Below are 57,671 nucleotides of genomic sequence, written 5' to 3'. Positions count from 1 at the left end.
CCTTCTAGCTCAATTGGTAATTCACCTGAAAGGGTTGTTGAAAATATAAATTGCTCAACTTGACCTTGAGATTTTGCAGGTGATCTTACATATGCAACAGCTTCATCAGACAAAGTTCCTGCACCGAACAAATCTAAAGGCACACATCCTTGAAGTACTGCTAAATCATTAGAACATTGGACGTTACCTTCTGCGTTAGTGTATACATCTAATGCATTTGCAGCACGTTCAACATTTATTTGACCACCATTTTCTTGGCGCTGGTCAGTTTTACCCCATGAAATATAAGAGTTTAAAAGCCAGTTGTCATTAATTTCCCAATCTATACCTGTCGCAATACGGATAGTATCACGCTCTAAATCTGTTGAACGAGCACCAAACTCAACCATACGGCGAACTAACGTTGGAATATTATTATCCATTGTTAAATCGGGATTATCAGACATTAAATTTTGGCGTAAAAGGTCTGGAACTAAAGGGCTTCCCAGTTTAATCCCACCAACGCCACCACGTGAAGGTAGATATACATCATCCGTAGTAAAAGGAGTTGGTTCAATAGTCGAGTTGTATGTTTTAGATGAATTCCAGTTTACTTCCGTGAAAGAGTGAACACTATCTGAAATATCTTGTTTAAAATTAACTGCTGCGTATTTACGCTCAAGCGGAGTAACTAACTGTCGGTAAGAAGCACGATTGAATGAATTCTCATCACCTACATAAGGTGTCCCATCTGCATTGTATGCGCCAACACGGCCTTGAGGCGGATATGAAGAATTCTGAATACCAACATATTCACCACCCTCATCATTCAAAAATATAGCTTCATCATATCTTGAGAAGTCTCGATCGGATGACTTCAGACCTTTATCATCATCATATCCAGCAGCAATTGTTACACTACCTGAATCCCAACTATTACCAGCAGTAAGGTTTAAAGAATATTTTTCGCGATCAGACTCATCTGAAACACCTGTTTGAGCGTTAACTTCAACACCTTCAAAATCGCTTCGCGTAATAATGTTCACAACACCAGCAACAGCATCTGAACCATAAATCGCTGAAGAAGCACTTTTAAGAATATCAATACGTTCAATCATTGATGCTGGTATTGCATTTAAGTCAACCGCATAACCACTTGATGGAGAAACGCCTGATACAAAGCGACGACCATTCACTAATACTAATGTTCTTGAAGAACCTAAGTTACGTAAAGATGTAGTGTTAAGACCAACGCCTGTAGTACCAAATGCACTATTTGATTGGTTTGAACCAGCAATAGTGACCGGGGATTGATTCAAAACATCAGCTACATTCAATGCGCCCATTTGAATAATATCACTTCGGCCAATTGATGTGATTGGCACGGTTGTTTCAATATCAGTGCGCTTTATGCGTGAACCCGTTACTTGAATACGCTCTACTTTTTCAACACCTTCGTTTGCAGCGATTGTGTTCATAGAAAAAACAGCTGTAGATGCTGCACCAAAAGCAATCGCTAAGCGAACAGCTTTTGAAACTTGATTATTTAACATTGGATTCTCCCTAGAATACTATTTTAATTGTTTTGCCTTCAAAAACGGTCTGTAATCAATCACAGTACCTATTTTGATTCGAATAGTAGTCCTAACTTATGCAAAAGGTCAACACTTGGCTAACCAAATAAAACTCTTTATTTACAAAGCTTTAAAGTAACAAAAAACAAACACAATGCTCTTTTTGCATTATTGCATTATTGCAAAAACTTGATTTAGAATAAGTGCTATTTACTGAAGAAATCATATCTAAGTCTCGCCTCAAACAAGTTACTTACTTCCTTATTGTGGCGAATTATGTAGGTGTAAAAGCATGCAAAAAATAAATTACCTACATAAAATTAACAAAAATGATTGAGACAACTATAGCTATTCAACTATCTGAAAAAGTACTACTTGGCCTTTCTAAAAAAGAAAAAATCCATAAAGCTATATGTTCATTGATTTCAAAAATCGCACACCGATGGCAGGCTAACTAAAATAGCTGAGTCACTTTTTGTAGTAATTACTATTAAATATGTATAAATGCTTAGTCTGTATTTCAGAAAGTCGGCGAGGTAGGAGTGTTAATAACTCCTTATATAGATAAAGACGCTATGCGAGTGACGCAAGCTTAATACTGAAACGAAAAAATGAAAGAGCTGCTGTTATGCGTGATGTAATGTGATGCTGCTGATAGCTTTAAAACTCAAAGATATTAAAGCACCACCCTATTCATCAGATTAGAATATAATAAATTTAGAATAGGCTTTTAAAGGATACGAAGACGTTGTTAACGTAGCTTTGAAGTACGTAACCTCTTTATCAAAAAAAGTAATTGGCGTATCAGATATGATCAAGGTTGAGGCCTGTACTACCCAAGAATATATCCAATCACCACATTTTCAGCTTAAGTAATGAAAGATAATCTTTTGTTGGTATCCACTATGTTTTTAAACTTCTGAAGAACCGCTAAGTAAATCCAACAATTTCCAGTCTAAAGAAACGTAATATCAACTAGATGTAAAAATTTTTGCCTAGTTATAGCGAAATTTACTTATCGTTAAATAAACCCCATATATAAGCCGGTTCGTATAAAAACATATTAGGGCAAGTAAAACATAAAAAAGCCTACTGAAATTTCAGTAGGCTTTAATATTAAACACTTTCGTTTATAAACTTATTTACTAAAGATATTAGAAACGTAAGTTTAGTCCTAAGTTGAAACGTCTGCCGTATACGTCGAAAAACTCACCATCATCGTATGTGCCAGGGTTTCTAGGAGGTGTAATATCAAATAAGTTTGAAACACCTAATCTTACTTCAAGCATTTCGCTAACAGTATAACGACCATTTATTGACCATTCTGTATAAGAAGGAACATCATTATAGTTGTTATTTTCAGCAGTCCACTCTCTGTCTAATACTGTTGAATGACGGTATTTACCAATCATACCTACGTATAAATCATCGTAAGTATAGCCTACCGTTAGGTTACCCTGCCAACGAGGGTATCTTACTTCACCAACTGTAGGTGTTGGTTCATAGCCTTCGCTAGAAACATCTGTATTAAACTCTCTATGCTCAAGGTAACTTGCTAGTAAACGGAAGTTAAATGAACCGTAGCTCGTTTCATACTTGTATGTACCTTCTAAATCAACACCCTTAAGAGAGTAAGATGCTAAGTTATATGGTCCATTACGAACCTCAGAAATATCAAGAGTCGTAGGATCACGGTCAACTAAGTCACAAGCACTATTATCTAAACTAGACGCTTCGTAACAATCATCAATAACACGCTGTGCACCTAAAGAGTTAATTGCATCTTCAACGTCAAAACTCCAATAATCTGCAATTAACGTGATATTTTCAGTTGGGGTATAAATTACACCAAATAATGTATCGTCAGACGTTTCTTCTTGAAGGTTTGCATTACCTGAATTCACACTTGGCGGAGTAACACTACGCCAATCATCAGATGGTCTCCAATCTCCAACTGTAGTACCTGGATTTGGAATGCCTGCAGCTTGACAGTTAGCAATTAAGTTTGCTTTTTTGCTATCACTCGCTGTAGATATATTAGTTTGGTCACATGGATCGCCATAAGACGCGAATGACTGAGTACCAGCAGAATAAAGTTGAGATAATGATGGAGCACGAACCGACTTAGACTTTGTACCACGGAAACGAAGTTCATCGTTCATTGCATAGTTAAAGCCTACCTTCCAAGCTACATTATCGCCCACTGAAGAGTAATCCATGTAACGAGCGGCTAACTCAAGGCTTAATGAATCAACAAATGGTGCATCCACTAATAATGGTACTGACATTTCAACACCAATTTCATCAACTGTAAATTCACCATCCCATGCTTTTACAAAGTTACCAAACACTAGATTATTCTGCATTGCTGCACCAGGTTCATTAGAACCAGTTTCTTTACGATGCTCAGCACTTAAAGCAAAAGAAACACCACCGGCAGGCATATCAAAAGCATAACCTGAAATAACACCACCAATAACTTGCTGCTGTTTAACTTTAGAAATTGATGCTGAGGTAGTAACGTAATCTAAAGCTTCTTGAGATGCACCATTAAGACCGAACAGGCTCAATGCCTGACAACCATCTAACGCACCAACTAAAGAACCATCTGAATCACGGTCTGCACAACGAATTGCTCCGTCAATTTCTACCGCGTCAATAGCCTTGTTAAAGTTCTCAGTAAGGAATTCACCGTTCCATGTAGTGTCGTTTTTATTGCGACCGTAACTAAAATATACTTCGTAATCGAACTCTTCTAGTAATAACCCTTGGAAAGAAAGAGTTGTATTAAGTGTTGTACGATCATCTTCATAGGTACGATTACCGAAACCCGAAGCTAGCTTATAAATTGTAACTGAATCTCTACTAGCTTCATCTAGTTGTGCTTTAGCAGCTGGGTCTAAAAATGCATTATCTGAACGAATCGATTCAGCAAGGAAAATTGGGCTACTTTCTGCATAAGCACTTGCTTTTGAAAAAGAAACTTCAAAATTCATTGAATGATCGTCAGCATAATTATTTACAATGTTTGTAAAAACATTAAAACGATTAAGTGGTGTTGCAAGATCTTGATGTTCAATAAATTTGTAACCATTAGAGAAGCCGTCACCAAAATATCTAAGTTGATTATTCGGTGCAGGTCTTGTTACACCACCAACTGCAACGGGACTAAATTCACCATTATCACCAAATACAACATGGCCATCAGGTAAGAATGCATCACCTGCGCGATCGTAATAGCCTAGTGTTTGCAAACCGGCAAACTCACCTGTAGCTAAGATATTCTGTGGAATTCCATCTGTGTCAGAAACATTATCAGGGTTTAACATTCCAGAAACTGGGTTACGAAGAAAGTCACGGTCTTGAGCTTCAAGCTGTTCTGTTTCTGAGTAAGATAAGCTCGTAATAAAACTTATTTTGTCGCTTTCACCACCAAATGTGAATGAAAAAGACTCTTCTTCACCACCACTTTGTTCTGTAATAGATTTTTTGTAGTTGAAGTCCATAGTATCTTGAGACTTTTTCAAAATAATATTAACTACACCCGCAATTGCATCTGAACCGTAAACTGCTGACGCGCCGCCATGAACAATATCCATACGTTCAATCATTTCAGTCGGAATGCCGTTTAAATCTACCGCAGGATTATCTACAGAAGCACCTACGTATCGACGACCGTTTACAAGTACTAAAGTACGGCCTTCTCCAAGCTGACGAAGATCTGTAGTATTTATACCCGCACCAAAAATAGTGTTAGTAGTTGTTGTAGGTGCAGAGCCTACGCCAGATGAAGGCAGTTTTTGTAACAAATCTGATATGTTTGTGATGCCGGCATTAGACAGCTCTTCGCCGGTGATTGTAGTTACAGGAGTAGGTGAAACCTCTGAGAAGCGCTTAATACGTGAACCTGTAACTTCTATACGTTCTACTTTTTCAACGCCTTCTTCTGCCGCAATTGAATTTGCAGCGAAAACAGCCGTTGATGCTGTACCAAAAGCAATCGCTAAGCGAACTGCCTTTGAAATTTTATTGTTTAACATTTGATTCTCCCTAGAATACTATTTTATTATTTATGCTTAATTTTTAAAATTAATGCGCAATAAAGCCACTTAATAAGACTAAAAATGCCTATATGAAGGTACAGTAGGACTTTATTGTGTGACGGATGATAGTACTAGAGAAACAAAGAGGTCAACACATTATTAACTTTAAACCAGCAAAAATAACAAATGTATCTTTCACCATTACATTAAAACCAACAGTAAGCAGCTGATTTTATTGAAAAAGTAATATGTGTATATTTAAAGCTTATATCACCTTAAAATAAAACACTTTAATAACAATAACTTGAATGTTTGTAAAGATTTGTAACAAAGCATCATTAAAATATATAAAAACATTCATATTTAGTAGAAATATCTAAAGCTGCAGGTTTAAAAAAGTGTCTCTTTTATTTAAGGTGAAATAAAAAATAACCTTACTATCAATTAGATAACCTCACTTTTATACCTTAATAATAAGATGTATATGCGATTACTTTAGTCTTTTCGAGTATATGACTTATAGTATGCTTGTAAAATTTATTATAGGAATGGACCCAATTAATGTGTAAACATGCATAATTACTTACTCCTTCCTTATTTTGCAATCTGAGTTGTAAATTTTATGTTTTTTAACTTAGATATGTGGAAAAAACCTTTTGAAGTAATCACTTAAATTTTATCCTGATCTTTTTAGGATAGGCAGATTATAACCAAGCTACCTGTGTGGCTTTTATGTAAATACCTACTACTGCCTGCATTTAATTTGTTTGAAAAATTCAGTTTAGAACTATTGGTACACATGTCAGATTATAAGTTTGGTTATATTATTTTGTAATTTGGCCTACATCGTGTTTAACCTGATTTATTGAGCTAGCCAGCTGCAAATCATAAATAAACTTTCTTTGATATGTCGTAAAAATGTTCATTATCATTTTTATACTCGAAAAGAGCATCGACTGATGAGTGTTTGTTTAATGAGAGGAAATTATGAACTCAATTGTGAAGGTAGTGCTTGAACATTTGGTTATTAACTGGCCAATATTATTCCTTAATACTTGTTCTAATGATATTAAAACCATCTCTTTATTTACTAATTTGATAACATTCATCTGAGTATCACATTAACCGGTAAATCAAAGTTAAAACATCCAAAATCATCAGATAAGCTACATGTATCTGATAAGGCCTTAACTGTTAATATTGAATGTACTTAAGAAGAGTTATCCCCTATTAAGTGTAATGCGGGATATCCTCTATATTCATATTTACAGATACTTTTGCCGGGAGCCTCTACAATGATTATCGCTAGAAATAGAACAACTATAGTTTATAGTTACTCAAAATAAATAAGCTATAAATTATAAATAACGACAAACACTTAAAAACTTATTGCCATTAAAATCAACTACTTAAATTCACTAAGAGATAAATCATATATAATGCTTTTGTAAAACATACGTTATTGAAATACGAGAAAACACCAACTAAATACAAAGTTACCACGTTAACAAGGTTTGGCAGATAGTCGAAATTCAATGAAATAATGTAGCCTGGAGGAGGGGTAAGTTTAATAGCAAATAGTTTACTTAATATAGATAACCTGTCCGCATTATTATTAGTACTAACACATCAAGATTTCAAAAATAAGTTAAAGTATTGCAATTAAACTTAGTAGTAAAATTAGTTCCTATCTTGGTAAATATTTCCTCTTTTGTTAATTTCTCTCATTGCCTCTTGGTTTTTTTTGCGTCTTTCTTCTGCCAACTCTTTTGACATGCATGTACGCTTTTTAATATTACTACCTGTCACCGCTATTTTTTCGCATACCATATTTTCATTACTGCTTAGAGAGTCTTCACTCAGTGAACTACAACCAGATAGAAATAGTAAACTTGAAATGATTATTACGATTAGCTTTTTCATTTTATTCCCTTAAAGTAAAAGCGCTAATATTATAAATATTAGCGCTTTATTATTGTTTTTCTGAACTCTAGAACTTAGCGTTAAGAGTCAAGAATATATGACGACCAGTTGTATTGTAAGTACGAGGGTCTGTATTATCGTTAAACCCTGTTGCTGCATACGGAGGATCTTCATCAAATACGTTATTAATACCAACAGTAGCTGTGTAGTTATCAAGGAAGTAACTAAAGCGAACATTGTGTATTACTTGTGAGTCAACGGTTCTAATAACATCATAAGAATCAAGAGTACCACCGATATTAACGGCTTCAGTTCTAAATGAAGAGTTAACATCAGCTAAATCATCAGGGTCAATATTTGTAAAGTTTTCTTCAACTTCACCAATGTAACGCAATGCATAAGTTGCAGACCAATTCTCTTGAGCTAACGATACATTGAAGTTAGTTTTCCACTCAGGGAAGTTACCATCACCACTATTTCGGCGGTAGTAGCCAGCATTTTGAAGTGTTGAACCGTCGGCTTGAGTTATTGTGTAGTCGTCATAGTAAGTTGCATCTAAGCTTGCTGATAATGAACCAATTGACGTATCAGTTGTATAAGCAACATTAAAGTCGTAACCAGATGACTCTACACCACCAACATTTATGTTTCTGTTATCAATGTCACTTGAGTTACCAGCTAAAATACCTGATGTATAACGAGTTATTTGATCACAGTATGTACCGCTTTCAGCACACTTGTTTAAAATTAACTGCTCGCCTACAGAGCTAATTGCATTTTCCAGCTCGATATCCCAGTAATCGATTGTGAAAGATAAACCATCAACAAACTCAGGGCTATAAACTACACCAACTGTAAATATATCAGCTTCTTCTGGTTGCAACTCTGGGTTACCACCAAGAGTAGAAGATAATTGGTCACCAATAGGTTCAAAACCAGCTGCTGGTACGCCGTCAGCTATACAGAATGATGTAGGGTTAGTAGCACACGGGTCCGAAACTTCAGGGCTATTATCTGATGCGCCAGAGAATAAATCAGAAGTTGAAGGTGCTCTAAATGCAGTAGATGATGTTCCTCGGAACATAAGGCCGTCCATAGGAGACCATTTAATTCCTACTTTATGGTTTGTAGTATCGCCAAAAGTATCATAATCAGAATAACGAATTGCTAAATCTAGCTCTAACACTTTTGCAAAAGGTGCGTCATATAATAGCGGTACATTAAACTCAGCATAAGCCTCATCTACAGTGTAGCTGCCTGATGTTTCTTGACGGCTAGATCCAGATGTAATTCCTAATGCTATTAGTGCATCAGGGAAATCACCACCTTTCTCTTCACGATGTTCTAGACCAAATGCCATACCTAAACTACCTGCTGGTAATTCAAATGCACTACCAAACACACTACCACTAATAATTTGCTGTTCGTTTGAACCAAAATCGTGAGCTTCAAACGAAATAAAATCTAACATTTCTTGAGTAACTTGAGTATCAGTTCCTGGGATACCAAATACATTTAATGATGTACAACCAGCGATAGGATCATCTACAGTTCCACATACAATGCTACCGTCAACGTCTTGGAATGAAGGACCTACGGCTTGTGAAACTTTTTCAAAGTTTACGCCACCAGCTCGTTTAGTTGTAGAATCACTTGAACCAAAGATGTATGAAACTTCATAACCCCAATCGTCATTGATATCGCCTTCAAAACCAACTACTGCGCGAACTGTATCTACGCGAAATTGAGTATCTCGACCACCAGTTTCAACCATACGACGGCGCCAATCAGAAATCTCAACTGAGTCACCATTTCTGTCTTTAGGACCAAATTGTTGGTTATAGTAGTTATCTGCAGAATAATTTGCATTTGTCACACCAAAGAACGCAAGTGGTGCTAGAGGTAATGGAGCAAGCTTAGTATCTGAAATACGGCGGTTTAAACTAACTTCTGAAAAGAAACGAACATGATCAGAAAACTCATAGTTACTCTGAACAAATACGCCATATCGCTCAGCCGGAGTTAAGTGAAAGTTTACAGGCGCAAAGTTGTAAGTATCTTTATCCCAATCCCAACAATCATAACCAGTTGGATTAGAAAAATCGCTTGGATCTGATTGACCAGGACCATTAGCTGCACCGTGAGTAAAAGAAGAACAATCTTCACCAGCTACTGAACCATCAATACCGTTGTAACGACCCCATGGTGGAGCTGAAGAACCACCTTTAGAAAGCTCACCTGTATGATCCATGTCTAAAGAAAATTTAGACCAGTCTCTATCACCAGAAGACTGAGAACCCTGCTGAACGTAATATGCACTAGCTACCACGCTGCCTTTATCGCTTGTTAAACCTACAGTAAAATCGTAGCTTTTAGTTTCGCCATCACCGCCATGTGTCGAAGCATCGTAACTTGCTGTAGCTTCAAAACCTTCAAAATCATCACGTGTAATAACGTTAACTACACCGCCAATAGCATCTGAACCGTAAATTGCAGAAGCACCGTCTTTTAGAATTTCAACTCGCTTGATAATTGCTGTAGGGATTGTACTTAAATCTACAGAAGAGTTTGCACCACTACCCGACGCAACCATTCTACGGCCGTTTAATAATACTAGCGTTCTTGAAGAACCCAAACCGCGTAAAGATACACGCACCGCGCCTGAGCCACCATTATTAACAGAAGCATTAGTACCCGCACCAGCAACTGAAGGAATTTCTTGAAGAATGTCACCTACGTTACCAATACCTGAAGCAATTAGGTCATCGCGTGTTAATATTTGTACTGGATTCGCACCTTCCATATCAGTTCTTTTGATACGTGAACCAGTTACTTCAATTCTTTCTACTTTATCGGCGCCTTCGGCTGCCATTGTATTACCTGAAAATACAGCTGTTGAAGCTGCACCAAATGCAAGTGCGACACGCACTGCTTTAGCTACTTGATTGTTTAACATTTGATTCTCCCTGGTGTCACTACTTTATAGTAGTAATCATTATTTAATTATTTTAGCTACATAATATTAACAGTAACTAAAGCAAATAATAAACAAAAACCATCAAAAAGCCAACAAAAAGTTAACAAACCTTTGCAGAAAAAGAAATATTTGCGAATATAATAATTAAAATCGCAATAAACTAGAATAAATAAGATGTGGACAGGATGAAAACACAGATATGTTGCTATTTATGGTGTTATTAAAAAAGTTTCTCTTGTAAATTTAACCCAAAATAAACACTTGAGTGCGAAACAAGATCAACCATTTCAATTAACGGTACAATCTGTTTTTCTACATAAGTTGCATAGTCATAGCTATGAAAGCCTTGATATAGTTCAACTCCAGCAGTTGTGTAAACAAATGTAACAAATTCACCCCTATTGACCGTAAATTCGCTATTTTTTTTCTGGTGTTTCTTAACTGCCTGAATATGAGGAGGGATATTCTTTTTATAATCGATTAAGTTTTGACCTAATCTCTTTTTAAATATGAGTAAATCATCAAACTCACCTTTAAATAGCTTTGTTGTATAGTCTTTTACAAGGTCATTTATGTTTAAATTTCCATCAAAAAGACTAGTAAATAGATCGAACTGAAATTGTTGAGCAAGTTTTGTCCAATCACTTCTTACTGTTTCTAATCCTTTAAATACTAGTTTTGATTCGTTTGGTTTAATTAATTTACCGACATAGCGCTTTTTAGAGCCAACTAGCTTCCCCCTTATGGTTGGCAAAAAGAAAGGGCTATAAAGAGATTCAAATTCTATTTCTAAATGACTTGTTAAGTTGTGCGTTTGTTTAATCTCGTTAATCCAATCTGTAGTTATCTTTTTAGCTAAAAACACGCCAATTTCATTACACTCGTCGTGGCTTAAATCATCATCCAACTTAATAAATGTAGAATCGGTATCACCATAAATAACGCTATAACCAAGTTCCTCTATCCACCTTTTAGTTTGTAGCATTATTTCGTGCCCTCTTAACGTAATAGAGCTCGATAACCTAGGATCGTAAAACCGACATCCTTTTGAGCCTAGAACGCCATATAAACTATTCATTATTATTTTGATTGCTTGAGAGAGCATTTGGTCTTGGTTGTCTTTGGCAAGCTGCCTTTGAGACGCTAAGCTTTTAACGAGTAGAGGGAGATGGTGTTTGTCTCGCGAGAATACGGCTTCATTAAATCCCTGCACACTATGTTCAGGATTTTGCAGACCTTCTATTAGTCCGAGAGGATCAATGTAAAAAGTTTGCATAATACTGGGGTATAGGCTTTTAAAGTCTAAAACAATGACATTTTTATAAAGGCCAGGAATAGACTCCATTACATAACCACCAGGGCTTTCAAATGTAAGCCCATGATCGCCCATATTTGGGGCAACATAGCCACTGCGATGCAGTAATGGTAAATACATATTAATAAAAGCAGCAACAGAGCCGCCCTTTTTTTCAAGCTCTAATCCCGTAAGCTTTGTTCTTACAATAGAAAAATCGAGTAGCTTTAACTTATCAAAAATTTTATTTACCAAAATACAATCTTGTCGATTATATTTTGCTAAAGAAAGTTTATCTTCATTAAATTGCCTAATAATTTCCTGCAGACTATTACCCGAATTGATTAATTTAGACTCGCCCAACACTTGATTTGAAACATTAGCTAAAGAAAAGCTCTCAAAGCTATATGTGCCATTTTTTAAAGTGTCTATTCCATCAACCACACATCGGCCAGGGATCGATACCCGAGTCAAGTGTCCTTTGCGAACATATAAAGGTTGATCTCCTCTACCCAGTAATAACTTAATCCCGAGTGCTTCAGCTCTTTCATGAATAACAGCAAAGTCGAACTCAATTACATTCCAGCCAATTATTACATCAGGATCGCTAAACTTAATAAAATGCTCTAATCCCTTTAACAGCTCGGCCTCATCTACACACCAAATAATATCAAACTCTAGGTTGGTAGCCTCTCTTTCTGGCTCGCCAATCATTAAAACACAGTCTAAATTACAGCCCACGAGTCCAACAGAAAACAAAACGCCACTTTCGTTACATTCAATATCTAACGAGAGCTTATTAAGGGTTGGAGAATATTCTTCATTCGCTTTTAATTTAGCGTCAGTTATTAATGTATAGCCGTCTTGTTTAAAAACATTACCCGTTATCCACGCTCCACCTTTTATAAAGCGTTCCATTAAATAACGCTCTATTGGTCGAATATCTTCTTCAAATACTACAACTCCACGTTGCTTTAAAGCTTTAGCAGCAGAATAAAAGTGTTTAAGTGATTTGAAGTAACAGGCAGACATATCTTCTTGCTGGAAGTTTTTTAGCTCAAGACTTTTAATACTAAAGTTAAGTGATTCAGCTACTAATATCTCATTCGCTATTTCAGCATCTTTGCTTTTGATAAAAAACAGGGCACTCTCATTAGCCGATACCGTTTTTATAGGCCCTCTATCACTACAAAACCACGCTTCGTAGCATATGCCGTTTGCAGTATCATAAGCATGAGAAGAAACAATAAAACCGGCTGTTAAGTACACTATTACTAAACCTTATACATATATATGTAAGTTTTTACTTAATTCAAAATGCTTTAAAGCTATAAACTCAACCTAAATAAACACTCAGACACTTTATTTTGCTAAATTAATTTCATCACTTCTTGTAGTTACACTCTTATAACTCTAAAATCCATAGCACTGTAATTATATACATACTTTAGGTAAATCATCCCATGCTTTCTGACTCACTAAAAAAAACAATTAGGCAAGTACACCAGCATGTGGCTAGCAACCTAAACGATTATCGCCCTCGTAGCAGTCAAAATTACCTTGTAGCCGAAATAGCAAAAACGCTTGCTGGCGAATACCATAAAAAGCAGCGCATTTGCGTAATTGAAGCAGGCACCGGTACAGGTAAGTCTCTTGCCTATTGTTTAGGCGCATTACCGCTTGCCTTAGCGCAAAAAAAGAAGCTAGTTATTTCTACCGCAACGGTTGCACTGCAAGAACAATTAATAGCAAAAGAACTCCCATTTTTTAAAAAGCATTCAGGCCTCGACTTTAAATTTGATTTAGTAAAAGGTCGCCATCGTTATATTTGTGCCCACAAATTACATAATGCTGTAAACGGCGATAGCCAAACACAAATGGACTTTATGCCAACGCTTACTTCACCATTGAGCGCAATGGAAACCAAGTGTTTGAATGAGCTATATAACGCCTATGTGAATAAAAAATGGCAAGGCGATAGAGACAGTTGGGCCGATACTGTACCCGATAGAGTGTGGAACTTAATAGCGTGCGATAAACATTCATGCCAACGCCAAATGAAGGCCCATCAAACGTGTCCGTTTCAGCTTGCTCGTAATCAATTAATGCAAATGGATGTACTGGTAATTAATCACTCTTTATTACTTGCCGATTTAGACCTAGGCGGTGGTAAAATTTTACCAGAGCCCGACAACACCATTTACGTTATTGATGAAGCGCATCATTTAGCACATATAACACGCGATTTTTCATCGGCCGCAGCAACAATCAAAGGCACGATAGAATGGCTTGATAAGCTCACCAAGTTTAGCGGGAAAATGGCGAAGGTTTTAGTGGGGCAAAGAGCTATTGGGCAAAACTTTAAACTTTGCGACAGCATTAATGACGCGAATAAAGATTTAAAAGTAGTTCGCGATATTCTTGATAATGCCGACTTTGAATACTCAAAAGACGATACTTATCGCTTTGAACACGGTGAAATTCCAGAGTCACTGCACAGTAAAGCAAAAGACATAAGCGAAGCCACGCAAGATGCGCTGCGCTGTTTAAACAAAATGCACGACACCCTTACCCAAGATGTAAGTGATGGCGACATAAAACCTTACGTTGCCGACCCAATACTAGGCGAAAGCGGTCAATACATAAACCGGTTAGAGCAACTAAACAAACTATGGTTTAGTTACGCAAAAAAAGGCGAAGGTGCTCCTCATGCACGGTGGATAAAACGCCTTGAATACAAAAGCCATCACGACCACTTATTAAGCGACTGCCCTATCGAGGTCGGTTATTACTTAAAAGATAAATTGTGGCGAGAATGCGCGGGCGCTGTTTTGTGCTCTGCTACATTAAGTGCACTGGGCTCGTTCGATCACTTTGCTTACGAAACAGGACTTGCTAAAGAAGAAGGCGTTAAATTTATTAAAGTACCTTCTCCTTTTGATTACCCAAAACAAGCCACTTTACGTATTCCGGTATCTAAAGTAGAACCAACCGATAAAGACTTTAGTGATCACCTAGCTAAAACATTACCAGAGTACCTAAATGATAAAAAAGCGAACCTTGTACTATTCGCTTCTTATTGGCAAATGGACCACGTAACAAAGTTTCTTAGAACAAAAGGTTTTAACTTATTAGTACAAGGTGAAATGTCGCGAGAAGCGTTGCTTAAATTACACACCAAAAATGTAGACGAAGGCAAAGGCAGTATTTTATTTGGAACACAAAGCCTTTCGGAAGGCCTTGATTTACCTGGTAAATATTTAGAGAACTTAATAATTACTAAAATTCCGTTTGCTGTACCTACTTCGCCGATAGAAGAAGCGCAAGCAGAATTTGTACAAAGCAAAGGCGGTAACCCGTTTTTAACGATTACCGTACCAGACGCCGCAAAGAAATTGGTACAAAGCTGTGGTAGACTGCTGCGAAAAGAGAGTGATGAAGGCTGTATTACTATTCTCGATAGACGCTTAGTTACTAAGCGATACGGTAAAGCCATGCTCGACACCCTACCACCTTTTAAAAGACAAATAGATTATTAATGTTTGAACTCGCACTCGATCCAACAACCTGGGCTGTTTTATGTGCTGTTGCACTTGCCGCAGGTTTTATAGACGCTATCGCCGGTGGCGGTGGTATGTTAACTGTGCCCGCTTTATTAACTGCAGGCTTACCTCCACATTTAACATTAGGCACCAATAAACTAGCAGCAAGTTTTGGCTCCTTAACAGCAAGCTATACCTATTATAAAAAGAACTTATTTAGTCCTAAGTTTTGGGCTGCCTCCGTAATTGCTACTGCAATAGGTGCATTGATAGGTACTGTTATTGTTGATCATTTAAGTATCGACTTTTTAAACAAACTACTCCCAATTATTATTATTTTAGTTGCCGCCTATAGCTTATTTGGTAATTTAAGCACCACAGAAGGCGATGAACTGCCTAAACTCAACAAAGCGATGAAAATAAAACAATGGCTACAGGGTTTAGCATTAGGCTTTTTTGATGGTTTAGCAGGCCCAGGTACAGGTACTTTTTGGACTGCTTCTAATGGCATGCTTTATAAAATGAACTTGCTACTCAATTGTGGTTTAGCGCGTTCAATGAACTTTGTTTCTAATTTTATATCGCTCATCACCTTTGTAGCACTCGGACATGTAAACTTTTTACTTGGCATAACAATGGGCTTTTTTATTATGCTAGGCGCATGGTTTGGAGCACATTCAGCAATACGTTTTGGTAGTAAATTTATTCGCCCTGTATTTAATACTATGGTTATACTTTTAGCATTAAAACTAATTTACGAGGCTTACTTTTAATATGCATTCAATGGCTTTAGATAAACTACGTCAACAAGTTGCAACGCTAAAACAACAAGCTGAGCAATTTGATAAAGCTAAACTTTTTTCTAAAAATCGTTACATGCAAGCGCAACCTAGCTTGTTTGACCGCGCAGTTTTTAGTACAAAAAGCATGAATCTAGTCGATTACGTAATAGAAATAGAAGACGAAGTGTCACGATTACCGCCAAGTGAGCATCGCCATGCTTATACCTACGCACTTGAACGCATTGGCGCACAAGTACAAGCCGTGTTTAATGTTATTAAATCAACGCCTATTTGGGTTAAAGAAAACAAAAGCCATTATAAACCTCGCCCTAAGCAAACTGTTTATAAGCATGCTGTACAAAAAATAATGCAATCATCGCACGAACTTTACGACGAATTAAAACAAAACCATGAGTTTGAACGTCGGTTAGTGCTCATGATTGAAGAGCGAAAAATGCAAATGGATAAAGCCTCGCCTGCTAAAGCACAAAAGCTTAACCTTGAAATATTAAGCACACATGCTCGATTGGGTCGCTGCAGAAAAGCAATTTCTGCCACTGAGGACAAAATACAACAAGTAGAAAAACAACAACTGCGTTAAGGCGCACTTTACTATGCAGCTTTATTATCATCCATTGTATTCAGACCTTATCCTTGCAGAACGTCATCGATTCCCTATTCAAAAGTATAAGTTACTTAAAACCGAAATAGAAAATCTAGGTGTTTCGGCGATTCACTTTCAAGAGCCTAAAAAAGTAACCGTATCTCAACTTGCGCTATGTCATAGCCAACGTTATATAGATGACTTTTTAAATGGAACACTAAGCGATAAAGCAATTAAAAAGATGGGATTTCCCTATTCGCAACAACTTGTAGAGCGTATTCTTTTATCTATTGGCGCGAGTATTCAAGCTGCTGAAGCGGCATTTAGTCACGATCTAACCTTCAACTTGAGCGGTGGTTATCATCATGCCTATAGCGATTTTGGCAGTGGCTTTTGTATTTTTAATGATTTAGCTATTGCAGCAGCACATTTAATAAATACAGAGCAAGCCGACACTGTTTTAATTTTTGATTGCGACGTACACCAAGGCGATGGCACAGCACAAATCACTCAAAACCATAACCAAATTATTACCTGCTCAATTCATTGTGAACAAAATTTTCCTCTTAATAAACAAGAGTCCACTTACGATTTTGCATTGCCCGCTAAAACAGCCGACGATGAGTACCTTGCTACATTAGAGCAAGCACTCGATTTTTGCGTGCGCATACATAACCCTGATATTATTTTGTATAATGCAGGCGCTGATATTTACACTAAAGACGAGTTAGGCTTGTTTAATATATCGCTCAATGGCGTATATGAGCGCGACTTGTTTGTTCTCAACTTCTGTAAGCAACATCAAATCCCACTAATGTGCGCTTTAGGTGGCGGTTATCAGCGTAATTTGAGTTCACTAATTAATGTTCATAAACAACTATTTAAAGCCGCTATCGATTTATAGTAAGCCTTAGTATAGACTCAGTTAAACGGATTATTTTAAAGCGGTGGGAATATGCGATTACACGAAGACATACACAACTATTACGAAAAGATTGTAGTTGAAGAAATCATCAAACTTAAACTTGATGAAAAATATGATGAAGATGTAATGGCTGACTTTTGTTGTACGGTACTAAATCAGCTCCCGCCACGATATATTCGCTACGATGTAGATATGGCGTTTTATTTACCGCAATCAGAACGCATACATATGGAACAACGTGTGCAAACAGCAATAAATGTCGCCATTAGCCAAATATCAAAAAAGAAAGAATTAAATGACAAGCCCACTTGATCAAGCCCCTACACATATTAAACTTGCAGTAGATTTAATTATGATACTAGAGCAGCACGATGTTGCTCCAGAAGAGGTCTTAAAAGCACTCGATATTGTAAAAAGCGACTTTGAAAAAAAGCTAGAAAAGCCATAACTCTATTCTATTATTTGTATGTCGTGCTCGGTAACGCTACCTTCGTGCTTAGTGCAATCAATTTTAACTTCACCAAATGTACGTCTAGGCGAAGTTGAACGACGACAGGTCATATTTTGTGCTTTAACGCCAAATTTCGTTATATACAACGCAACTGTTTCGTCTATTTGTTGTTTTTGCTGCGTAGTCGCTGCACTGTAAAATACATCGTATTGCGCAGACCAATTTTCAACCCCCGCTTCTCTTGCAACACCTAGCCAGCCCATCCCTAGTTTAGTAGATTGCTCCAAGTATTGGCCTTTCAAAAACATAAACGCCAACGTGTATTGTGCGCTTTTATAGCCTAGCCCAACAGGCTCTTTTAAATAATTGAAAGCGGCCTCAAACTGTCCTTTTCGATACGCTTTAATACCATTGTATTCATTCTTTTTCATGGTGGTATCACTGTAAAGGTTGATTGAGCTTGAATTACATCCACCCAAAAAAGTGATAAATACCGTAGAAACTACTGAGAACGTTTTCATTCTTATCCTTAATTTATTATTTTTATATGCCAGTTCCGAATATGGCTTACTCTTTTTATAAACCCTGTTATTCTAAAAACCAATCAGCATAATTAAAATACTATCATGACCTTAGCAAGCTTACTGCGATTATTTTTTCTGGCCGCTATTTGGGGCGCTTCTTTTTTATTTATACGAATGGCAGCAAACAGCTTGGGGCCTGCGGTATTAATTGAGCTTAGAGTAGGCTTTGCTGCAGTTACTTTATTTATTGTTGCTTTGTATTTAAAACGCCGCTTAGCGTTTGTCCAACATAAAAAACACTTTTTTATTATAGGCGCGTTTAACTCTGCTCTTCCGTTTTTATTTTTTGCTTACGCAGCCCAAACTATTAGCGCATCCACACTCTCAATTTTAAATTCTACAACACCAATATGGGGTGTTGTCGTTGGAATTTTATGGACGAAAACAAAGCCCAATAAAAGTATGGTGCTTGGTTTACTACTTGGCTTAATAGGCGTTGCAATACTCGTTGGGCAAAATCATTTTGTATTAAATAGCCAATCAATCATAGCCATAATAGCGGCATTAAGCGCTTCACTTTGCTATGCCATTGCATCGCATTACACTAAAAATGCGCCTAAACTGGCCCCATTCGATAACGCCCATGGCTCAATGTGGGCTTCGAGCTTTATGGTATTACCGCTTATCTTATTTATGCCAATACGAGAAATACCAAGCACCAACATTATGCTAGGTGTATTAGTACTGGGCGTAGTATGTACCGCCCTTGCTTATATTTTATTTTTTAAATTAATCGACGATATTGGCCCAACCTCAGCACTCACGACTACATTTTTAATTCCATTATTTGGCATATTTTGGGGGCATTTATTTTTAGATGAGCAAATAGGGCCAAATACATTACTAGGCGCACTATTTGTAATTGTAGGCACAATGCTAGTTACTGGTTTTTTACCACGAAAAAAACACTTAGCTAAAACAAGCTAAGTGCTTTTAATTTATACTACCTCTTACGTTAAGATTTACTGCTTATTCACTAATTTGGGATTGCTGAATAAGTAATAACAGCTCGGCAGTAGCCGTTGCATCGGCAAGGGCGCGGTGATGGCTGGTTAAATTTAAATTAAAGTGCGATGAAAGATTGCCCAGCGAATACGACTTTAAGCCTTTAAACGCTTTGCGCGATTCAACCACGGTGCACATTTTTGGCATTTTAAAAAAGTGCCCTGCCATCTCGCATTCTTTTTTAATAAAGCCGTAGTCAAAATTAACGTTATGGGCTACAAAAATACTGCCTGCTAGTTTATCAATTAGTGGCTTTACAACCTCTGCAAATACGGGCGCGTTATAAACCATGCTGTCGCTAATACCAGTTAGTGACGTTATAAATCCAGGTATGTGCCGCTGTGGATTTACAAGTGTCGTCCAGGTGTCTATTACTTTGCCGTGCTGTACTTTTACAAGGCCAATTTCGGTAATGCGGTTACCGCCTTTTAAGCCGCCCGTGGTTTCTATATCGACCACACTGTAAATACGGTTTGGATCTACAAACCATTTAACAGCGGCAATGTGTACCTCAAAGCCCACATTTTTTAAGTTATCAATGGTGGTTAATTGGTTGCGCCTAAGTTTGTCGCCCGGTGCTTTTACTTCTTCAAAATGTACTTTGCCATTATTGATAACCATTAAGTCGGGGTAGCCGTCTTTTAGTTGTAAATAATGCTTACTCATATTGGTTAAATGAGTAATTAATGCCTCATGCGGGCTATTTAAAATGAGTGCTTCTAACGGTTGTAGTAGCTCTTGGTGCCATCTAAATAAACCATTAGGTTGCTCAAAGTATTGCGCTGCATTTTTGCATACTAAATTAAGTAATGCTTGCGACGTTTGGCACTGCGCTAAGCGCTCATCTATTTGTGTTTGCTGCGCTTCATAAAAATTACCAAGCCTTAATACTTGCGGATAAATATCAAACTCATTACATGGCGGGTAAGGCGACTCTACAAATAACTCGTGCCAAAATACTAAACCAAACAAACTTTGCCAAAGCGTGTTTTCGGTATTAAATACTGCCATACCTTGGCGAGTATAATAATCGTTTACGCCCTGCTCTACTTCACCTCGGTACAGTTCATCTATTTCTAGCACGCACTGGGTATCGCTAAGCATGGCACTTAAACGCGAACGTGTTTTTTTATTAAACTTACGCATTAAAAAATCGTCAGCAAAATACAGTAAATCATCCGTAAGCGGATTTTCAATAATGGCTTCTAACCGTGCTTTTACCCATTCTTTATTGCCAAGCCTGTATTGCTCTCTTATTTGAATTTCTTGTGCTTCGCTATCATCCACGCACCCTTCAAGTAAGCTAAAAGCAAGTTCGCTATCAACACCTTTTAATTGCCGATAAAGCCTTACTAATAATTTGTTTTTTAACGCAACAGCAATGGCACCGTGCGCGGCTTGCACTAAAACCTGCGACCCTAAAGCAACGTAATCGCTCTCATCGGTTATATTTTTGAATACTAACCGATAACGGTTTAGTAAATAGTTTGATTGCGCTTCATTAAGTGTTTCAAAGCGCGACAAACTCTCGCTGTGGCCTTCGCGCGTAGCGGTTAAGCCTAAGTCTCGCATTACAAAACGATTTTGATGATTCACATCACCACCGCTTAGTTTGCCTGCAAATAAAAACTCAAAATACTCGTAATAATCACTGCGGTTATTAATTACATATTGGCTATAAAGCGGCGCAAGCTCGTGTGGGCAGGCTTTAAAAAACTCACGGGCAATATCCACCAGCGCGCCTTTAGCGGCACTCTTTTTAAAGCTTATTTGATCTGGGTAATTACTTAGCAACTCCAGCAAAGCAGGTTTGGTTAAGTGAGCCAAAAGCTGCGAGTAATGCTGCTCGTTTGGCTCAAATAAAATACCGGCTTTTTTTAGCGTATAAATAGCCTGATGCGGCGAGGTTATTTCTTCATAATTAAGCGATTGCGCTTGCACCAAATAAGGCTTACGCGAATACACACGCGCCAACATGCACTGGCTTTGCTCATCTAGCTGGTTAATTTTACTAATAAATTCACTATGTTTAGGCTCAAGTAAATGCATGCATTTACTTGTTACAAACTCAATAAGCTCTCTAAAATGCGCTAAATAGTATTTTGCTGGTAATTCTTTTTTCATAATATCGCCACAACTGTATATAAAAACAGTATCTAGTATTTGCGCTTATTATTCAATCTTAAACTTGTAATCAGTAATGCTTATAGTTGCCATATAAAAATAATGCAGAGTCAATAAGCACTAAATGTAAAAAGCGACACATTACAAACCACACTACACAAACAGACCATTGTCATACATTGCAAAGGCGGCACTGGCCGTACAAAGTTGGTAGCTGCACTTATTTTAAATTCTGCAGGTTACACAAAAGAAGAAGTATACAACCGAGTACAAAGCATTCGACCTAAAGCACTGGCTATAGAATTGTAAAAAGAGAACTTTGAGGTGTAAGGCAGAGACTGGGGAGGATTTAGCACTATAAATAGTGCTAAAAATATTTTTATACTAGTTATGGATTAGCGGTTGATGGTTTTAACTCTTGTTAGCTACCTTTACATTACGTTTGCTCGATAGATTTACTTAGTATTACACCGTCAACAATCATGAACCACTTGCCTTCTTCTTGGTATGGCGCTTTAGTAACGTCAAAAGTAGTTGTAAAAAATGCGAGTCCTACAATGAAGTCATCCCCAAAAAATTCTTTTAAAGGTGCATTAATCGAAGTTGAGCCACCGCTTTTTAAACGTTTATAAGAAACGGTACCGTCGGCAAGAATCAATAAATACATCTCTTTACTTTGCCATTCACCTACATATGATAATTTATTTTCAGGTAATGGTTTACTACACCCGAGCAAAGTAAAAACACTAAAAAATATTACTATTAAACTCTTCATATTCCCTCACGATTACTCATAGGCCAAGAGGCTGCTAACGCTGAATTATGTCGAGCGGCCTACTCTTGTCGGTATCCGCTCTAACTCCATTGTTATGAGCTTTAATCAAACATTGAAGTTTATTTAGATTGAAAATAGCAAATCACCTTTAATATTAGTGAAAATTAGATAGCTAATGATGAACAATATCACTCCAAAAATGAAAAGTAATAGCGCAACAAGGTCACACTCGAATACATTCATATAAACGTCCTTCTCTAAATGGCGATATAATTACTGTAACCACTTGTTATTTTAACCGAAGTGACCTAAGACATCATGTACGCTCAAAATATCCATTAGGGTTAACACAGTAATGCGGATCTACGAACCAGCCATTCAACGCTCATAGCAATAGTCTAAGATTTCGTTGATTCCAACCTCTTCACGGGCCAGCTTCACCTCCAATTCGTTAAGGTATGCGACATTGGGCAATTCATCAGTTCCCGATATTTTAACCGAGAAATCAGCTTTGTAACTTTTACCAACCCTCGAGAGCTCACTGCTGAGTTGGTTCAAAATATCATCTATCAACAAGAGTTGGTTTCGTCGAAAGCGGATAAGTCGGTGACAATCGAAGAAGTCCGATCGCTTTATCGAGTCATATTTTCTGCCGTTCCAGCCGGTTCTTCGCGTAGCACGATACAAAGCATGTTCTTGCGTATCTTTCCACACACTAAAATCGAAATGGTTGGTCGGATTAGGAGTGTCGTGTGTAGCCTGAGAGTGGAAGTTCGTTTCCCCAAATTGGTGTTTGTCAAGGACAGTTAAGGTCCTGTTCTGTGCGGATAACATGCGTTTTATTAGTATGGGCATGTCGAAGCGCATTACTTTGGCTGCATCCAAGATCCGTATTTCTCTCGAAAATACCTCGCCATCTCGATCCCAGTGCCTTTCCCGTCGCTTAGGCACCCACTGAATAAGAGTACCAAAAAGACTCAGAACGCCGTATGAGTGGAATGAAGCCAAGTGAATTTTTTCCTGCTCTGTATCTTCGTGAATAAAAAAGTACGAACTTCCGCACCAAATTAGCGACTGAGCTATTTCCTCCACCAGCCCACGTATTGATTCGTCAATAGTATGTGAACCGTATCTTGTATTAACGTTACCAAGTAGCTTTTGCATGAGGTCGTCGTCATTTGACTCAATTTCGAATAAATTACTACTTCCACGGCTCATTGAATTAAACAATCTCGCAAAATCTTCATCGAACATCCGGCGATTGAAGCCAGGCCTCTCTTGTTCGCCTTTAACCAATAGTCTATCAAAAAAACCAAGATGCGCATCATGATGTTGATATAGGTGCAAGGGTTCGGATCTAAAAATCTTCATGCTGAACCTCTTCTCCTTCCTCACACAACCGGCGAGCAAGATTAGTGATGTGGTAATCAATCTCGAAGTCTATTAAACCGAGTTGCGGTACGACCTGTTTTGCAAAAAACAGGTGAGACGCATCGGAATGCGAGCTCAGGAATTCCCTCACGATTTTGTTTGGGTGTGACACTCCTCGCGTCATTCTCATCTGGTCCCCAAAACCATCTTGTCTCGCGCGATGTTCAAACGACATTTTCCAGTTAATCCGGATTAGACCACGCGGCGAGGCACTCAAGCTAAAGCTGTGCGGGTTTGAAAGGAGTACCATTCTTTTGAAGTACTGCTGCTTGTCAGTAGCGTGCTCAATCCAGGCATCGAACTTCGCTATCGCCCCTGCAGACAACTTTTCATTACCAAAGTATTCCCCATAAAGAATGGCAAAACCTAAGACTGAAGCCAAGTCATTGATCACCGTTGAAATGAGATGTAGCCTGAACTCATTGTTTACATCCAGTAATGGATCTGCAAACCTTGAATCCGCCGCAAGAAACGCCATCGACATGAACATAGGGAGAACCTTGTCCAACTTACTTTCAGCGTTTTTTTCCAGTGCACTAATACACGCTTCGGCCAGCTCGAAGTAGATCTGTCCAAAATGATCCGGTAGTTCATCGTTGTGTTTTGATTCGAATATGTGTCCGACCATGGTTCCACTGCCGAGGCGTGTAATTGCGTCATCTCGGGCTGAAGCAAGTTGATCGTTCATCTCGACGGTCTTTATTTCAGGTAATTTGTATTGCTCTTCGGTGTAATGCACATGTTTATGATACCGACCGACGAGTTGGCCAATATCATCGATCCAACGTGGTAGTTTCCAATGGCTATGTAAGCTTGTGAGAACCACTTGTGTTGCGGACTTGGTCATTTTCAACTCTGATAATGACTCCACAAAATCTGGGAGCAAGTTTTGATAGAAGTCGCATACGGCAGGAAGGACATTTTCATAGTGTAGCAACAGCTTTTGAATAGCCAGCTGTTGGACGTATTTGGGCTTGGATAGGCGCTGCCCCTCTATCATTTTTTCAAATTCAATGCGTTCGACGATGAAGGCTAGCTCTACTTGTAAAAAAGCAGGTAGGCGACTCAGTGACTTCTTGGACCACTCGTCCGTCTCAAAAAAATTTTCCAGTTCTTTTTCAAATGTAAGCATTCCGCGTAGTGTTTCTAAACAAAGGTTACTACCTAGCGCAGCCCATGTGTCAGCTATGCTAATCTTTAGCTTCATTGATTTATCATCCGCTACGTGATCCAGTGACTCGAAAGCCTGCTCTATGATTTCTTTGAATCTTTTGAGCTCTTGCATGCCAATATCGAACTGGAACTGTGTTACATAAGATGAAATACGAGTCGAGAAGCGACCGATGAGTTTTAATGCAAGCTCTAAGTCACCGACTTTAAATGCTAGCTCAATATGGTGAGACAATTTATCAACGAGGTCGTTTTCGAGCCATTGATGGTCAGTCTTTTCTTCAATCAGCGGTTGCTGGCTGCTAGTTTGTAGCGCCATTGAAGTGGCTGTGTCCCCCGCCAGAAACCACTGTTTGTGCATGCTCAGCCTAGGAAACCAATAGCTTTCTTGATCTATTTTGTGCTTTCGTTGAAGGTAGTGCAAAAGCAAAGCCATATAACCGTCGGTTAACGCTGGCAGTTTATCTTTCAAACCTTCCTTGCTTGCTTTTAGACGTTCATCAATGTAAGAAAGTTGTTCAAGAGCCAGACGCGCCGCCTTTGAATGATGGTTGGCCAATGAATTTGAATTTTTGTGGTTTGCCGCACCTTCGATATGGCGCGCAATTTTGGGAAGTATTTCGCTACCAACTAGAATATTTAGGTCAAAGAAATTAAATAGCCTCTGGCCCAAAGGAAACAAAGCAAAAGCGCTCAACAGAGTCAAGATTGTACCTCCGGCATAAACTAAAAGACCGGGTTCTAATCCAAACAAAGGCAAGGTAGTTGCAGCTAAACAGAACATCGCTGAAAACACCAAAACTCGAGAATACACGCTCCCCACCTGCTCGTTGGTGAGCATTTGGATAATATCTTGGCGAAGTCTGGTGTAACCGGCGCTCAGTATAATGCCGATTGTAGCAAAGTAGATCGAGAATATTGCAGTGAGTAGCTGGGCGTACAGTCTGAGCTGCTCGATATTAAACTTCTTGTCGTCTGCACTAAGTGTTGGGAACCAAGATAGATTGTTATTAATGTAACCTTCAACGACAATTAGGATTGCCAAACTCAAAATGATCCAAAACAAACTTTTCACACCGCTCCATGTGAAAGAACCTAAAATGCGAGTGTTTGACTTTGCTTTTAAGACTGAGGCGTTTCTCTTGTACGCGCTTCGCTCGAAGACAAAACCAATTTTTCCTAACCTTGTTCGAAACTTCCAAAACCAGCTCTTGGAGCTCAACCAGATTTTCAACAAATCAATCAAAAAGTTCTCCCTCTCAATACTTATTCCAATTGCGAGGTTATATAACCTCTATTTTCCTGCTATTAGTTACAAAGGCTTCAATCGCTTGAAAGCCATTTTGCTTCAAACTTTCTAGAAAGACTGCACTCCTTCTGAATGACCTAACATCTTGCATAAGCGGTTTAGCAGAGCTCTTCTGACAAATCCGTCTTAATGCATTTTTTATATTTACCCTTTGACTCTAAAACTGTAAAAAACCTTTAATTTCAATTCTTTATATAGCTCCTATATAATCAGTCATTTTAATTCTCGGAATAAACAAACCATCTTAGGACACAAAAGAACTATTTAACCTTATAAAAAGGCCGAGTTCATTAAGTTGCACATTTTCTGATTTAAGGTTTGCAATTGAGATCGGCAATTCCCACATATCAATTTTGTGGAAACAATTATCGCATTAGCTTCTAATGCAATATCGTTGAAATTAAAAGATTCATTATCAATCTGCTTTGAACACGCAAAAATAGAATTGATACTGCAACTAATACCAACGATTTCATCGAGTTTTCCGGTGCACCTAACAACTTAGTCTAGGATATTTGTCGTTTCATAAATCGACAGATGTCCCTATTTTACAATACATTTACCTTAACCATCAAATAACCACATGTAAACAATTACTTAACCTCAGATCTGTTTACGTAATTACAAAAATACACCAAAATAATAAAGAACAGTAATATTGGTAAACAGGCATTGACCATAAAATGCATATTATTTATCAAAATTCAGTCTGTGTTATTTAAAAAAGGCGCTACTTAATTTCAAAGTACTTAAACTAACGCCGTTAAGCTAGTACCTTTAAGCTAGTACCTTTAAGCTAGTACCTTTAAGCTAGTACCTTCAAATTAAGGCCCTTAAATTAAAACCTTTAGAAAGGCTCAATTTATACCCGCCAAACCCTTTATACCCGCAAAAACATATTCAGCCATAGCGCTTTACGATATTATGCTCCTTTATATTTAATTTATATTTCAGGGCATATAATGACAACGCACACATCGCCTACTCACTCAGCCAACACAGCTGAAAGCACCTCTCTTTTTTACGTAATATTTATATCGGCCGTGGCTGCTATTGGTGGCTTTTTATTTGGTTTTGACTCGGGTGTTATTAACGGCACGGTGTCGGCACTCGGTAATGCGTTTAATTCTAGCAGTGTGGCTACGGGGTTTAATGTAGCGTCTGTATTACTTGGTTGTGCCTTAGGTGCACTTGCTGCGGGGCCGCTGGCTGATAAGTTTGGCCGCCGTGCAATTATGATCATCACTGCGATTATTTTTGCCATTAGTGCGTTTGGTTCAGGCATTAGCGAAAGCTCTGCGGAGTTTATTTTTTACCGCTTATTTGGTGGTTTAGGGATTGGTGCTGCATCGGTATTAGCGCCAGCTTACATTGCTGAGGTTGCACCACCCGCACTACGTGGTCGTTTAGCAACCTTGCAACAACTCGCTATAGTATTGGGCTTATTTGCTGCGTTTTTAAGTAACTATTTAATTGCTGATGCAGCAGGCAGCGCGCAAAACATTTTAATGCTTGATATAGCCGCTTGGCGCTGGATGTTTTGGGCTGAGCTTGTACCTGCTGTACTGTTTTTAGTCGGTGTGTTGTTTATTCCGGAGTCGCCTCGTTATTTAGTGGCGCAAGGTAAAGTAAACGCTGCAAAAGCGGTATTTAGCAAAATTTCAAACGACAATGCAGATAAGCAAATAAGCGATGTTAAACGCTCCTTGCATAGCGATACAAAACCAAGTATTCGCGATTTATTTATTGATGGCAGTAAAAAAGTACACCCAATTGTTTGGGTAGGTGTGGCGCTGAGTGTATTTCAGCAATTTGTAGGTATTAACGTGGTGTTTTATTACGGCTCTGAGCTTTGGCAAGCCGCTGGGTTTGATGAGTCACAATCGTTATTTATAAATGTATTAGCGGGCACTACTAATATTGTATCGACCTTTATTGCCATTGCGTTAGTTGACAAAGTTGGCCGTAAACCACTGCTGCTTGTAGGCAGTATTGGTATGTTTATTAGCTTAAGCGCGCTTACTTATATATTTGGCAGCGCAGGCCTTGATGAAGCAGGCAAACTTGCGCTTAGCGATAACATGGGTACGTTTGCACTTATTATGGCAAATTTATTTGTGGTATTTTTTGGTTTAAGTTGGGGCCCTATTTTATGGGTATTATTAGGCGAAATGTTTAATAACCGTATTCGTGGTGCAGCGCTTGCTGTTGCTGCCAGTGCGCAGTGGATTGCTAACTTTGCAATCACCATGACCTTCCCTATTATGCTTGCCAATATAGGCCTTGCCGGTGCATACGGCTTTTATGCGTTATCAGCACTTATAAGCATCTTTTTTGTTGTTAAATACATTAAAGAAACGCGCGGTAAAACGCTCGAATCTATGTGATTTTTTAAAAGCGGTGATATTAGTCGCCGCTTTGCCTTTTTATAAAGCAGCGTTATCTAGGGTCTTATATGGACTCCCTGTATAAATAACCTAAAAGTTAAATAGCAATCTTTGCTCATTTATTTTAACTTTATAGCCATTGCTCTATTACCTTTTATTATAACTAATCTATTTAAATTCCTTTTTAGAATATCAATAATTAGCTATTGTCCGCCCATTCCAACTTTATGTGTCTACTAAAATGAAAAAACAGTTAATATCAGGCTTAGCTTTAACGTGTGCGTTAGGTTCGTTCAGTGCATTTGCTACTAATGGGTATTTTACACACGGCTACGGCATGACCCACAAAGGCATGGCTGGCGCAGGTGTAGCGCTGTCAGAAGAGTTAATGTCTGGCGCTAATAATCCTGCTACTTTTTTGCCAAACGGAACACAGCTATCTCTGGGCTTAGAGCTTTTTTCACCTGAGCGAAAATACACTGCATCGAAAGTAGATACTTTTTACCCTGACGCTTTTTATCTTGAAGCAAAAACACAAAAAAGCGATAACTCCGTATTCGCAATTCCAGAATTTGCTATTGGCCACCAATTAAATGAAAAAGTAAATATTGGCTTATTAGTGTATGGCAATGGCGGTATGAATTCTGAGTACGGCGCAGAGTCCGCTCCTGAAGGAACCTTTTATGGTGGTACGGCAGGCGTTGATTTAAAGCAGCTCTTTATTAGCCCAACAGTAAGCTATAAGTTGAATGAACAAACACGCCTTGGTGTATCCCCTATTTACGTGGTGCAGCAGTTTGAAGCACAAGGGCTTGAAAACTTTGCTCCTTTTTCGCAATCACCAGAAGCGCTTACAAATAATGGCACCGATACAAGCACAGGCCTAGGCATTCAACTAGGTATTAGCCAAGATATAAATTCGTCATTAAGCTGGGGGGCAAGTTACCGCTCATCAGTGTCTATGCAAGAGTTTGATAGCTATAAAGGTTTGTTTGCAGAGCAAGGCGGATTTGATCTGCCAAGTTCGTTTCAAATTGGTGCAGCTTATAAACTTACACCTAGTAATCAGGTGGTATTTGATTGGCAAAAAATAAATTACAGCGAAGTAAAAAGTATTTCAAACCCAGTCGATAACTTGATGTCAGCGCCTTTAGGAGCTAACGCCGGCGCTGGATTTGGCTGGAACGATATGACTATTTATAAGCTTGGCTATCAGTGGCAGCGTACATCGCAACAAAAAATTCGTTTTGGGGTGTCTTACACCGAGCAACCTATTCCTTCGTCGCAAGTTATATTAAATATTTTAGCGCCGGGCGTTCAAGAGTGGCATTTTACAACGGGCTTTAGCCATTCTTTTACCAACAAGGTACAATTAAACGCTATGGCTTTTTATTCGCCAGCTAAAAAAGTAACGGGCGCTAACTACTTAGCGCCAAATCAACAACTATCAATCGAAATGAAACAAACCGGTTTAGGTGTTTCTATTGTTTGGGAAATTTAAAAAATGGTAACAGAATTCACCCCCGTATCGGCTGCAATAGGCGGTGCATTAATTGGTATAGCGTGTACGTTATTACTGGTTTTATACGGAAAAATTGCAGGCATATCGGGCATTGTTAAGTCTGTATTTGCTAAAGCAAATTCGGGCTCGCGTTGGCAGTTATACTTTATTTTAGGATTGTTGTTGGCAGGTGTAGCTGTAAGAGTATTTGCTCCTTCTTTATTAGAAGGCGAATTACAGTTGCCGCCTTGGCTTATTATTGTTGCGGGGCTTTTAGTTGGCGCTGGTACAACTTTAGCTAATGGGTGCACAAGTGGCCATGGTGTGTGCGGCATGTCGCGCTTTTCTACTCGCTCTTGGGTTGCAACATGCACATTTATGCTTGTCGCCTTCATTACAGCAAACCTTGTAGGATAAATAATGAAAGCAATTATGATGGTTGTTATAGGCTTTATATTTGGCTTAGGACTTATTATTAGCGGGATGACAAACCCCGCTAAAGTGATTAACTTTCTTACCTACGGGAACCAATGGGACGCAAGCTTAATTATAGTGATGGCTGTTGCCATGCTAATAATGATGCTTACATGGTTATGGGTTGCAAAAAAAGAGAAGCCACTTATTTCAGGCACATTTAATTTAAGTGATTTAAAAAAAGTTGATTCGCGCTTAATTATTGGCTCAGTACTTTTTGGTTTAGGATGGGGTTTAAGTGGCATATGCCCAGGCCCGGGCTTGGTTCAATTGGTATCTCTTAAAATGGAGTTTTTATTGTTTTTTGCAGCCGTGCTAGGCGGTATGTGGTTAGCCAAAAAAGTATAATATTTGCTGCCGACTAAACTCGGCAGCTACTTTACCCAAACAAAGGTACATAACTTGCTGCAATATATATAAAACTATATTGAACAGGTTTAAGTTATGCTAAATAAAGCGCTGGAATTTTCTAACAGCACACCTTGGTTAAGCGCAGCGTCCTCCCTTTTACTTATAGCTATACTACTGTTTTTAATTCGTTTTTTTGTAATGTACTGGCTAAAAAAATGGACTTCAAAAACCAAATTTATATTCGATACTTTACTAATAGAGTCAATATCTAAGCCGCTAACACTGTGCACAATTATTGTGCTACTCACCATTTTAGAGCACGACACCTTCATTATTAGTACTTCTATTTCTCAACAGATCCCTTTTAATAGCATTAATATTGTATTAGCGCTGCTTGCACTTATTATGTTTTTAGACCGCTTTATTATTGGCACTATTAATTACTATGGCGAACAATCTGCCGTGGTTTTTAATTCCAAAAGCATAATTAAAGGCGTGATACGCGTTACATTATCGTCAGTAGGATTACTGGTGTTAATGGGCACGTTAGGTATTTCTATTACGCCTATTATTGCCTCGTTAGGAATTACATCACTGGCTGTTGCCCTTGCTTTGCAACCTACCCTCGAAAACTTTTTTTCTGGCGTGCAGCTAGTAATAGATAAACCTATAAGGGTGGGTGATTTTATTGAGCTTGAATCTAAGGAGCAAGGCTTTGTTGATCATATAGGCTGGCGATCTACATGGGTTAAAATGCTACCTAATAATATGATTATTATACCTAATAGCCAATTATCTAAGTCGCGTATTATTAATTACTTTTACCCTGAAAAAGAGCTAAGCGTGCCTGTTGATATAAGCGTGCATTACGATTCAGATTTAGAATTTGTTGAGCAAGTAACACTTGAAGTGGCTCGTGAAATACTTATTTCACACGAATGGGGTGTTGATGATTACAATACCTTTGTGGTTTTTCATACCTTTGACAGATCAAGTATTAACTTTACGGTTATGCTGCGCGCAAAAGAATACTTTAATCGCTTTTGGGTTAAATCTGCTTTTATAAAAGCCCTGCATAAACGCTATAAAAAAGAAGGTATTGTAATCCCCTTCCCTATTACGGCTATTAACACGACTCAAGAAGCAGCTAAATTTAATAGTGATAAAAAGGTGCAAGGCAACACTTAAAAAAAGCGCGAGTAACTCTCGCGCTAATAAGTATTAAAACTTGTAAGTTATTTGCCCAATAATTTCACGAGGGCTGCCAGGAAAGTGGCCGTTCCGCTCACTAAACCCACTTACAGCATATTCTTTATCAAACAGATTATTAATATTTACACTCAATAACACGTTATCAAAGCGACTCGTCCAGCTCATATCAAATACGGTAAATGGTTTTACTTTTTGACCACTTGTACTAAGTTGCTCACTTACGTAATTTGCACCAAAGGCAATTGATGAATCAATCGAATCCAGTGCGTAGCGAGTCCATAAACCTGCCTGGTGGCGTGGTGCATTGGCAAAGCGCGAACCATCTCCAAATGTATTTGAAAGCGTATCACCCGTTACGCCGTCTACCACTTGCGTATCGTTGTACGCGTAGTTAGCCGTTACGGTCCAGTGCTGCGACAAATCGCCAACTAAAGTTGTTTCAAATCCTCGGCTTTCTACTTCACCTATATTTAAAAGTGCAGCAATGCCATCCCCCGCGCCAGTATCGTCAGGGTTGCTCATTACCACGTTTTCTTTATTAATTTGGTAAATTGCAAAGGTGCTCATTATTTTGCCGTCAAGCCATTGGTTTTTCATACCCAGTTCGGTTTGCTTGCCGGTTTCTGGTTCTAAATTACCTTCGCCCTCTACATCTTCTTGGTCGGCTGACGATGTAGGGTTAAAGCTCTCTGAGTAGTTAATATATACCGATGTGTTTTCTACTGGCTGATAAGTAACAGCAACGCGCGGCGTTATGTCGTTATCTGAGTAACTAAAACCAGTTTCTTGATTAAACTCTTTAAAATGGTCATAGCGCAAACCTGCAATAATTGTCCACTGCTCGCCTACGCTAATTACGTCTTGTGCATACACACCAAATCGGTCGGTATCAACGCCATCGCGGTTCATGTCGGTAAGGTTATAAGTGCTTGGGTCGGTTTCACCGTAGTTTAAATTAAAAATATTTAAATTAGCGACGCCATCGGCCTCATATCGGGCACGTAAGTAGTCATATTCGGTATCAACGGTGTGGTAATCACCACCAAATAAAAACTGATGGGTTAATTGTCCTTGTCCAAAGTTATAAACAAAGTCGGTGGTTAAGCTTGCTTCTTTATTGGCACGAAATTGCTTACGGTATTCTCGTTTGATGGTTTCGTCATCAATGTTTGCTTCGCCATCACCATTTACATCTACCCAGCTTTGCGACTCATGGTAGGCTTGGTCTCGCTCGTTATCCATGTAGCGAAACGTAGTACTTAAAGAAAAATCATCATTAAAATAATGGCTAAGTTCTGCTTGAAGCACCAAAGCTTCCATATTTTGATAATCAACCGCTTCATTAGCGTTATAACTTGGGTCAACTAAAAAGTTGCCGTTGTCATCTACCGGTACGCCCCGTAAGCGGTTACCGCCCAGGTCTTGTTTTATGTAGTCAACACTTGTGGTTAAGGTTGTTGAATCACTTAAATCAAATAACAATCCGCCTGTTAGCTCGGTATTAGCTGAGTCTGCATTGTTACGAAAGCTGTCTTGCTCTTCATAATAACCACCCAATCTATAAGCCATTGTATCGTTTAAACCACCCGTCATATCGAGTGATGCACCACGGGTGTTGTAATTACCCAAAGTAAGCTTTAATTCGCGTTTTTGTGTGTAGCTTGGCTTTTTAGTTACGTAATTAATCATCCCACCAGGTTCGCCACCGCCATACAAAGCAGAGGCAGGCCCTTTTAATACTTCAACACGTTCTACATTAAATAACTGCGGTACACCAAAGCCCGAATATGGGTCGCCACGCACACCATCGTAAAATACATTTGCGTCATCTCTAAAACCACGAAAAGTTACGCCTGAGTAGCTATATTCGCTCACTCCCGCAATAGATCGGTACAAATCGGTAATGTCACGCGCTGCTTGGTCAATAATAAGTTGCTCGGTTAATACCTGCGCAGATTGCGGAAGCTTAATAAGATCTAAATTAGTTTTAGTCCCAATTTTACTTTCGGTTTCTAGGTAAAATTGCTGGGCACGGCCAGTTACTTCAATAGTTTCAATGTCGTCGTTTTGTTGTGAAAAAGCTATATTAGAAAAAACAGATAAAGACGCAGCAATACTTAATGCCAAATAATTAGGGTTAAACATGATAATTCCTGGGAGAAGTGTAGATAGCTAACAACCTAAATGATAACTTTTATCATTTTCATAATCAACACAAGGGCGGGTTTAATACATCTAAATATTAGAACTAATATTACTTAAAACAGAGCGCTAGCCCTTTTATTGCAGTTAAAATAAAACCCCTACTGCACTAAATGCGGTAGGGGTTATTAAGTAGTTCTTAAATTAGTTTTAGCGTGTAATTTACCCAGCAATATTGCTAATTTGAATTACTGGAGACACGTTAGTAAAGTTAACTAAATCAGCGGCTATTGCCTCTTGATGAGGTGCAAAGGCTTGCTGAAAAGATTCTACCGATTCAAACACTAAATGCCCCATAGCAATATAAGTTGGCGCTTCGCCCGGTGCGCCACCTGCTAAACCTGCATCTGCACTACTTGATATAAGCGCTTTACCAACTAACTCTGCAACTAGGGGTAAATGTGTTTTACAGTAGTAGTCCATATCGAAAGTAGCACTTTCATTATTTGGGTATAATACGCTTACTTTAATCATTACATTCTCTCTTTTATTTACTAAAAAATTTAAAGCTGTGCTAATAAACAGCTTTACAAACTAGTGTTCAAAGCGTCTTTAAAATAGTATGAATCATACTTAAGTAAAAAGCGCATAAGTGAGCAGTCGCTCAATTATGTAGCATTCATGCTCATAGCGCCAGTAATTTGATTGCAGTGCTTATTTTAATTAAGGTGATACTTCGCTAATTTACTTAAGTGCGGGTCGTTTTTTAAAAGGTTTGGGCGGCAAAGACTCTACAAAGTTAACGCACGTATTTACCCAATATGCTAAATCAGAATCAGACTCAAAACCTTCAGGCAAAATATAAACCAAGCCCTTAACTGGTTTTACTGTAAGGTCGCTCTTCTAATCCTCTGTCAAACGCCATTTAGTGCCTATATTTTTAATAAGCACATTACACACTTAATAACGGTAATAGCACTTAAACCTAAGTGAATAAAATAATAAAAGGTGGTTGGGAAAGGTATACAAAGAGTAGGTATAAAATTATTTTGGACTTACAGTTTATATCAAACCGCACTAATCAAAGCTGATTGAGCTGACACTAGTGCGGTTCAAAAGTAAGTATAAAACTAACTAATTCAATTTTAATAAACCAAAATGCTTATGCAGACAGTTGCACTTGAGCATCTGCTGCAGATACTTTTTTCATGCTGCCTTGTTGTTCAAGACGAATATGCCAGCTAAACGCTTCTTCAAGTAAATGAGGGGTGTGCCCACCACGCTCACAAGCGCGATTGTAGTAATCTAACATATCGTCACGGTAATCTGGGTGCACGCAGTGCTTAATGACTTGTATTGCTCGCTCACGCGGCGCTAAACCGCGTAAATCAGCTAAGCCTTGCTCGGTTACTAAAATATCAACATCGTGTTCGTTATGATCAACATGACTGGCCATAGGCACTACGCTTGAAATAGCGCCATTTTTAGCAATCGATTTAGTCACAAATATTGCTAAATGAGCATTACGAGCAAAATCACCAGAGCCACCAATACCATTCATCATTCGTGTGCCACAAACATGTGTTGAATTTACGTTGCCATACATATCAAACTCAAGCGCGGTGTTTATTGCAATAATTCCCAAACGGCGCACTATTTCAGGATGGTTAGAAATTTCTTGAGGGCGTAACACTAGCTTGTCTTTGTATTGTTCTAAATTATTAAATACTTGCGCATTACAACGCTCCGATAAAACAATTGAGCTGCCCGATGCAAAACTAAGCTTACCTGCATCAATTAGGTCAAACGTCGAATCTTGTAGTACTTCAGAGTACATTGTTAGGTCTTTAAAGTCAGAATCGAGTAGTCCCATCATCACAGCATTTGCAATGTTACCAATGCCTGCTTGTAGCGGTCCTAAATTAGCTGGCAATTTATTTTGAGCCACTTCTTCTTTAAAAAAGTTAACTAAATGGCGCGCAATAGCGGCGGTGTCTTCATCAGGGTCGGTAACGGTAGAAAACGAGTCGCTTTGGTTAGTAAAAACAATACCAACAATTTTTGCAGGATCGATAGGAATTGCAGTGCTGCCAATTCTATCATCTACTTTAACTAACGGCATTGGTTGACGAGTAGGACGATACGAAGGAATATATATGTCATGCAAACCTTCAAGATTCGGGTTATGCAGCATATTAATTTCAACAATGACTTCTTTGGCAAAAATAGCAAAACTCGCTGAATTACCAACCGATGTAGTCGGCACAATATGCCCTTTTTCGGTAATGGCAACGGCTTCAATAACAGCCACATCAGGCATGGTTAATTGATGGTTACGTAAATGCTCAACTGTTTCAGATAAATGCTGATCAATAAACATTACTTCACCGTTATTAATGGCTTTACGTAAAGTGCTGTCTACTTGAAAAGGCATACGACGCGCTAAAATGCCCGCTTCTGTTAATAGCTTGTCGAGATCATTACCTAATGACGCACCCGTCATTAAATTTATTTTGATTGGATTTTTTTTGACTTGCTCAATTAATGCTCTGGGTACTGCTTTAGCTTCTCCGGCGCGAGTGAAACCACTCATCCCTACAGTCATTCCATCTTTAATAAATTGGCTTGCTTGTTCTGCCGGCATCACCTTGTCGTGCAGGTTACTATTGCGAATACGTTCCAAGTGCATACTGAGCTCCTCTCTAAATTTGACATTATTCTAATCCTAACTTCGTACTACACAATCTAGACTTAAGTCGTATTTACGAACCGAGGATGAGCAACATGTTTAAAAGGGAGGCTAATTTACTTTTAATTAATACTATCATGTAGTTATTAGTAATATTTTTAACAAAAATGACATAACAATCTATAAAGTAATTTATAAAGTAATCTATAAATAAATAGTATTATTTAATTAGAGGAATTCTTTTTGAGGAATTAAGTTTATTAGTTCAAACACCCAATGTTGTTTGAAGTATAAGTTGACATAAGAACATACGTTTCTACTGGGCTACAGCGCCATAGGTGGAGTGTAACTTGGCATAAAATTGAAGTGTATAATGGCATAAAGTTACCAAATATAGGCTTTATGAGGTCAATCCCATAAAAATACTGCCAAGTTTAGTTGGCTGCTATGTGCCACTAGCAGACATTGAAGATTCTTAATGTGTGACCCATACGCTTCTAGACAATGCCCGCATCCAAGCTAAGCTCGAAGTAGAGCAAGAACAAGCAGAAATTGAAGCTGAAAAAATACTAATATCGGAGACTAAAAAAGATTTAAACGAGTGCTATCAAAAAGAAAATCGGATGAAATTGGAAATACACTGACTGAAAACAACGAATTAATACAGCACTATAAACGAGAAATGAAAATCGAAAAACAGAAGGCAAAAAATCACGGTAACGCTCTTAGTCGAAAAAACAGTTTGATAAATAAATTAAAGACCAATGCTGAATACTTAAGTTCATTCATCGAAGAGAGCTATGAAACATAAAAGCTCTCTTCGAATTCAACCTTTACCTCCAACAGAAATACTAGTAATTCCCTTTTTTCCTAGGTTGCCCCTTAAACCCTTACCTATTTTGATGCTCTTTCTAAATCTCATGTAGCTGTCCCTGCATTAATTAATGTTTACTATATCTTCATTTAACAAAGCTCAAAGTATCAGAGCAACAAAAGAAAACTTAATAAGGTTCATAATGGATGTTAGAAATAGTGTTACATAGCAGTTGAACTTTCATGTATTTTAAAGCCTTGTTTTACAAGGCTCTATTTTTTAATTAATTATTTTGTATAAGTACATATATATGAACCAGGAGCTTTACCGCCTACACAAGAAACTCGTCCTGCAGAAGAAGGTGATTTAGCAGAGGTACTGTAAAATTGGGCTCCAGAACGCACGGCTGCATCATAAAAATTTGAGAAAGTTGATAAACCACCTTTTTTAAAGGTATATGTACGTGGTGATGTTACAGGAAGTGTAGGTTCAACTTTGTTTCCGTCAACATCTCTACCATGTTCAAAATCCCATATAAGCTCATCACCAATAATTCCAAATAACGAATATATTGCAATGCTTTTGTCATCAAAAGCAACCTGCATAAAGACTTTTTCAATTTCAGCAACGCCAGAAACTTTTGCCGCTGCGATTGTAAAGTTCGATATATCCTGATCTAGGGTTGTATGTTCATTATAATAAGATGAAACTTCATATTGTTTTGCACCAAATCCAACTAAGTCCCAAGCGCTACCTGCAATCTTTTTAGGCACAATAGTTGCGCTTACTCCAGCTAAGCTTGCAACAACAGCACTTTTTGCATCAGATATATTATGAAAAGTATTTAAAACGTCCTGCTCTACACCATAGCTATCTACAGTCCAACTATATATAGGTATTCTTACATCTTGAATATGACCACCACGACCATCAGGTTCATTATCTCCTTTTAATATCCTGTACCCTGTAATGGTCTTAGAAACATTGAATTTCTCAATAATTGATTTATCTAGATTCATTACATAAACATCGCGAGGGCGATCTACCTTAGCTTTTAATCTTGCTGTATTTTTGAACTGTTCGAAAGAAAAACATGTTGAGCATTCAGTGTAAAGTGGAGTTTCCAAGGCTAAACTTGAGAAAGAAACTAGCCCAATTAAAGATGTTAAAAGTAAATTTTTTATCATAATCATTCCATAATTAAATAAACGTATAAGAAACATTAGTCTAACTTCTTTTTCATTACTTTTAAAGCATTAACAACTACAAAAGCATTACCCATTAAGAGTTAATGTATAGGGGATGGGTAACTAACCCACTATATCGCGGATTTTAATTTTAACTAGGCGAAGCCGTAGCGAGGAACGAGCGCGACTTTACAGAGTTAAGTGCAAAATAGTCCTTAAAAAACGCGTTCACCAATCTTCCAGCTAAAAAAAGCTAATCGTGCCTTGATAAACTTCTCTTTATGGAGCTTAGAGGCTCGATAAGGAAATTTCATAGGCACAGGTAAATTGCATCACTTTTCATACAAAGTCGCTTAGAATCACTCTGAGGAGTGAAGTGTCTTGATTTTTTGGGGTATGCCGTAGCTAGGGGAAAGGCCGACAGGAGTATAAACTGAAGAGTGGCTTTAATGCTTAAAGTTTTGTAACTTATTCACAGGCTAACGCCTTTTTAATAACTCTTGTTTTTAGCACCGCTGTAGCCACCTAAAACTGTAGTCAATAAAAGGGAATAAGATGTTTTTTTTATAGCCAATTATTAAGTAGATGCCTCAATCGTCTTGACTAAATAAATATAGTCCACCCTCCGCCTCGAACAACTTAATATAACTAGCGCCTCAATACCTGGATATCACTCATCCCCGAACCGCTTTGTAGCGTGCTAAGCTTAAAGATCAATAAAAAACTGGAGTACACTAAACTCGCCAATTAAAATCGTTTTTCTTGTAATTGATATATTTTCCTCATTATATCGGTTTGTGGGGGTAACAATTTGACGGTACGCGAGCCGCGCAAATGTCTGCTCGTACCACGTTTACTTGTATATGTGAGCAAACACCAATATGACTAATTAACTATTTTTAGCCAATCACAATGACCGCTATTCGCTCTAAGCGGACTAGAAAAAATTTCACAAAATTTATTAATTAAATTTATAAATTCTTAAACACTAGGATGATTAAAAATTTATTGCCAAAAGAATCCTGGAATCAAATTTAGATTAGATCTATTTAAGATAAAGTTAGAGGGCTAGTGCTTTTTTAAATCATGCAATTGATAAAAAACTTTAGTCTCGTTGTAACTTCAAGATACCTTAGTGAAGCCAGAGCAAATTGATGGGGTTTTAAGTTCAGGCAGAACCAGACTCAACTACTGAGTCTGGTTCGTGCTATAAATAAGCTCGTCATCATATTTTTAAATTAAAGCTGTTATTTACCTAACAAACATCCAAATACCGGCAGCTATCATAAATAAGTTTTCTGTTAGGGAGATAAACCCTAGTGGTACGTTACTGTCACCGCCTACACACGCACATTTTAACTCTCGTTTATCTATATAGACTGCTTTTATCACTGAAACAGCACCAACCCCACCTATGAATAATGAAATAGGGGCAATAATATAGGCTGGTAATCCGGCTATCATTCCAATGCCAACAAATGCTTCTAAAAATGGGTAAACATAAGCGTACCTGACTATTTTCATAGCGACTAAGTCATAGGTTATAAATGAATTAGTAAAGCTAAATAAGTCTTGAAGCTTTTGTATTGCTAACACTGCCATTGTTAGGGCTACAAACAGTTCAGCGGTTTGCATTGATAATAAGCTATTAGCCGATGCAAAACTAAATGCCACACTAAGCAAAAAACTAACCGAAAAAATCGCAATCACGGGCGTGTAAGTTGTACCTTCTTGGGCTGCTTGTGGCTTATTAAAGTAATTACGTAAATCGTCGTAGCCACCTATACGTTTATTATCAATAAATGTTTGAGGTGTAGTTTCTACACTGTGTTGTTTTTTAAATTCATCTGTTTGCTCTCGAGAAGTTAAAAGCTGATCATCAACTGTATATCCCTCTCGCTCTAGTAGGTCTTTTGATTTTAAACCAAACGGACAAATATGCTCATCTGTTGCCATTCTAAAAAGCTGGGCTGATTTACTCATGCTTTACTCCTTATGTTATGCGGTTTATTTATTTGAATTGAAATCTGGAACAGCTCTTAATTGTGCTTGAGCATTGGTTTGTGTAATGCCGTTTTGCTCTATATCTTTTAGGAGCCATTGCATTTCTTTTATTTCTCGCTCTTGGGCTTCAATTATATTTGTAGCTAGCTTTTGAACGCGTTTATCTTTGATTTTTGCCCTGTCACTGGTGAGTATGGCAATTGAATGATGTGGGATCATCGCCGACATCCATGAGCTATCATCAACAGTCGCTTGTGAGCGAACTAAAAATAAACTACCTGCAAATACGGCAACACTAGCAATGAGTACTGTTATATTTTTCTTTTTATCTTTATACATATTAAGCATGAAAAGTAGCATTATCACTGCCATCGTGGCTCCCATATAAAGCGCCATATAAGTACGAGTTTCACTAAAATAAACATGACTAAGTTGATAGGTGTTCAAATACATCAATACAAACATGGTTATTGTGGATGTTGCTATCATTAAAAAAAATTTTGAATAGTGTGACATTGTATTGCTCCTTAAAAGTTTTGTATTTTGTTTTTACACGTGAGTAATATTTACACTATTAAGCTCACAAATCAGTGTTTCCTGTTGTGTAAAATGGGTATTTAACAATTAACTCAAGAATTATGCCGTTAGGCTAAAATTGCTCGCTGGATTTACTTATGTATCTGTAGGTTTCTTCATTTGAGTTGTCAGTGAGTAGTTCAATATTATATTTGTGAAATATACCCTCCATTTCCATTCCGGGAGTGCCAATAGGCATGGCTGGTACACTTAAGCCTGTAATGTGCGGAGCGTGTTGCCCAGATAAAAACTGTTTTATATGTTTAGCGGGAACATGACCTTCAAATACAAATCCATCGGCTGACACGGCTGTATGGCATGAGCGCATATTAGGTTTTATTTGATACTGAGATTTAATCGACCCCATGTCATTAACGTTAATTGCTTTTGTTTGAATATTGTTTTCACTCAAATGAGCAATCCACTTATTACAACATCCACAATTTTTACTTTTATAAACGGTAAGCTCAATTTCAGGTTTTTCTGAATTTTCATAGATTATTGATGTTTTATGCTGTTTTTCGATACTCATTGTAGAAAATGACATAGTTAATGATAAAAAAAACGCTGAGGTAATGTAGATTACTCGCATTGTTAACTCCTTAATTAGACCAGTGAATATGAGTGATTTTCCAACCTTTATCGGTGTTTTTTAATGTGATTGATTCCATTCCCGTAGACTTAATATCTTTCCCTTTATACTTTCCTTGAGTTTTACTTCTTGAAATTGAGTAAGCTATGTTTCCATTTGTGTGAACTTGATGCTCTAGCAGTTCACTATCAACTGCACTTAAGAATTTCATATCCGCTATCATATGATGGTTCGCGTATTCATCTGCAGAACGCTCAACAATTCCGCCTTCAAAAATGACGACATCGTCGGCCAGTAATTTACGGGCACCTTTGGCATCGCCTTGTTTTAGGGATGCATGAAATAAGCTAACTGCCTTTGCAGCTTCGCTATCAACATTAACAAAGACCCAGCCTTTTTTTGTGTGCTCTTCATGGGTGTGTGCGTTCACAGCAAAAGAACTAACAGCGCTAAAAATTAGTAGCAATAAAATTTTTAAATTAGAGGATTTAATTAATATACATTTTCCTTTTTTATTAATCGTTAAATAGGCGGACCAACAAGTGTTGTAAATACACTTGTGGTAATAAGTACAAATAGGGCAATTACTATTTCAACAGTGATCGAGCGTTTTAATATACTTATATGGTGTTGTTGAGTGATTTGCGGGACTAAAAAAAGCTTATGCCATGCACCTAGTAATAGCATCGCGCAGACGAGTAGCAGCTTTAATAAAATTAGTTGCCCATAATTTGATGTAAACAATGCAGAAAATGACTCTAGGTACTGCAGGAGCAGAGTTAAGCCCGAAATAAGTAGTACAAATACAATAACAATAGCGAGTTGACCAAAGTAATGCATTAACCGCTTTACTTCACTGGTAGGTAGTAAAGTGCAGCTTTTGTAAAGCGGCCACAATGACCCTAACCAGCTCGCAATGGCAATAAGGTGAAAGGTTAAAATACTTTTCACTAACCCATTTTCATTTGCACTGTGCCCAGTAAAAGTGAAACTATAAGCGATAAACCCAAGCATGATTAGTATAACGGCAGCGTTTTTATAACCTGCTACGTTATCATCTGATTCCACATTCCACATACATGCGCTAATTAGAGCAATAATAAGCGCTGGTATTCTAAACGTTGCTTGGTCACCTATGACTGATTGCCAAACAATTTCAAGCATAAAGGGGTCAAACATTCCCATAAAGCCTGATTCAGCCATTGCTCCAGCTTCTATTGGTACTTGTAAAAGTGCAGCAATACTACCTGTAACTACACACGTAATTTGCCAACGTTTTAAGAACTGATAAAAACTAATTAAGTGATGCCCTGCAACATTGCTGTTGCCACACATAAAACGCATTAATAAAGTGCCCGCAAGCCCTGCAATTGCGATATAGCTTGCTAGTTTTAATAAGAGTAAGAGTACTGACCATTCACTTAATTGCATTATGTTGCTACTTAATGATTATGTTTGCTGTGGGTATTAGATTGTTCTTGCATCATCTTATGCGATTCACTTTTGTGTACCATAAATCTAAACGTGTCGGTCATTTTATGTCCATCACCACCCAGTGCTGTCCATTTAACCGTGTAAGTCCCTTGGGCTAAGCTCGGTAATGACCAACTAAAGTCTGTGCTTGGGGTGGAGCTTGGTTTGAAATCAAAGTTTATTGAGTTATTTTTTTCATCTTTGATGATGACTTTTGCTAGCCTTACTTCACCACCAAAAGTTAACGAAAGTTGCTCTGGGCTTTTCATTAACATGGCTTCTTGCGCAGGTGTTGATTGCTTGAGTGATATATGCGCTGATGCGGAAAATGTAAGCACTAAACCTAAAATGGCTACTGCAGAATTAAAAAACTTCATAATTACCTCTTATTTAAAATGATTAAAACCAAAATTTAATACCCGCAACAAATGCGGTGTTGTTGCTACTTTGTCCACTTGATGTGGCATAGTCGGCGGTATTGCCAAATTTATTGCTCCATTCAATGCCAATATAGGGCGCAAACTGGCGTGTAAACTCATAACGAACCCTAAAGCCAATCGCGCTGCTTGATAGACCACTTCCAAGATCGTTTTGTTTATCGTTTTTGCCATAAAGTGTAATTTCGGCTCGCGGTTGTATAATTAGCTTTTGCGTGAGTAATAGTTCGTACTCTGCCTCTAACGTAAATGCGGTATTGCCTCGCTCACCCACGTACGCTGTCATATCAATTTCAAACCAGTAAGGGGCTAAACCTTGTAAGCCAAAAGCCAACCATTGCCGATTTTCACCTTCTTTATTGTAATCAAGACGAACACCTGCTTGAGTATCCCAATATGCTGATACGGCGTGACTCCATAAAATATCGGTTTGGTTTTCTTCAATACTTCCTTCGCTGAAATCACCTTCGGTTTTAATTACCAATCGATCAAAGGTAGTGCCGTACCATGCTTGTAAGTCAAACACACCTGCGTTTGCTTGCTCGTTATATTCAAGACGATCGCCTAGTAATGCGTAAAATGGATGCTCATCAGCGAGTGTTAATCGCTCATTGCCCTCAAGCGCATATGGGCCTTCTGTTAAAGTTGTTCCCGCAGAGTAAGCATGAGGGTCTCTTGCATCTTTAGGTGCACTTCCTCCTTGTGGTTGCATCTTAGCGCTATTCATTTGTGCCATTTCACTTTGCGCTAATAAAGGGAAACTAATTAATGAAGCCCCAGTTAACATTAATAAACCTAATGATTTAGATAGTTTTAATTGTTTCATGATACGACTACCTCTCTAAACATACCGGCATCCATATGGAATAATAAATGGCAATGCCAAGCCCAGCGACCTACATCGTGAGGGGTGGTTAAAAAGCTGATTCTTTGTGCGGGTTGAACAGGTATCGTATGACGTCGCACTTGCACATCACCTTGCTCGTTTTCTAAATCACTCCACATACCATGCAAATGCATAGGGTGCGTCATCATGGTATCGTTTTGTAAAATAACTCTTAAACGTTGGTTATGCTTCATATGCACTGGCGTGCTTTTACCAAATTCTAAGCCATCAAATGACCAGCTATAACGCTCCATGTTTCCGGTTAAATGCAGCTCAATTTCAGCTTCTGGCTCTTGCTGGTTAGTGATCCCTTCAAGTGAGTGTAAATCTGCAAGTGTTAAAACACGACGACCATTTTTACGTAAACCAATACCAGGATCATCAAGATTTGTTCTAGGCATATCAACGCGCATATCAACTGAAGCTCCATACTCCGTTTTTGCATGACGCACTTTAGAGCTGGCAACCGCTAATGGGTTTTCAGACATACCATGTTTGCTATGATCCATCGCCATTGCACCGTGGCCCATAGCGCTATGATCCATTTCTTTAGAGTTCATACCTGACATGCCTGACATGCCTGCCATACCAGCCATTGCAGAGTGCTCACCGCCGTGGGTCATATTGCCCATCATATCGGTCATCGTTAACCATTCAACAGGGTCAAGTGCAGGTACTGGCGCATCAATATTAGGCGAGCTTGATAAAGTTCCTTTTGCGTAACCAGAGCGATCCATACTTTGAGCAAAAATCGTATAGGCATCATTTTTAGGCTCAACAATTACGTCGTAGGTTTCACCAGGGCCGAATCTAAATTCATCAACTGTCACTGGTTCAACGTTTTGCCCATCTGCTTGTACAACCGTTAGTTTTAACTCGGGGATACGCACGTCAAAAAAGCTATTACTAGAGCCATTAATAAACCTTAACCTAAGCTTTTCACCGACTTTAAATAATCCACGCCAGTTTGCCATTGGAGTACTACCGTTCATTAAAAAAGTCATTGCTGATGCAGATAAATCAGCTAAATCTGTAGGATTCATTCGCATCTGATTCCACATTTTTCGGCGCTGTAGAGCATTTGAAATACTGCTGCTTGAAACGTCATCGAAAAACTCTGGGACAGTGGGTTGATTGAAGTTAAATACATCACTCTGTACTTTTAATTTACGGAACAGCGCCATAGGGTCATCATCAGTCCAATCAGATAATTGAATAACATGCTCGTTATCTGCACTAATAATATCGTTTTCTCGCGGTTCAATAATTAATGCACCGTACATGCCTGTCATTTCTTGAAAGCCACTATGTGAGTGATACCAATATGTACCGCTTTGTTGTAGTTTAAATTTATAAACAAAGGTTTCGCCCGGCATAATGCCTTTAAAGCTGATACCTGGTACGCCATCCATTTGATACGGTAAAATAATGCCATGCCAATGAATTGAACTCGGTACTGATAACTTATTTGTTACTCTAATAGTAACGTCATCGCCTTCTTTGAGGCGCAAGGTAGGAGCGGGTATAGATCCATTGATAGTTGTCGCCATACGTACTACACCAGTAAAGTTAACCGGCGATTCATCTATAACCAGATCAATTACTTCGCCGCTAAGTTCGGGTACAGTGCCTGTTATTGTTCCTGCTACTAAAGATGATGCAGCATGTAATACACTCGGAAAAGCAGCAAGTACACCTCCTGCAATTAAGCCTTGAACAAATCGTCTTCGTGGTGTGCTAACCTGTTGTGATGACTTTTTAAACCCCATTTCCTTACTCCTTCATAGCAGAATATGTATTGAGTATAGAAAATAGACCTGTCTTCAACATGACGCGAACATTACAAAGTTGTAATCTTGGTGTCATGTTGCTGTAGTGACAGATACTGCATAATATTTGCAGAGGTAGTTGTTAGGACTTTAATGAAGGAATTGTATGCGCTTATTAGTTGTTGAAGATGAAGCAAAAACGGGAGATTATTTAAAACAGGGACTAAGTGAAGCTGGTTTTCAGGTTTCTTTGGCGCGCAATGGTCTTGACGGCCATCACCTAGCAATGACCGAATTATTTGATGTAATAATACTTGATGTCATGTTACCTGACGTATCCGGTTGGAAAATTTTACAGTCGCTACGTGAAGCAGATAACAAAACCTCAGTACTATTTTTATCTGCTCGCGATAGCATAGGCGATAGAGTAAAGGGGCTCGAACTTGGTGCTGATGACTATTTAATAAAGCCTTTTGCTTTTGCTGAAGTTTTAGCAAGAGTACGCACTCTTATTCGCCGTGGTGCAGTACAAACAGTTGACGATATACTGATAGTTGCTGATTTAGAAATGGATATTCCAAAGCGAAAAATACAACGTGCAGGCAAGCGTATTTTATTGAGTAATAAAGAATTTAGCTTACTTGAACTATTGTTACGGCGCGAAGGTGAAGTACTGCCACGTTCGTTAATTGCTTCTCAAGTATGGGATATGAATTTTGATAGCGACACCAATGTGATTGATGTTGCCATTCGTAGGCTAAGAGCAAAAGTTGATGATGACTTTACTGTTAAATTAATTCATACAGTTCGTGGTATGGGCTATAAATTAGAGGTTGAAACTGATGGCTATTAAGTCACGGCCTTTATCACTTACGATGCGTGTTGTGTTGTTTGTGGCTGTAACCGTTATTGCGTGCTTAACTTTAGTTGCCACCTTAATAAATAGTTCGATAAAACATCATTTTTTCCAGCAAGATAGTAGTGAACTGCATGTTATTAATCAATCTATTGAACTAGTTTTAACACAACACTATAAATCAAACCTGAAACTTAAAAATGAATTATCTAACGCTGTAGCGGGTCATCACGGTGTTTACTATCAGGTAAATACCGCAAAAGGAAAGCTGATTTTTCAAAGCTCTGAACGAGATTTTAGTGATTTTGTAATGAGTGCTAAGGCTTCAACTGGCTTTAACCGTAACAATATTGTCTCATGGCAAAATGATACCCACACCTACCGAGCTCTGGTGAGTAATTTCAGCACTGGGCAACAGCAATACAAAATTACTACAGCGATAGACATGAGCTTTCATTTACACTTTCTCAATCAATTTCAGCAAAGCCTTTGGGCCATTATGTTTGGCTCAGCGGTACTCATTTTATTGGTGGCTTGGTTTGCTATACATCAAGGATTAAACCCTTTACGAGGTTTAAGTCAGAAAATACACGATATCCAAACTAATAAAATGGATGTAAGGCTCGATGAAAATAAAGTGCCTATTGAGCTTGTTAATATGGTTCAGTCGTTTAACTCAATGCTCGACAGGCTCCAAGGTGAATTTATTCGCTTATCAAATTTTTCTAGTGATATTGCTCATGAACTACGAACTCCACTCACAAATATAATTACTCAAACACAGGTTGGATTATCTAAAAAAAGGCAGTTGGAAGAGTATCAAGAATTATTGTTTTCTAACTTAGAAGAACTCGAGCGATTAACTAAAATGGTTAGTGATATGCTTTGGCTCGCCAAAACTCAAAACGGGCTAATTAAACCCGTTCAAAACACTCTAAAAAGCCATGATGAAATTGAAGTGTTATTTGAGTATTTTGACGCTTTGGCTGAAGACTCATTGATTGCATTTAATAAAAAGGGTCAAAACCTTTGTTTTTATTGTGACAAATTACACTTTCGCCAATTATTATCAAACTTACTATCCAATGCAATTAGGTACGCCCCAAAAGGCTCATCAATCACTGTAAACAGTGAAATGACCACCGCTGAAAAAATATGCATTTCAGTGATTAATACAGGGGAGAGAATACCTTCTGAGCATTTACCTTATTTATTTGACCGCTTTTATCGACCTGATAAGTCGCGGCAACGACACAGCGACGGAGCTGGTTTAGGGCTTGCAATAGTTAAAGCTCTAGCGCAAGCAAACGGTGGAGATATAGAGGTCAGTTCAAATAATCAAACTACCAGCTTTAAAGTTTATTTAAATTTAGTTAAAAGCTAATTATTAAAACCAATAACTCAATGTTTGCTTGTAGCTCTTTGGCGAAGTTCAGCTAAGTGCCAACAGCGGACGCTGGTAACGCCTTGCTAAGAGACAAAAAAATAGTTTGCTAAAATGTTAAAGAACGAAAACAGCAAACTGTATTTTGTCCTTGTTAAACAGCTTGTTATATAGCATTGTACTCATGATTAAGTAACCCTAACTTTAAATCATTACACCAACGACCACCTAATTTAAAGTTATCTCGAATTGTACCTTCATGAGTAAAACCCAACGCTTTTAGTAAATTAAATGATGGGGAATTACCTTCAGTGACAGTTGCGATCACTTTATGGAAATTACATTGATTAAAGGCATATTCAATAACGGCAATAGTTGACTCTTTACCATACCCTTTGCCCTGAAACTCAGGACTTAGTAAAAAGCCAAGTTCAGCTTGTTGGTATGGCTCCCATTCGGGATAAAAACCAGTTACGCCTATTTTAATCCCAGTTGCTTTTTCAATGATTGTTAAAGTTAACCAATGATTAGAAGTTTTTTCCCATTCGCCTAAGCGACAATTAAAACGTTCATTTATATCAGATTCGGTAAATGGATCACTGACATACTTGAGTACATCGCTTGATTGATGAAGCTGCTCAAAAAGCTCCCTGTCATCTTTACAAATTGGCTTTAAAATGAGCCTTTGGGTTTCAATTTGCACAGGCTTTCCTTTGCTATATAACACTTATTGAACACCATTTTGGTGGTTTATAACACACCAAAACGGCCTATATTACATACCATGATAATTTCACCAATAATCACCTTTGTAAACAAGTAATTAAAACCGCTAGAAATTAAGCATGTTATTTTGCCCCAAAACGGCGTTTAATAATGTTATTGGACAAAATTAGATTTCTACTTAAAACACAGGAATAAATTTAACTTTTTCAGTGTCCGGTTATCGCTTTAATCCGACTATCAGCTGGATAACAGAAGTGCTATTATTAAATATAACTTTCTTGGCTTTGAGGTATGTATGCCTAGTGATATGCAACCTAGCACTAATCATAAATTTGTAGATATACTCAGCAATGGAAAAGTTAATTTAAGCTCAAACCCTTTAGATGAAATTGAATTAATTCAACGTGGTTTAGATATAAAGAGTGTTGAGAAGTTTAGGCTTCAGTTAGGTTGGGATATTCAATCCTTTGCTAAAGCAATTGGTACAAATATTAGAACTTTGGAACGTCATAAAAAAGAGTACACACGTTTAAATGCAACTTTGAGTGAAAATACCTTTGAGTTAGCTCATCTAGCATCAGCTTGTATTGATTACTTTGAAAATATTGAACGATGGAATAAATGGCTAAATACGTACTCCTTACAATTTAGCTCTAAAACACCTTTAACATTTGTAAATACAATTGCTGGTAGAAGGTTAATTAGGAACGTTATAAATAGCCTTAAATACGGTTATAACGCTTAAAAAAACCCCAACATTTGCTGGGGTCTCTCTATTTAGCCTCTGCCTTTTCGGCAGTTGAAAGTCACAAGTTGTGGTTGTTTACTTCCTGGCCTAATTTCAGCTGCCTACTCGGCAGTTCACTAGTTATAGCGAGCACTGCAATGATGGGTACTATTTCCAGCTGCCTACTCGGCAGTTCACCCATTGAAGTAAACGCCGCAATTATTGCCAGTATTTCCAGCTGCCTACTCGGCAGTTCACTATTAAAAATAGTTTAAATTCCTATAAATACCAAACTGTTAAATGAATTTAAATTATTTACCCTTATTTTTAATCAACCTTATAACCAGTTGAAAATTAAAAGAGTGTTTTAAAATTATTAAAAAAGGGTATTCAAAGAGGGAACCGTGCCTTGAAATGTTTGATTTGTAGCAAAGCCATAATTATTAAATTGATTTTCTATCGCATTAGTATTTTCAATTTTTTGTATGTGAAGTATAAAATTTTCCCCGTTGCCTTTGCTTGATACGGGTATTGAATGAAAGTGGCCTATGGCTTTTTCCTCAAATTTATATTCCGGATTATATACTTCGCCTCTGGCTTCAGCTCGTTTTTTAGCGCGTTTTAATCGCCTTTGCTTTTCGCCAACAAATGCTTTTGCTACCGATTGGTTGCGAACAAACATGACTTCGCTTTGGTTTACTGGTACTTCAAGTATTTTTGATAAGCCAAATAACTTGTCATGAGCCATCATCTCAAAATAGCTTTGCCGAGATAGATTGGTTAATTGCTTTTTATTTGTTGATACGAACGCTAATTCATTACCTATAGTTTGCTCATTCCATTTAGGAAAGCACACACCAATATTACTTATCTCGCGTGAACTCATAAACCCATGCAAAATACCAATACAACGCCCAGCAAGAAGGCTTACATCACAATTTTTGGGTAAATAAGTAATGGTAAAATAATAGCGCTTCAACCTTTACTCCTTTGAAACAAGCCACCTTTGATCAGCACTGCCGCAATAAAGTGAACTGCATTTGATTCTTCATCTTGCCCTAAACCATGCTTTCCCATGTGTTTAATATGCAAAGCAATGCGCGGGAGTAATGAATAAAAGTCTGAATGGGTCTTAGGTGTTCTGTGTGCAACTAATATTTGCTTATCTGCGCCATATTCATGAGTGCGTAAAGGTTTGTAGCCTCCCTCATACCAATCATCGATAGTTTGGATAGCAGCTCCTACTTTTTGTGAGTTTAAACTTGCTGCTTTTTTATCGCCCACTTGAGTGTATGCAAGCTGTTTAGATGACATGCCTTGTTCAACAGTATCTACAAACTTTTGACTAGGGTGAACCTCTTGGCTAAATGCATTTTTAATTTTGGCTGTTATATCTAAATAACAATAGCTTTGAGGGTTACTGAGCCCTTCTTGAATAGATTCTGACAATGTTATTAATGCTGTTTGATTATTTTGCCAATTGCCCTGCCACTTTAACTTTTGTACACCTTCAATGATGATCGGGGCTGCATTCTCAATAAGGATTTCAATATCAACATTTGGTGATTGACGGTTGCGCCAAAGCCAGTTTCCCATCAGTATATTTTTAGCATAGCGAGTTGCCACTTCATTAAGGCCATTGTGCTTTTTATAGGTTTCAAAAAAACGTTTTAACCAATAAATAACTTTAGGGTCATCACATACATGTGGCTCAATACAATTAGCCTCAACCCTGAGTGAAAAACGACAAAATAGCTCATTTACCGTTGGAGGAACGTAACACACATCAATTGTTTGAGGGTTTCCAAACGCGAGATCTTGTGGTGCTAAATTTTTAGCCACATTTTGCTTTTGATACGCATCGCCAAACCCTGATTTTTGCCCAACTAATTTATTTTGCTCTATTTGTAACGGTTCAAAATCAGACTCCGGTGTTTTATAAAAAAACACCGCTTTACTGGGTGAGAGCGAACGCGTGTAACTTAAGTGCCGAGGTAATTGCATTATTCATACTCAAACTTAGACTTTTTCATAAGCATAGACTCTTTTTGAACATCCATAACCCAAAATGCGTCATGGAAGAACTGCTTAGCCCCTGCGTACTTAACTGATGTATTGCTAACACACTTTAAAAGCCCAATTACGGGCTCTGCATAACAATGGTGTTCATGTAATGCTGCATCGCGCTTTACGGGTTCTTCAAGAGCAGCAAAACCAATTGCAGCGGGTCTTAAATTAAAGTTACCGTTAAGGGCATCAATCAATTGTTCAAAACTTTTAACTACTTTTTTTGATGGGTATAACCAACTGCCATTTAACGATTTTGCCTTTATATTTTTAAACAGCTCACTTGGTTTAGTATGTAAATGGCACCAATCAATATTTTGATATAACGAAGGTGGATGCATAGTCCCGCCCGCAAACATAGATGGTAGTGCGGGCTTTATAAGCTGACTATTCAACTTATCTAAAAGCTCAATATTTGGTACAAAAAGCCTAAATACTAAATCGAGTGTTATATCGCATTTAGGCTTATCGATAATACCGGAACTTATCACATGAGTATGGCCAGCAACTTGTTTTAACTTACTTGGCTCAGGTAATGGTTTACCTGTATGTAGTTGATAGCTTTCAATGTAAATAGCACTGCCAATACACTTAATTGAAGGGTCTATAAAGTTTTTTAGCTTACGCTCAAAGTTATGAGCAAGCCCATTTAAAGCAGTAAGTGACGGCATGCCTTGAATATATGGGTTAGCCATTGCCTCGGCATCAAACACTCGCATATCTTGGCAATGTACATACACTATTTGCTCATCATTTAATGTTTCTTCTTCAGTTGTACAATGAGTAAACACATAGTTTAACTGCGTTTTAAACAACCCCATTAAATTAGGGTGATACGCAAAGCGTTTGAGCTTACTTAAAGTACCTAGGCTCTCATTTAGTATGTTACTAAATTGGCTAATACAGTTAGTAATACTCTGATCTAAGTAATGCTTTGCCCACTCAGGGTAAGCTTGATTTTGCGCGTTATTTTTAGCTTCAAGAATGTTATCAAGCCATAACTGCAAGCTAACACGTACTTGCCTAATAGCCGCGACTCGCGCTAATCGCTTTTGCCTTAACGTATTAAACTGTTTAATACCAACCAATACCAAAAGCGCATGCTGAAATTGACTACTTAATAGCGCACGAATTTTAAATGTTTTCTCAATATCATTATCGACTACTTTAGAGCGTTTAATAGCCTTTGAATTTGTTTTAGGAAAGTAACGCAGCACTCTTATATTGCCGCCTACTGAGCTTGCTAAATCACCAACATTAGCAGGTCTTGAGTTCTCAACTAAACCAAAGTTTAACTTACGACCTGTCGTTAATTGCTGAATCTTAGCTAGCATTGCATGGCTTACTACAGGCGTAACCGCAAGGTAGCTTTGCTGGAATGGCATTTGTAATTGTGGTGAAAAAGAGCTTACTTCTAATGGGAGTTCTGCCACTGGCAAAAGCTGTTTTATTTTGCCAGCGATGTCTAAAAACGCCTTTTTAGTAAACCCGTATTTTCTTATTAAATTAATCCAAACAGGCTCTTCAGCTATTAGTAACTTTGCTAAACAAGTTACTTCACCTTGCCAAATAAATGAGGTTAAAAATAGCTTTGCATGATTAATTTCAGCACTATTGTGCGACCATCCAAAACTTAAAGGTAATGACCGGCTACAAATACCCGCAATATCTTCACTTACAACTTCACTAATTAAACGTTGATGGCTTACGCGTATATCGGGGTATTTTAAATTATGAGTATGAAACCATTTTACTTCGTTAATGCACTTACTCAGTAACACTTCATCGCGTAATACACTTTTAGCGGTTCTTGTACTTGTTAAATCATCGATCTCACTTCGCTTATAAACTAGGTTAATGAGCACAGTCAGCGATTGTTCTTCAAAGCTATCTACCGCAACATGAGGTGTATATGGCGCAAACAACTTTCTAAGTGTTGTGGTTTTTTCTTTTAGTGATTCAATTGCAAATGCATCTTGTAAGTTCATAAGTTACCACGGCGCTATAAATTGTTTTTTTGTTTGAGGCTTTTCAGCAGCGAATGCTTGCTGTAGCTCAATAACTTGGCGTAAATAAAAAACATGGCTATCAGCTCTGAGCTGTTCGTGCTTTTTTTGTGGATAAGCACAGTTTAAAAAGCCTTCTTGATGAAGCCTATAAACTTGCTCTGTGGTGGTGTTTAATAATACTGCTGTATCAAAAGTACAAAGCAGTAAATCTGCAATATTTGGATGTTTAGCTTTGGGGTTACTATCAACTAATTCGACAAAATAATTAATAATCTCATCAAGAACTTTGTTTTTACGGTTACTTGTTGCAGCTATTTGACCATCACGGATTAAATCGCCATAAACAGAGTTGAACTTAGTTTTATTAAAAGGGTTGAGTTGCTTGAGACGCGCATTATTTGTGAGTAAGTTTAATTCAACGGTAAGGCTTTCAGGCCAAGTACTAAAGTAATCAACAAAAGTACGGTTAAAGTCAGCATCGCTTACATCAAGTTGTTTAACCTTCGCAAACCACGATAACAGCCCCATTATTTTTGGGCTGTTATTACTTGCAAGCGCAGATGCAATTTTAAAGTCTGCATCGTTTAACTGTTCACTATTGGTTAGTTTACAACCACAACCACACTCTAAACACGCCTCAGAATCTCTATAATCAACTAATTTATGACATTCCATACATTGTATGGTTAATTGTGTTTTATGCTTATGGCACGCTTTGTAGGGCTTTAAATGCCAATAAAAAGGAATGTAGGAAGATTCAGTTAAACATTCAATACAAACAGGTATGTTATCTGTACGAAGTAGCTCAAGGGGAATAGCCAGTTCATTTCGACTTACTGCGGCAAGGTTGCCAAATTTAAAATTACTGCGCCTCCAAGCAAGTGCAAGAATGTCACCAGCGTTTACATCTGCTAATTGAGCAACCAACTTAAGCGCTCTTATTCTAAAGCTGCTCGCTTGCCTAGCATGATAAACATCAACTTTACTCAGCGCTAACGGCAGCGCACCTTCAAGCTCATTATCTTGCTCTGCAAGCCATTGCCACAAAATATCAGCAAGCTCACTATAGCCATTGTATGAGTTATCCCTTGCAAGCCTCAGCAAATAGCTTTCAAGCGCCTCATCTGGGTAAGGTTTTGTTTGAACTAAAAAATGCATCGCCAACCTAAACTAAGAAAATCTTAGTTTAGGTTTAGGCTAAATAAATTAGATAGTCAAAAATAATTATCGTTAAATCATTCGTACTTCACAAAAGTACAATATCTGATACTGTAGAGAGCGTTACGGCATTTCTAATGGATGTATTAATAGCCAGTAACATAATAAAAAACTCAAATTTAAAAATACAAAGCTAACTTATAAGGAGATTCTTATGGCTTGTAATTGCTGTGGCAAAGCTTTAAATAGCGGCATGGTTCAAAAGAAAGATTCATCAACCGGTCAAAAGTTTAAATCATGCCCTCATTGTTCAGACGCTAATAGTTCTGAACATATATTCCATCCATATCCGGCTTCTTTTGGAATTACTCCTGCTCGCAAAACGGCCCGCAACCCTGATGGGTATCAAAGCTATTGCATTGATTGTCGACGATTAAAAAAGGGCGTTGCTTCGAAAGCTTTTCACAATGGCCGCTTGTGCAGCACACTTTAACTAAAGAGATTTAATGCAAGTATTTAAAGATGATGCGGTAAATTGGTTATCAACACTTTCAACCGAAAGTGTTGATCTTTTAATTACTGACCCACCCTACGAATCATTAGAAAAATATCGAAAAATAGGAACAACCACTCGCCTAAAAGTAAGTAAATCGTCAAGTAATCAATGGTTCGACATATTTCCAAATAATCGCTTTGAAGATCTACTAATAGAAATATACAGAGTGCTGAAAAAAGGTTCGCATTTTTATCTATTCTGCGATCAGGAAACAATGTTTTATATTAAGCCAATAGCTGAAAACGTAGGTTTCAAGTTTTGGAAGCCAATAATTTGGGATAAAGTGACTATTGGAATGGGCTATCATTACAGAGCTAGACACGAATATATTCTTTTTTTCGAGAAAGGTAAGCGCAAGTTAAATGATCTAAGCGTTCCAGATATCCTCACATGTAAAAGAGTATACAGGGGCTACCCTACTGAAAAGCCAGTTAAGTTAATTGAAACACTCATCTCGCAAAGCAGTAATGAAAATGAACTCGTCGTCGACCCTTTTTTTGGCTCAGGAGCTACTTTAGTAGCAGCCAATAACTTAAATCGACAAGCTATCGGATGTGATATCTCTGAGTCTGCCCATTTACATTTTAAAACGAGAATCTAAATACTAGTTAACAAGCGAGCTATAAGCCAAGTACTAAATATTTATAACTCACTAACTAAAATAAGCTTTATCAATAAAACTTCAATATTAAGGTATGGATTGTGGAACTTATCCAACATATTAAAAATTTTTTCCCAAGTACTCAGCGATCCAAAATAACTGGTTTTGAAACCCTAAAATTAAACTATAGTTCAGACGGGTCATTAAAAAACTTGACTGAAACTTTTGGATGGCCACCTAATTTATTCATAATATTATATACGCTGCTTGATTATACTGATAAATATAGATTATTAGTTGCTCCACAAAGTCACTTCAAATGGGATGATAAATTAAAGTTAGAAGCTGAAAATGCGGCCACAGAGTGGAATTATTTTTTAGAAAAAGAAAAGTTACCTAATAAGTCAAATATTAAGATACATCTTAATAATATTTTCAAATCAATAAATATGAAAAAGTGTATTTACGATTTACTAAACCAAACCGAGTTTTGCCAATCAACTTTCATTTGTAGTGGTACAGTGATTTTGGCCACCCATTAAGAAAGAAATGTTATGCTAATAAGCATACAAATTTGGGTGAAAAAATGACGAAATTAAAA

The 57,671-nt window shown here is 37.9% G+C and carries 46 protein-coding genes and 1 pseudogene (1 of these 47 running past the window's edge); 19 read left to right on the top strand and 28 right to left on the bottom strand.

The features are described 5' to 3' along the window. The 5 genes from I6F54_RS16835 to I6F54_RS16815 form a co-directional block, all read right to left on the bottom strand. Positions 1-1,532 carry the 5' portion of a TonB-dependent receptor domain-containing protein gene (locus I6F54_RS16835; protein ID WP_165741699.1) on the bottom strand. 1,285 nt of this gene lie to the left of the window's left edge, so 1,532 of the gene's 2,817 nt are visible here — the first part of the coding sequence; its start codon is at positions 1,530-1,532; its stop codon lies off the left edge, out of view. A gap of 1,175 nt (positions 1,533-2,707) precedes the next feature. Further along, complete coding sequence (locus I6F54_RS16830) at positions 2,708-5,593, bottom strand: TonB-dependent receptor plug domain-containing protein (RefSeq protein WP_197142410.1); 2,886 nt, start codon at positions 5,591-5,593, stop codon at positions 2,708-2,710. A 1,683-nt stretch (positions 5,594-7,276) separates the two neighbouring features. Further along, complete coding sequence (locus I6F54_RS16825; protein WP_024593662.1) at positions 7,277-7,519, bottom strand: hypothetical protein; 243 nt, start codon at positions 7,517-7,519, stop codon at positions 7,277-7,279. Positions 7,520-7,586: 67 nt separating this feature from the next. After that, a complete protein-coding gene (locus I6F54_RS16820) occupies positions 7,587-10,475 on the bottom strand; it encodes a TonB-dependent receptor plug domain-containing protein (RefSeq protein ID WP_007584034.1) in 2,889 nt (962 codons plus the stop codon). Between the two features lie 241 nt (positions 10,476-10,716). Then, entirely contained in the window at positions 10,717-13,059 is a 2,343-nt protein-coding gene (locus I6F54_RS16815) for a DNA polymerase II (protein WP_197142409.1), read from the bottom strand. Positions 13,060-13,253: 194 nt separating this feature from the next. On the opposite strand from I6F54_RS16815, the gene dinG reads away from it, so the two are divergent. The 6 genes from dinG to I6F54_RS16785 are packed head-to-tail and all read left to right on the top strand — an operon-like array spanning position 13,254 to position 18,091. Next, positions 13,254-15,329: an ATP-dependent DNA helicase DinG gene (gene dinG / locus I6F54_RS16810; RefSeq protein WP_165725432.1), complete on the top strand. Its 2,076-nt coding sequence runs from the start codon at positions 13,254-13,256 to the stop codon at positions 15,327-15,329. Next, positions 15,329-16,105 carry a sulfite exporter TauE/SafE family protein gene (locus I6F54_RS16805; protein ID WP_010553699.1) on the top strand — a complete coding sequence of 259 codons (777 nt, stop codon included), beginning with the start codon at positions 15,329-15,331 and terminating at the stop codon, positions 16,103-16,105. The genes dinG and I6F54_RS16805 overlap by 1 nt, the downstream gene beginning before the upstream one ends. A gap of 1 nt (position 16,106) precedes the next feature. Next, positions 16,107-16,715: a primosomal replication protein gene (locus I6F54_RS16800; protein WP_165735671.1), complete on the top strand. Its 609-nt coding sequence runs from the start codon at positions 16,107-16,109 to the stop codon at positions 16,713-16,715. Between the two features lie 13 nt (positions 16,716-16,728). Next, positions 16,729-17,622 (top strand): histone deacetylase family protein, encoded by an 894-nt coding sequence (locus I6F54_RS16795; RefSeq protein ID WP_197142408.1) that lies wholly within the window; start codon positions 16,729-16,731, stop codon positions 17,620-17,622. 51 nt (positions 17,623-17,673) lie between these two features. After that, positions 17,674-17,955 carry a late competence development ComFB family protein gene (locus I6F54_RS16790; protein WP_024590772.1) on the top strand — a complete coding sequence of 94 codons (282 nt, stop codon included), beginning with the start codon at positions 17,674-17,676 and terminating at the stop codon, positions 17,953-17,955. Further along, a complete protein-coding gene (locus I6F54_RS16785; RefSeq protein ID WP_007584045.1) occupies positions 17,939-18,091 on the top strand; it encodes a DUF2496 domain-containing protein in 153 nt (50 codons plus the stop codon). Before I6F54_RS16790 ends, I6F54_RS16785 begins: the two co-directional genes overlap by 17 nt. A gap of 2 nt (positions 18,092-18,093) precedes the next feature. On the opposite strand, the gene I6F54_RS16780 is transcribed toward I6F54_RS16785, so the two are convergent. Next, the gene (locus I6F54_RS16780; RefSeq protein ID WP_197142407.1) at positions 18,094-18,615 is read right to left on the bottom strand and encodes a sel1 repeat family protein; all 522 of its coding nucleotides are present in this window, start codon (positions 18,613-18,615) and stop codon (positions 18,094-18,096) included. Between the two features lie 105 nt (positions 18,616-18,720). Between I6F54_RS16780 and I6F54_RS16775 the strand changes: the two genes are divergently transcribed. Then, positions 18,721-19,605, top strand: a complete 885-nt coding sequence (locus I6F54_RS16775; RefSeq protein WP_197142406.1) for a DMT family transporter — start codon at positions 18,721-18,723, stop codon at positions 19,603-19,605. Between the two features lie 42 nt (positions 19,606-19,647). Here I6F54_RS16775 and I6F54_RS16770 read toward each other — a convergent pair whose 3' ends face one another. Next, positions 19,648-21,807, bottom strand: coding sequence for an exonuclease domain-containing protein (locus tag I6F54_RS16770; protein WP_231617051.1), 2,160 nt, complete (start codon positions 21,805-21,807; stop codon positions 19,648-19,650). Between the two features lie 129 nt (positions 21,808-21,936). Here I6F54_RS16770 and I6F54_RS16765 point away from each other — a divergent pair. Beyond that, a pseudogene (locus I6F54_RS16765) lies at positions 21,937-22,116 on the top strand (tyrosine-protein phosphatase); the annotation flags it as partial. Between the two features lie 127 nt (positions 22,117-22,243). Here the strand turns inward: I6F54_RS16765 and I6F54_RS16760 are convergent. The 3 genes from I6F54_RS16760 to I6F54_RS16750 form a co-directional block, all read right to left on the bottom strand. Then, on the bottom strand, positions 22,244-22,582 hold the full coding sequence (locus I6F54_RS16760) for a hypothetical protein (RefSeq protein ID WP_197142404.1): 339 nt from the start codon (positions 22,580-22,582) through the stop codon (positions 22,244-22,246). A gap of 378 nt (positions 22,583-22,960) precedes the next feature. Continuing rightward, entirely contained in the window at positions 22,961-23,953 is a 993-nt protein-coding gene (locus I6F54_RS16755) for a hypothetical protein (protein WP_197142402.1), read from the bottom strand. Further along, positions 23,940-26,429, bottom strand: coding sequence for a hypothetical protein (locus I6F54_RS16750; RefSeq protein WP_197142400.1), 2,490 nt, complete (start codon positions 26,427-26,429; stop codon positions 23,940-23,942). The genes I6F54_RS16755 and I6F54_RS16750 overlap by 14 nt, the downstream gene beginning before the upstream one ends. A gap of 1,025 nt (positions 26,430-27,454) precedes the next feature. Here I6F54_RS16750 and I6F54_RS16745 point away from each other — a divergent pair. From I6F54_RS16745 to I6F54_RS16725, 5 genes are all read left to right on the top strand, one after another. After that, complete coding sequence (locus tag I6F54_RS16745) at positions 27,455-28,879, top strand: sugar porter family MFS transporter (protein WP_197142398.1); 1,425 nt, start codon at positions 27,455-27,457, stop codon at positions 28,877-28,879. 241 nt (positions 28,880-29,120) lie between these two features. Continuing rightward, a complete protein-coding gene (locus I6F54_RS16740; RefSeq protein ID WP_197142396.1) occupies positions 29,121-30,380 on the top strand; it encodes an OmpP1/FadL family transporter in 1,260 nt (419 codons plus the stop codon). Positions 30,381-30,383: 3 nt separating this feature from the next. Beyond that, positions 30,384-30,797 carry a YeeE/YedE family protein gene (locus I6F54_RS16735; protein WP_165740903.1) on the top strand — a complete coding sequence of 138 codons (414 nt, stop codon included), beginning with the start codon at positions 30,384-30,386 and terminating at the stop codon, positions 30,795-30,797. A 3-nt stretch (positions 30,798-30,800) separates the two neighbouring features. Continuing rightward, positions 30,801-31,202, top strand: a complete 402-nt coding sequence (locus I6F54_RS16730) for a DUF6691 family protein (protein WP_165740904.1) — start codon at positions 30,801-30,803, stop codon at positions 31,200-31,202. A 96-nt stretch (positions 31,203-31,298) separates the two neighbouring features. Further along, positions 31,299-32,393 (top strand): mechanosensitive ion channel family protein, encoded by a 1,095-nt coding sequence (locus tag I6F54_RS16725; protein ID WP_197119497.1) that lies wholly within the window; start codon positions 31,299-31,301, stop codon positions 32,391-32,393. A 33-nt stretch (positions 32,394-32,426) separates the two neighbouring features. On the opposite strand, the gene I6F54_RS16720 is transcribed toward I6F54_RS16725, so the two are convergent. The 3 genes from I6F54_RS16720 to I6F54_RS16710 form a co-directional block, all read right to left on the bottom strand. Continuing rightward, positions 32,427-34,562 carry a TonB-dependent siderophore receptor gene (locus tag I6F54_RS16720; RefSeq protein WP_165728564.1) on the bottom strand — a complete coding sequence of 712 codons (2,136 nt, stop codon included), beginning with the start codon at positions 34,560-34,562 and terminating at the stop codon, positions 32,427-32,429. Between the two features lie 219 nt (positions 34,563-34,781). Further along, the gene (locus I6F54_RS16715; RefSeq protein WP_007584064.1) at positions 34,782-35,093 is read right to left on the bottom strand and encodes an EthD family reductase; all 312 of its coding nucleotides are present in this window, start codon (positions 35,091-35,093) and stop codon (positions 34,782-34,784) included. Between the two features lie 628 nt (positions 35,094-35,721). Then, on the bottom strand, positions 35,722-37,248 hold the full coding sequence (locus I6F54_RS16710; RefSeq protein ID WP_165728563.1) for an acetyl-CoA hydrolase/transferase family protein: 1,527 nt from the start codon (positions 37,246-37,248) through the stop codon (positions 35,722-35,724). Positions 37,249-37,730: 482 nt separating this feature from the next. Between I6F54_RS16710 and I6F54_RS16705 the strand changes: the two genes are divergently transcribed. After that, positions 37,731-37,892 carry a hypothetical protein gene (locus I6F54_RS16705; RefSeq protein ID WP_197142394.1) on the top strand — a complete coding sequence of 54 codons (162 nt, stop codon included), beginning with the start codon at positions 37,731-37,733 and terminating at the stop codon, positions 37,890-37,892. A gap of 182 nt (positions 37,893-38,074) precedes the next feature. Here the strand turns inward: I6F54_RS16705 and I6F54_RS16700 are convergent, their stop codons facing one another. The 10 genes from I6F54_RS16700 to I6F54_RS16655 all read right to left on the bottom strand — a co-directional run bounded on the left by I6F54_RS16700 (position 38,075) and on the right by I6F54_RS16655 (position 46,986). Further along, positions 38,075-38,170 (bottom strand): DUF4236 domain-containing protein, encoded by a 96-nt coding sequence (locus tag I6F54_RS16700; RefSeq protein ID WP_197142392.1) that lies wholly within the window; start codon positions 38,168-38,170, stop codon positions 38,075-38,077. Positions 38,171-38,349: 179 nt separating this feature from the next. Further along, on the bottom strand, positions 38,350-39,249 hold the full coding sequence (locus I6F54_RS16695) for a hypothetical protein (RefSeq protein WP_197142390.1): 900 nt from the start codon (positions 39,247-39,249) through the stop codon (positions 38,350-38,352). 1,251 nt (positions 39,250-40,500) lie between these two features. Then, positions 40,501-41,232: a MauE/DoxX family redox-associated membrane protein gene (locus tag I6F54_RS16690; RefSeq protein ID WP_165740858.1), complete on the bottom strand. Its 732-nt coding sequence runs from the start codon at positions 41,230-41,232 to the stop codon at positions 40,501-40,503. A 24-nt stretch (positions 41,233-41,256) separates the two neighbouring features. Continuing rightward, a complete protein-coding gene (locus tag I6F54_RS16685; RefSeq protein ID WP_165725483.1) occupies positions 41,257-41,769 on the bottom strand; it encodes a DUF305 domain-containing protein in 513 nt (170 codons plus the stop codon). A gap of 133 nt (positions 41,770-41,902) precedes the next feature. Then, positions 41,903-42,421 carry a DUF411 domain-containing protein gene (locus tag I6F54_RS16680; RefSeq protein WP_165725484.1) on the bottom strand — a complete coding sequence of 173 codons (519 nt, stop codon included), beginning with the start codon at positions 42,419-42,421 and terminating at the stop codon, positions 41,903-41,905. Positions 42,422-42,431: 10 nt separating this feature from the next. Then, positions 42,432-42,920 carry a YybH family protein gene (locus tag I6F54_RS16675; RefSeq protein ID WP_165740856.1) on the bottom strand — a complete coding sequence of 163 codons (489 nt, stop codon included), beginning with the start codon at positions 42,918-42,920 and terminating at the stop codon, positions 42,432-42,434. A 23-nt stretch (positions 42,921-42,943) separates the two neighbouring features. Further along, positions 42,944-43,852 (bottom strand): copper resistance D family protein, encoded by a 909-nt coding sequence (locus I6F54_RS16670; RefSeq protein WP_165740855.1) that lies wholly within the window; start codon positions 43,850-43,852, stop codon positions 42,944-42,946. 11 nt (positions 43,853-43,863) lie between these two features. Further along, positions 43,864-44,271, bottom strand: coding sequence for a copper resistance CopC family protein (locus I6F54_RS16665; protein WP_024596894.1), 408 nt, complete (start codon positions 44,269-44,271; stop codon positions 43,864-43,866). A gap of 22 nt (positions 44,272-44,293) precedes the next feature. Beyond that, a complete protein-coding gene (locus I6F54_RS16660; protein ID WP_165740854.1) occupies positions 44,294-45,157 on the bottom strand; it encodes a copper resistance protein B in 864 nt (287 codons plus the stop codon). Continuing rightward, on the bottom strand, positions 45,154-46,986 hold the full coding sequence (locus I6F54_RS16655; protein WP_165740853.1) for a copper resistance system multicopper oxidase: 1,833 nt from the start codon (positions 46,984-46,986) through the stop codon (positions 45,154-45,156). Before I6F54_RS16655 ends, I6F54_RS16660 begins: the two co-directional genes overlap by 4 nt. Before the next feature lie 166 nt (positions 46,987-47,152). On the opposite strand from I6F54_RS16655, the gene I6F54_RS16650 reads away from it, so the two are divergent. Together I6F54_RS16650 and I6F54_RS16645 are read left to right on the top strand one after the other, a co-directional pair. After that, on the top strand, positions 47,153-47,839 hold the full coding sequence (locus I6F54_RS16650; protein ID WP_024591667.1) for a heavy metal response regulator transcription factor: 687 nt from the start codon (positions 47,153-47,155) through the stop codon (positions 47,837-47,839). Continuing rightward, positions 47,829-49,226, top strand: a complete 1,398-nt coding sequence (locus tag I6F54_RS16645; protein ID WP_165725487.1) for a heavy metal sensor histidine kinase — start codon at positions 47,829-47,831, stop codon at positions 49,224-49,226. The genes I6F54_RS16650 and I6F54_RS16645 overlap by 11 nt, the downstream gene beginning before the upstream one ends. Positions 49,227-49,392: 166 nt before the next feature. On the opposite strand, the gene I6F54_RS16640 is transcribed toward I6F54_RS16645, so the two are convergent. Continuing rightward, entirely contained in the window at positions 49,393-49,929 is a 537-nt protein-coding gene (locus tag I6F54_RS16640; protein ID WP_197142388.1) for a GNAT family N-acetyltransferase, read from the bottom strand. 318 nt (positions 49,930-50,247) lie between these two features. On the opposite strand from I6F54_RS16640, the gene I6F54_RS16635 reads away from it, so the two are divergent. Continuing rightward, the gene (locus I6F54_RS16635) at positions 50,248-50,697 is read left to right on the top strand and encodes an antitoxin Xre/MbcA/ParS toxin-binding domain-containing protein (protein WP_008133923.1); all 450 of its coding nucleotides are present in this window, start codon (positions 50,248-50,250) and stop codon (positions 50,695-50,697) included. A 358-nt stretch (positions 50,698-51,055) separates the two neighbouring features. On the opposite strand, the gene cas6f is transcribed toward I6F54_RS16635, so the two are convergent. Genes cas6f through I6F54_RS16615 form a run of 4 tightly spaced genes read right to left on the bottom strand, consistent with a single transcriptional unit; the run spans position 51,056 to position 55,913 of the window. Further along, on the bottom strand, positions 51,056-51,658 hold the full coding sequence (cas6f, locus tag I6F54_RS16630; protein WP_197142386.1) for a type I-F CRISPR-associated endoribonuclease Cas6/Csy4: 603 nt from the start codon (positions 51,656-51,658) through the stop codon (positions 51,056-51,058). Beyond that, on the bottom strand, positions 51,655-52,683 hold the full coding sequence (csy3, locus tag I6F54_RS16625) for a type I-F CRISPR-associated protein Csy3 (protein ID WP_197142384.1): 1,029 nt from the start codon (positions 52,681-52,683) through the stop codon (positions 51,655-51,657). The genes cas6f and csy3 overlap by 4 nt, the downstream gene beginning before the upstream one ends. Beyond that, positions 52,683-54,734, bottom strand: a complete 2,052-nt coding sequence (locus I6F54_RS16620) for a type I-F CRISPR-associated protein Csy2 (RefSeq protein WP_197142382.1) — start codon at positions 54,732-54,734, stop codon at positions 52,683-52,685. The genes csy3 and I6F54_RS16620 overlap by 1 nt, the downstream gene beginning before the upstream one ends. Before the next feature lie 3 nt (positions 54,735-54,737). Beyond that, positions 54,738-55,913, bottom strand: coding sequence for a TniQ family protein (locus I6F54_RS16615; protein ID WP_197142380.1), 1,176 nt, complete (start codon positions 55,911-55,913; stop codon positions 54,738-54,740). A gap of 506 nt (positions 55,914-56,419) precedes the next feature. Here I6F54_RS16615 and I6F54_RS16605 point away from each other — a divergent pair. Both I6F54_RS16605 and I6F54_RS16600 read left to right on the top strand, forming a co-directional pair. Beyond that, complete coding sequence (locus I6F54_RS16605) at positions 56,420-57,070, top strand: DNA-methyltransferase (RefSeq protein WP_197142378.1); 651 nt, start codon at positions 56,420-56,422, stop codon at positions 57,068-57,070. Positions 57,071-57,171: 101 nt separating this feature from the next. Next, positions 57,172-57,612: a hypothetical protein gene (locus tag I6F54_RS16600; RefSeq protein ID WP_197142376.1), complete on the top strand. Its 441-nt coding sequence runs from the start codon at positions 57,172-57,174 to the stop codon at positions 57,610-57,612. The last annotated feature ends 59 nt before the right edge of the window (positions 57,613-57,671 follow it).

Source organism: Pseudoalteromonas sp. SWXJZ10B, assembly GCF_015864475.1.
Lineage (GTDB): Bacteria > Pseudomonadota > Gammaproteobacteria > Enterobacterales > Alteromonadaceae > Pseudoalteromonas > Pseudoalteromonas arctica.
Note: the sequence above shows the minus strand (reverse complement) of the source record. Positions and strands in the feature narration are given on the sequence as shown.

What these genes read in the sequence shown, in the direction of transcription:
- I6F54_RS16830 (WP_197142410.1), bottom strand. Translation starts at nt 5,593, where the DNA reads ATGTTAAACAATAAAATTTCAAAGGCAGTTCGCTTAGCGATTGCTTTT.
- I6F54_RS16825 (WP_024593662.1), bottom strand. Translation starts at nt 7,519, where the DNA reads ATGAAAAAGCTAATCGTAATAATCATTTCAAGTTTACTATTTCTATCT.
- I6F54_RS16820 (WP_007584034.1), bottom strand. Translation starts at nt 10,475, where the DNA reads ATGTTAAACAATCAAGTAGCTAAAGCAGTGCGTGTCGCACTTGCATTT.
- dinG (WP_165725432.1), top strand. Translation starts at nt 13,254, where the DNA reads ATGCTTTCTGACTCACTAAAAAAAACAATTAGGCAAGTACACCAGCAT.
- I6F54_RS16805 (WP_010553699.1), top strand. Translation starts at nt 15,329, where the DNA reads ATGTTTGAACTCGCACTCGATCCAACAACCTGGGCTGTTTTATGTGCT.
- I6F54_RS16800 (WP_165735671.1), top strand. Translation starts at nt 16,107, where the DNA reads ATGCATTCAATGGCTTTAGATAAACTACGTCAACAAGTTGCAACGCTA.
- I6F54_RS16795 (WP_197142408.1), top strand. Translation starts at nt 16,729, where the DNA reads ATGCAGCTTTATTATCATCCATTGTATTCAGACCTTATCCTTGCAGAA.
- I6F54_RS16790 (WP_024590772.1), top strand. Translation starts at nt 17,674, where the DNA reads ATGCGATTACACGAAGACATACACAACTATTACGAAAAGATTGTAGTT.
- I6F54_RS16785 (WP_007584045.1), top strand. Translation starts at nt 17,939, where the DNA reads ATGACAAGCCCACTTGATCAAGCCCCTACACATATTAAACTTGCAGTA.
- I6F54_RS16780 (WP_197142407.1), bottom strand. Translation starts at nt 18,615, where the DNA reads ATGAAAACGTTCTCAGTAGTTTCTACGGTATTTATCACTTTTTTGGGT.
- I6F54_RS16775 (WP_197142406.1), top strand. Translation starts at nt 18,721, where the DNA reads ATGACCTTAGCAAGCTTACTGCGATTATTTTTTCTGGCCGCTATTTGG.
- I6F54_RS16770 (WP_231617051.1), bottom strand. Translation starts at nt 21,807, where the DNA reads ATGAAAAAAGAATTACCAGCAAAATACTATTTAGCGCATTTTAGAGAG.
- I6F54_RS16760 (WP_197142404.1), bottom strand. Translation starts at nt 22,582, where the DNA reads ATGAAGAGTTTAATAGTAATATTTTTTAGTGTTTTTACTTTGCTCGGG.
- I6F54_RS16755 (WP_197142402.1), bottom strand. Translation starts at nt 23,953, where the DNA reads ATGAAGATTTTTAGATCCGAACCCTTGCACCTATATCAACATCATGAT.
- I6F54_RS16745 (WP_197142398.1), top strand. Translation starts at nt 27,455, where the DNA reads ATGACAACGCACACATCGCCTACTCACTCAGCCAACACAGCTGAAAGC.
- I6F54_RS16740 (WP_197142396.1), top strand. Translation starts at nt 29,121, where the DNA reads ATGAAAAAACAGTTAATATCAGGCTTAGCTTTAACGTGTGCGTTAGGT.
- I6F54_RS16735 (WP_165740903.1), top strand. Translation starts at nt 30,384, where the DNA reads ATGGTAACAGAATTCACCCCCGTATCGGCTGCAATAGGCGGTGCATTA.
- I6F54_RS16730 (WP_165740904.1), top strand. Translation starts at nt 30,801, where the DNA reads ATGAAAGCAATTATGATGGTTGTTATAGGCTTTATATTTGGCTTAGGA.
- I6F54_RS16725 (WP_197119497.1), top strand. Translation starts at nt 31,299, where the DNA reads ATGCTAAATAAAGCGCTGGAATTTTCTAACAGCACACCTTGGTTAAGC.
- I6F54_RS16720 (WP_165728564.1), bottom strand. Translation starts at nt 34,562, where the DNA reads ATGTTTAACCCTAATTATTTGGCATTAAGTATTGCTGCGTCTTTATCT.
- I6F54_RS16715 (WP_007584064.1), bottom strand. Translation starts at nt 35,093, where the DNA reads ATGATTAAAGTAAGCGTATTATACCCAAATAATGAAAGTGCTACTTTC.
- I6F54_RS16710 (WP_165728563.1), bottom strand. Translation starts at nt 37,248, where the DNA reads ATGCACTTGGAACGTATTCGCAATAGTAACCTGCACGACAAGGTGATG.
- I6F54_RS16700 (WP_197142392.1), bottom strand. Translation starts at nt 38,170, where the DNA reads ATGAGATTTAGAAAGAGCATCAAAATAGGTAAGGGTTTAAGGGGCAAC.
- I6F54_RS16695 (WP_197142390.1), bottom strand. Translation starts at nt 39,249, where the DNA reads ATGATAAAAAATTTACTTTTAACATCTTTAATTGGGCTAGTTTCTTTC.
- I6F54_RS16690 (WP_165740858.1), bottom strand. Translation starts at nt 41,232, where the DNA reads ATGAGTAAATCAGCCCAGCTTTTTAGAATGGCAACAGATGAGCATATT.
- I6F54_RS16685 (WP_165725483.1), bottom strand. Translation starts at nt 41,769, where the DNA reads ATGTCACACTATTCAAAATTTTTTTTAATGATAGCAACATCCACAATA.
- I6F54_RS16680 (WP_165725484.1), bottom strand. Translation starts at nt 42,421, where the DNA reads ATGCGAGTAATCTACATTACCTCAGCGTTTTTTTTATCATTAACTATG.
- I6F54_RS16670 (WP_165740855.1), bottom strand. Translation starts at nt 43,852, where the DNA reads ATGCAATTAAGTGAATGGTCAGTACTCTTACTCTTATTAAAACTAGCA.
- I6F54_RS16665 (WP_024596894.1), bottom strand. Translation starts at nt 44,271, where the DNA reads ATGAAGTTTTTTAATTCTGCAGTAGCCATTTTAGGTTTAGTGCTTACA.
- I6F54_RS16660 (WP_165740854.1), bottom strand. Translation starts at nt 45,157, where the DNA reads ATGAAACAATTAAAACTATCTAAATCATTAGGTTTATTAATGTTAACT.
- I6F54_RS16655 (WP_165740853.1), bottom strand. Translation starts at nt 46,986, where the DNA reads ATGGGGTTTAAAAAGTCATCACAACAGGTTAGCACACCACGAAGACGA.
- I6F54_RS16650 (WP_024591667.1), top strand. Translation starts at nt 47,153, where the DNA reads ATGCGCTTATTAGTTGTTGAAGATGAAGCAAAAACGGGAGATTATTTA.
- I6F54_RS16645 (WP_165725487.1), top strand. Translation starts at nt 47,829, where the DNA reads ATGGCTATTAAGTCACGGCCTTTATCACTTACGATGCGTGTTGTGTTG.
- I6F54_RS16635 (WP_008133923.1), top strand. Translation starts at nt 50,248, where the DNA reads ATGCCTAGTGATATGCAACCTAGCACTAATCATAAATTTGTAGATATA.
- csy3 (WP_197142384.1), bottom strand. Translation starts at nt 52,683, where the DNA reads ATGCAATTACCTCGGCACTTAAGTTACACGCGTTCGCTCTCACCCAGT.
- I6F54_RS16620 (WP_197142382.1), bottom strand. Translation starts at nt 54,734, where the DNA reads ATGAACTTACAAGATGCATTTGCAATTGAATCACTAAAAGAAAAAACC.
- I6F54_RS16615 (WP_197142380.1), bottom strand. Translation starts at nt 55,913, where the DNA reads ATGCATTTTTTAGTTCAAACAAAACCTTACCCAGATGAGGCGCTTGAA.
- I6F54_RS16605 (WP_197142378.1), top strand. Translation starts at nt 56,420, where the DNA reads ATGCAAGTATTTAAAGATGATGCGGTAAATTGGTTATCAACACTTTCA.